This window comes from Streptomyces sp. NRRL WC-3618 (assembly GCF_001280005.1).
GTDB lineage: Bacteria > Actinomycetota > Actinomycetes > Streptomycetales > Streptomycetaceae > Streptomyces.
On record NZ_LGDW01000001.1, the window covers coordinates 1 to 56,500 of the forward strand.

Annotated in this window: 56 protein-coding genes, 1 pseudogene and 1 riboswitch (1 of these 58 cut by a window edge); of the genes and pseudogenes, 10 read left to right on the forward strand and 47 right to left on the reverse strand. The window is 69.9% G+C overall.

Going from position 1 to position 56,500, the window contains the following annotated elements; genetic code table 11:
* The 4 genes and pseudogenes from ADL01_RS00005 to ADL01_RS00020 form a co-directional block, all read left to right on the forward strand.
* Positions 1-624 (forward strand): annotated as a pseudogene (locus ADL01_RS00005) (hypothetical protein); the annotation flags it as partial.
* 130 nt (positions 625-754) lie between these two features.
* On the forward strand, positions 755-1,168 hold the full coding sequence (locus tag ADL01_RS00010) for a VOC family protein (RefSeq protein ID WP_053739741.1): 414 nt from the start codon (positions 755-757) through the stop codon (positions 1,166-1,168).
* A 24-nt stretch (positions 1,169-1,192) separates the two neighbouring features.
* Positions 1,193-2,314 carry an LOG family protein gene (locus tag ADL01_RS00015; RefSeq protein WP_053739742.1) on the forward strand — a complete coding sequence of 374 codons (1,122 nt, stop codon included), beginning with the start codon at positions 1,193-1,195 and terminating at the stop codon, positions 2,312-2,314.
* A 149-nt stretch (positions 2,315-2,463) separates the two neighbouring features.
* The gene (locus ADL01_RS00020) at positions 2,464-3,156 is read left to right on the forward strand and encodes an LAETG motif-containing sortase-dependent surface protein (RefSeq protein WP_053739743.1); all 693 of its coding nucleotides are present in this window, start codon (positions 2,464-2,466) and stop codon (positions 3,154-3,156) included.
* Positions 3,157-3,238: 82 nt separating this feature from the next.
* On the opposite strand, the gene ADL01_RS00025 is transcribed toward ADL01_RS00020, so the two are convergent.
* The 11 genes from ADL01_RS00025 to rpsB all read right to left on the reverse strand — a co-directional run bounded on the left by ADL01_RS00025 (position 3,239) and on the right by rpsB (position 14,717).
* Positions 3,239-4,036 carry a maleylpyruvate isomerase family mycothiol-dependent enzyme gene (locus ADL01_RS00025; RefSeq protein ID WP_053739744.1) on the reverse strand — a complete coding sequence of 266 codons (798 nt, stop codon included), beginning with the start codon at positions 4,034-4,036 and terminating at the stop codon, positions 3,239-3,241.
* Positions 4,037-4,046: 10 nt separating this feature from the next.
* Positions 4,047-5,078 carry an ABC transporter ATP-binding protein gene (locus tag ADL01_RS00030; protein ID WP_053739745.1) on the reverse strand — a complete coding sequence of 344 codons (1,032 nt, stop codon included), beginning with the start codon at positions 5,076-5,078 and terminating at the stop codon, positions 4,047-4,049.
* A 2-nt stretch (positions 5,079-5,080) separates the two neighbouring features.
* Positions 5,081-6,781: an ABC transporter permease gene (locus ADL01_RS00035; RefSeq protein WP_053739746.1), complete on the reverse strand. Its 1,701-nt coding sequence runs from the start codon at positions 6,779-6,781 to the stop codon at positions 5,081-5,083.
* On the reverse strand, positions 6,757-7,839 hold the full coding sequence (locus ADL01_RS00040) for a thiamine ABC transporter substrate-binding protein (protein WP_053739747.1): 1,083 nt from the start codon (positions 7,837-7,839) through the stop codon (positions 6,757-6,759). The genes ADL01_RS00035 and ADL01_RS00040 overlap by 25 nt, the downstream gene beginning before the upstream one ends.
* An 82-nt stretch (positions 7,840-7,921) precedes the next feature.
* A riboswitch (TPP riboswitch) is annotated at positions 7,922-8,042 on the reverse strand.
* A 25-nt stretch (positions 8,043-8,067) separates the two neighbouring features.
* Entirely contained in the window at positions 8,068-9,174 is a 1,107-nt protein-coding gene (gene rlmN, locus ADL01_RS00045; protein ID WP_053739902.1) for a 23S rRNA (adenine(2503)-C(2))-methyltransferase RlmN, read from the reverse strand.
* A 101-nt stretch (positions 9,175-9,275) separates the two neighbouring features.
* Positions 9,276-9,947, reverse strand: coding sequence for a hypothetical protein (locus ADL01_RS00050; RefSeq protein WP_053739748.1), 672 nt, complete (start codon positions 9,945-9,947; stop codon positions 9,276-9,278).
* Between the two features lie 125 nt (positions 9,948-10,072).
* A complete protein-coding gene (locus tag ADL01_RS00055; protein ID WP_078960232.1) occupies positions 10,073-11,194 on the reverse strand; it encodes a phosphatidate cytidylyltransferase in 1,122 nt (373 codons plus the stop codon).
* Complete coding sequence (gene frr, locus ADL01_RS00060) at positions 11,194-11,751, reverse strand: ribosome recycling factor (protein ID WP_053739750.1); 558 nt, start codon at positions 11,749-11,751, stop codon at positions 11,194-11,196. Before frr ends, ADL01_RS00055 begins: the two co-directional genes overlap by 1 nt.
* 149 nt (positions 11,752-11,900) lie before the next feature.
* Positions 11,901-12,659: a UMP kinase gene (pyrH, locus tag ADL01_RS00065; RefSeq protein ID WP_053739751.1), complete on the reverse strand. Its 759-nt coding sequence runs from the start codon at positions 12,657-12,659 to the stop codon at positions 11,901-11,903.
* Positions 12,660-12,862: 203 nt separating this feature from the next.
* Entirely contained in the window at positions 12,863-13,699 is an 837-nt protein-coding gene (gene tsf / locus ADL01_RS00070; protein ID WP_053739752.1) for a translation elongation factor Ts, read from the reverse strand.
* Between the two features lie 100 nt (positions 13,700-13,799).
* A complete protein-coding gene (rpsB, locus tag ADL01_RS00075) occupies positions 13,800-14,717 on the reverse strand; it encodes a 30S ribosomal protein S2 (RefSeq protein ID WP_053739753.1) in 918 nt (305 codons plus the stop codon).
* A gap of 272 nt (positions 14,718-14,989) precedes the next feature.
* Here rpsB and ADL01_RS00080 point away from each other — a divergent pair, with 272 nt between their 5' ends.
* A complete protein-coding gene (locus ADL01_RS00080) occupies positions 14,990-15,676 on the forward strand; it encodes a M23 family metallopeptidase (RefSeq protein WP_053739754.1) in 687 nt (228 codons plus the stop codon).
* On the opposite strand, the gene ADL01_RS00085 is transcribed toward ADL01_RS00080, so the two are convergent.
* The 18 genes from ADL01_RS00085 to proS all read right to left on the reverse strand — a co-directional run bounded on the left by ADL01_RS00085 (position 15,630) and on the right by proS (position 30,348).
* The gene (locus tag ADL01_RS00085; protein WP_053739755.1) at positions 15,630-16,187 is read right to left on the reverse strand and encodes a TetR/AcrR family transcriptional regulator; all 558 of its coding nucleotides are present in this window, start codon (positions 16,185-16,187) and stop codon (positions 15,630-15,632) included. The two genes, ADL01_RS00080 and ADL01_RS00085, sit on opposite strands and share 47 nt — an antisense overlap.
* An 88-nt stretch (positions 16,188-16,275) precedes the next feature.
* Positions 16,276-17,118 carry an RNA polymerase sigma factor WhiG gene (gene whiG, locus ADL01_RS00090; RefSeq protein ID WP_053739756.1) on the reverse strand — a complete coding sequence of 281 codons (843 nt, stop codon included), beginning with the start codon at positions 17,116-17,118 and terminating at the stop codon, positions 16,276-16,278.
* 322 nt (positions 17,119-17,440) lie between these two features.
* Positions 17,441-18,634: a DNA-processing protein DprA gene (gene dprA / locus ADL01_RS41130; RefSeq protein WP_078960233.1), complete on the reverse strand. Its 1,194-nt coding sequence runs from the start codon at positions 18,632-18,634 to the stop codon at positions 17,441-17,443.
* Positions 18,631-20,256 carry a YifB family Mg chelatase-like AAA ATPase gene (locus tag ADL01_RS00095; RefSeq protein WP_053739757.1) on the reverse strand — a complete coding sequence of 542 codons (1,626 nt, stop codon included), beginning with the start codon at positions 20,254-20,256 and terminating at the stop codon, positions 18,631-18,633. Before ADL01_RS00095 ends, dprA begins: the two co-directional genes overlap by 4 nt.
* Positions 20,256-20,642, reverse strand: a complete 387-nt coding sequence (locus tag ADL01_RS00100) for a YraN family protein (RefSeq protein ID WP_053739758.1) — start codon at positions 20,640-20,642, stop codon at positions 20,256-20,258. Before ADL01_RS00100 ends, ADL01_RS00095 begins: the two co-directional genes overlap by 1 nt.
* Before the next feature lie 107 nt (positions 20,643-20,749).
* A complete protein-coding gene (locus ADL01_RS00105; RefSeq protein WP_003965949.1) occupies positions 20,750-21,058 on the reverse strand; it encodes a DUF2469 domain-containing protein in 309 nt (102 codons plus the stop codon).
* A gap of 55 nt (positions 21,059-21,113) precedes the next feature.
* Positions 21,114-21,638, reverse strand: a complete 525-nt coding sequence (locus tag ADL01_RS00110; RefSeq protein WP_053739759.1) for an NUDIX hydrolase — start codon at positions 21,636-21,638, stop codon at positions 21,114-21,116.
* Entirely contained in the window at positions 21,628-22,374 is a 747-nt protein-coding gene (gene lepB / locus ADL01_RS00115) for a signal peptidase I (RefSeq protein ID WP_053739760.1), read from the reverse strand. Before lepB (ADL01_RS00115) ends, ADL01_RS00110 begins: the two co-directional genes overlap by 11 nt.
* A gap of 37 nt (positions 22,375-22,411) precedes the next feature.
* Positions 22,412-23,434 carry a signal peptidase I gene (gene lepB, locus ADL01_RS00120; protein WP_078960234.1) on the reverse strand — a complete coding sequence of 341 codons (1,023 nt, stop codon included), beginning with the start codon at positions 23,432-23,434 and terminating at the stop codon, positions 22,412-22,414.
* Positions 23,325-24,407 (reverse strand): signal peptidase I, encoded by a 1,083-nt coding sequence (gene lepB / locus ADL01_RS00125; protein ID WP_053739761.1) that lies wholly within the window; start codon positions 24,405-24,407, stop codon positions 23,325-23,327. Before lepB (ADL01_RS00125) ends, lepB (ADL01_RS00120) begins: the two co-directional genes overlap by 110 nt.
* A complete protein-coding gene (gene lepB, locus ADL01_RS00130) occupies positions 24,400-25,116 on the reverse strand; it encodes a signal peptidase I (RefSeq protein ID WP_053739762.1) in 717 nt (238 codons plus the stop codon). Before lepB (ADL01_RS00130) ends, lepB (ADL01_RS00125) begins: the two co-directional genes overlap by 8 nt.
* Positions 25,117-25,176: 60 nt before the next feature.
* Entirely contained in the window at positions 25,177-25,527 is a 351-nt protein-coding gene (gene rplS / locus ADL01_RS00135) for a 50S ribosomal protein L19 (RefSeq protein WP_053739763.1), read from the reverse strand.
* 133 nt (positions 25,528-25,660) lie between these two features.
* Positions 25,661-26,482 carry a tRNA (guanosine(37)-N1)-methyltransferase TrmD gene (gene trmD / locus ADL01_RS00140; RefSeq protein WP_053739764.1) on the reverse strand — a complete coding sequence of 274 codons (822 nt, stop codon included), beginning with the start codon at positions 26,480-26,482 and terminating at the stop codon, positions 25,661-25,663.
* Complete coding sequence (gene rimM / locus ADL01_RS00145; RefSeq protein WP_053739765.1) at positions 26,482-27,024, reverse strand: ribosome maturation factor RimM; 543 nt, start codon at positions 27,022-27,024, stop codon at positions 26,482-26,484. The genes trmD and rimM overlap by 1 nt, the downstream gene beginning before the upstream one ends.
* Positions 27,025-27,107: 83 nt before the next feature.
* Positions 27,108-27,347 carry an RNA-binding protein gene (locus ADL01_RS00150; protein ID WP_006373563.1) on the reverse strand — a complete coding sequence of 80 codons (240 nt, stop codon included), beginning with the start codon at positions 27,345-27,347 and terminating at the stop codon, positions 27,108-27,110.
* 2 nt (positions 27,348-27,349) lie between these two features.
* A complete protein-coding gene (rpsP, locus tag ADL01_RS00155) occupies positions 27,350-27,769 on the reverse strand; it encodes a 30S ribosomal protein S16 (protein WP_053739766.1) in 420 nt (139 codons plus the stop codon).
* Positions 27,770-28,079: 310 nt separating this feature from the next.
* Positions 28,080-28,682, reverse strand: a complete 603-nt coding sequence (locus tag ADL01_RS00160) for a hypothetical protein (RefSeq protein WP_053739767.1) — start codon at positions 28,680-28,682, stop codon at positions 28,080-28,082.
* Between the two features lie 250 nt (positions 28,683-28,932).
* A complete protein-coding gene (proS, locus tag ADL01_RS00165; protein WP_053739768.1) occupies positions 28,933-30,348 on the reverse strand; it encodes a proline--tRNA ligase in 1,416 nt (471 codons plus the stop codon).
* Between the two features lie 200 nt (positions 30,349-30,548).
* Here proS and ADL01_RS00170 point away from each other — a divergent pair, with 200 nt between their 5' ends.
* Complete coding sequence (locus tag ADL01_RS00170) at positions 30,549-31,397, forward strand: class I SAM-dependent methyltransferase (protein ID WP_078960235.1); 849 nt, start codon at positions 30,549-30,551, stop codon at positions 31,395-31,397.
* 127 nt (positions 31,398-31,524) lie between these two features.
* On the opposite strand, the gene ffh is transcribed toward ADL01_RS00170, so the two are convergent.
* The 5 genes from ffh to ADL01_RS00195 all read right to left on the reverse strand — a co-directional run bounded on the left by ffh (position 31,525) and on the right by ADL01_RS00195 (position 39,348).
* Positions 31,525-33,084 carry a signal recognition particle protein gene (ffh, locus tag ADL01_RS00175; RefSeq protein WP_053739770.1) on the reverse strand — a complete coding sequence of 520 codons (1,560 nt, stop codon included), beginning with the start codon at positions 33,082-33,084 and terminating at the stop codon, positions 31,525-31,527.
* A 219-nt stretch (positions 33,085-33,303) separates the two neighbouring features.
* Positions 33,304-35,772 carry a [protein-PII] uridylyltransferase gene (locus tag ADL01_RS00180; RefSeq protein WP_053739771.1) on the reverse strand — a complete coding sequence of 823 codons (2,469 nt, stop codon included), beginning with the start codon at positions 35,770-35,772 and terminating at the stop codon, positions 33,304-33,306.
* Between the two features lie 28 nt (positions 35,773-35,800).
* Positions 35,801-36,139 carry a P-II family nitrogen regulator gene (locus ADL01_RS00185; protein ID WP_053739772.1) on the reverse strand — a complete coding sequence of 113 codons (339 nt, stop codon included), beginning with the start codon at positions 36,137-36,139 and terminating at the stop codon, positions 35,801-35,803.
* A complete protein-coding gene (locus ADL01_RS00190) occupies positions 36,136-37,476 on the reverse strand; it encodes an ammonium transporter (protein ID WP_053739773.1) in 1,341 nt (446 codons plus the stop codon). Before ADL01_RS00190 ends, ADL01_RS00185 begins: the two co-directional genes overlap by 4 nt.
* Positions 37,477-37,863: 387 nt before the next feature.
* Positions 37,864-39,348, reverse strand: a complete 1,485-nt coding sequence (locus ADL01_RS00195) for a hypothetical protein (protein ID WP_053739774.1) — start codon at positions 39,346-39,348, stop codon at positions 37,864-37,866.
* Between the two features lie 457 nt (positions 39,349-39,805).
* On the opposite strand from ADL01_RS00195, the gene ADL01_RS00200 reads away from it, so the two are divergent.
* Complete coding sequence (locus ADL01_RS00200; protein ID WP_053739775.1) at positions 39,806-40,468, forward strand: bifunctional DNA primase/polymerase; 663 nt, start codon at positions 39,806-39,808, stop codon at positions 40,466-40,468.
* A gap of 98 nt (positions 40,469-40,566) precedes the next feature.
* Here ADL01_RS00200 and ftsY read toward each other — a convergent pair whose 3' ends face one another.
* Positions 40,567-41,763 carry a signal recognition particle-docking protein FtsY gene (gene ftsY / locus ADL01_RS00205; RefSeq protein ID WP_053739776.1) on the reverse strand — a complete coding sequence of 399 codons (1,197 nt, stop codon included), beginning with the start codon at positions 41,761-41,763 and terminating at the stop codon, positions 40,567-40,569.
* 146 nt (positions 41,764-41,909) lie between these two features.
* On the opposite strand from ftsY, the gene ADL01_RS00210 reads away from it, so the two are divergent.
* The gene (locus tag ADL01_RS00210) at positions 41,910-42,881 is read left to right on the forward strand and encodes an LLM class flavin-dependent oxidoreductase (RefSeq protein ID WP_053739777.1); all 972 of its coding nucleotides are present in this window, start codon (positions 41,910-41,912) and stop codon (positions 42,879-42,881) included.
* 72 nt (positions 42,882-42,953) lie between these two features.
* Here the strand turns inward: ADL01_RS00210 and ADL01_RS00215 are convergent, their stop codons facing one another.
* The 4 genes from ADL01_RS00215 to ADL01_RS00230 all read right to left on the reverse strand — a co-directional run bounded on the left by ADL01_RS00215 (position 42,954) and on the right by ADL01_RS00230 (position 49,404).
* Positions 42,954-44,372, reverse strand: coding sequence for a sugar porter family MFS transporter (locus ADL01_RS00215; RefSeq protein WP_053739778.1), 1,419 nt, complete (start codon positions 44,370-44,372; stop codon positions 42,954-42,956).
* Between the two features lie 210 nt (positions 44,373-44,582).
* A complete protein-coding gene (gene smc / locus ADL01_RS00220) occupies positions 44,583-48,167 on the reverse strand; it encodes a chromosome segregation protein SMC (RefSeq protein WP_053739779.1) in 3,585 nt (1,194 codons plus the stop codon).
* Positions 48,168-48,526: 359 nt separating this feature from the next.
* A complete protein-coding gene (locus ADL01_RS00225; RefSeq protein ID WP_006375438.1) occupies positions 48,527-48,730 on the reverse strand; it encodes a hypothetical protein in 204 nt (67 codons plus the stop codon).
* A gap of 392 nt (positions 48,731-49,122) precedes the next feature.
* The gene (locus ADL01_RS00230) at positions 49,123-49,404 is read right to left on the reverse strand and encodes an acylphosphatase (RefSeq protein ID WP_053739780.1); all 282 of its coding nucleotides are present in this window, start codon (positions 49,402-49,404) and stop codon (positions 49,123-49,125) included.
* A gap of 142 nt (positions 49,405-49,546) precedes the next feature.
* Between ADL01_RS00230 and ADL01_RS00235 the strand changes: the two genes are divergently transcribed.
* Both ADL01_RS00235 and ADL01_RS00240 read left to right on the forward strand, forming a co-directional pair.
* Complete coding sequence (locus ADL01_RS00235; protein WP_053739781.1) at positions 49,547-50,713, forward strand: CAP domain-containing protein; 1,167 nt, start codon at positions 49,547-49,549, stop codon at positions 50,711-50,713.
* 125 nt (positions 50,714-50,838) lie between these two features.
* Positions 50,839-51,231, forward strand: a complete 393-nt coding sequence (locus ADL01_RS00240; protein WP_053739904.1) for a winged helix-turn-helix transcriptional regulator — start codon at positions 50,839-50,841, stop codon at positions 51,229-51,231.
* 26 nt (positions 51,232-51,257) lie between these two features.
* Here the strand turns inward: ADL01_RS00240 and mutM are convergent, their stop codons facing one another.
* From mutM to recG, 8 genes are all read right to left on the reverse strand, one after another.
* Positions 51,258-52,118 (reverse strand): bifunctional DNA-formamidopyrimidine glycosylase/DNA-(apurinic or apyrimidinic site) lyase, encoded by an 861-nt coding sequence (gene mutM / locus ADL01_RS00245; protein ID WP_053739782.1) that lies wholly within the window; start codon positions 52,116-52,118, stop codon positions 51,258-51,260.
* Positions 52,119-52,243: 125 nt separating this feature from the next.
* On the reverse strand, positions 52,244-53,101 hold the full coding sequence (gene rnc / locus ADL01_RS00250) for a ribonuclease III (RefSeq protein WP_053739783.1): 858 nt from the start codon (positions 53,099-53,101) through the stop codon (positions 52,244-52,246).
* Between the two features lie 19 nt (positions 53,102-53,120).
* Positions 53,121-53,294, reverse strand: a complete 174-nt coding sequence (gene rpmF, locus ADL01_RS00255; RefSeq protein WP_030753522.1) for a 50S ribosomal protein L32 — start codon at positions 53,292-53,294, stop codon at positions 53,121-53,123.
* Positions 53,295-53,296: 2 nt separating this feature from the next.
* Positions 53,297-53,947 (reverse strand): YceD family protein, encoded by a 651-nt coding sequence (locus ADL01_RS00260; protein ID WP_053739784.1) that lies wholly within the window; start codon positions 53,945-53,947, stop codon positions 53,297-53,299.
* Positions 53,948-54,076: 129 nt separating this feature from the next.
* Positions 54,077-55,141, reverse strand: coding sequence for an ATP synthase F0 subunit B (locus ADL01_RS00265; protein ID WP_053739785.1), 1,065 nt, complete (start codon positions 55,139-55,141; stop codon positions 54,077-54,079).
* 112 nt (positions 55,142-55,253) lie between these two features.
* On the reverse strand, positions 55,254-55,733 hold the full coding sequence (coaD, locus tag ADL01_RS00270; protein WP_053739786.1) for a pantetheine-phosphate adenylyltransferase: 480 nt from the start codon (positions 55,731-55,733) through the stop codon (positions 55,254-55,256).
* Positions 55,734-55,759: 26 nt separating this feature from the next.
* A complete protein-coding gene (gene rsmD / locus ADL01_RS00275; RefSeq protein ID WP_053739787.1) occupies positions 55,760-56,344 on the reverse strand; it encodes a 16S rRNA (guanine(966)-N(2))-methyltransferase RsmD in 585 nt (194 codons plus the stop codon).
* A 143-nt stretch (positions 56,345-56,487) separates the two neighbouring features.
* Positions 56,488-56,500, reverse strand: the 3' end of a protein-coding gene (gene recG, locus ADL01_RS00280) for an ATP-dependent DNA helicase RecG (protein ID WP_053739788.1). Its footprint extends 2,225 nt past the window's final position; only the last 13 of its 2,238 coding nucleotides appear in the window; the start codon falls outside the window, past its right edge — the gene reads right to left on this strand; the stop codon is at positions 56,488-56,490.

A 56,500-nucleotide genomic window follows, 5' to 3' on the forward strand; every position in this document is an offset into this window, starting at 1 on the left:
CTCCCCACCCCCCAGCCATCCCCCCGAGACCTGCCCTGGGGCATCGCCGTACTCGCGGCCGGCCTAGCCGTGGAGGCCTACGCCACCCGCGCCCCACACACCCACCTCACCCTGCCCGGCGGAGCCACCGGCAGCTCCGCCGCCGTACTCGTCGGCTGGACCCTGACCGCCCTCGGCCTAGCCCTCGCCGGCCCCGGCCTCGCACATCTCTGCGGACGCCTGCTGCAAGCCGTCCGCCCCGGCGCCCTCCGACTCCTCGCCGGCCGCGTCCTCATGGAGGAGGCGACCCGCATCGGCCGCCCCCTGGGCGTCGTCTGTGCGGTGGCGTCGGGCGCCTACGCCATGATCGTGCTGTACGACCACGCCACCGACGACCCGTCCCTCGGCCCCCTCACCATCCTGGGCGCCCTGGTCGTGGCGGGCTGCGCCGTCGCCACGCTCCTCACGGCCGCCGCCGAGGCCAGGCACGCCCGCGCGGACACCACGGCGGCCCTGCTCCGCCTGGGCGCACCGGCCACGACCCTGCGCACCGCCGCCGGTCTGCGCGCGGCCGCCCTGCTCGCCCTGTTCGGCCCGCTGACCCTGCTGATCGCGGAGCTGGCGGCGCTGCCACTGACCGCCTGACCCCCGTACGGAATCCGTACAAAGAAGCCGCTGGAAAACTCGTACGAAAAAAATCGCACTCGCCGATGAGTTTCGCCCGCACCCCGGGTCTACTCCATCGAACAGCAACACATCGACGGGAGAGACCCTCATGAGCGAGTACCAGCAGATGATCTTCGTGAACCTGGCCGTCAGCGACATCGCCGCCTCGAAGAAGTTCTTCACCGAGCTCGGGTACACGATCAACCCGCAGTTCACGAACGACGACTGCGCCTGTGTCGTGATCAGCGACACCATCGTCGCGATGCTGCTGAGCAAGTCGCGCTACGCCGACTTCACGAAGAAGGAGATCGCGGACTCGACGAAGACCAGCGAGGTCCTCATCTGTCTGAGCGCCGAGAGCCGCGCGAAGGTCGACGAGCTGGTCGACGGGGCGCTCGCGGCGGGCGGCACCGAGCCGCGCGAGGCGCAGGACTACGGCCAGATGTACGGCCGCGCCTTCGACGACCTCGACGGCCACACCTGGGAGGTCATGTGGATGGACCCGGCGGCCGTCCAGGGCTGACACGGCCCGTGCTTACATGGGCGGGTGCAGACCAGCCCCGCCCATGCGGCCCACCACGACGACCGTGAGATAGAGACGCTCGACGAGTTCGACGCGGTCGTCTCGGCCCGCGGCACCCTCGCCGGATTCCGCGTCCAAGGCGTCGATCTGACGGATCGTACGAAGGAACTGCTGACCAGCGGTACCGCGGGCGCCCTCTTCCTCGGCTGCCCGATGCGCCCGGACGCGACGGCGAAGGTCCGCGCGGACGGCGCCCTGGTCTTCCCGCCGGTCCCGGACCTGCCCTTCGACCCGTACCGCGGCCATCTCTACTCGCCGGACGAGTTGTTCGCCGGGCTCGACACCGGTTACGAGCGGACCCCCGACGCCCTCGGGTACGCCTGGTTCCAGCGGACGAAGGCCGACGGCGACATCTTCGCCTCGATGCTGCGCTCCGTCCACGACGACGCCGTCTCCGACGCCCTCGACGAACTCCTGTGCGGGACACAGGTGGTGGGGGTGATGGGGGGTCACGCGATGGCACGCGGGACGCGGGAGTACGCCGGTGCCGCGCGCCTGGGGCGCGAGCTGACGCGCGCCGGGTTCACGGTGGCCACGGGCGGAGGCCCGGGGGCGATGGAGGCGGCGAACCTCGGCGCGTACGCGGCTCCCTTCGACGACACCATGCTCGACGAGGCGTGCGAACTACTCGCCGGGGCCCCGTCGTTCACGCCCTCGATCACCGACTGGGCGCGCGCCGCCTTCGAGGTCCGCGCACGCTGGCCCAAAGGGGCCGGCTCGGTGGGCATACCGACCTGGTTCTACGGGCACGAACCGCCGAACGCCTTCGCCTCGCACATCGCCAAGTACTTCGCCAACGCCACCCGCGAGGACGGGTTGTTGGCCCGTTCGACCGCGGGGACAGTTTTCCTGCCGGGTGCCGCCGGGACCGTACAGGAGATCTTCGACAACGCGACCCCGAACTACTACGAGTCGCGCGGCGAGCCCACACCCATGGTGCTGGTCGACCAAGTCCACTGGACCGAACGGCTGCCCGCCTGGCCGCTGCTCCAATCGCTGGCGCGGGGGCGGGAGATGGAGGACCGGATCGCCCTGGTCGACCGGATCGAGGACGCTCCGGAAGCGTTGAAACGCCTTGCCGGTTAACAGGTAGGCAAAACCAATACAGGGAACCGGCATACCGATTGACAGGCCTTATGCCACGCTTATAGACCTGTGAGACTCGTGGGGGTGACGAGGTGATGAGGTCTCATCGCTCCCTCCCTCCTCAGCTGTGCATCCCGTGAAGGGCAACCGTGTCCATTTCTTCCCGTACCGCACGTTCCGTGCGCATTCTCGGTGTTGCCTCCGCGTCGGCCGCGCTCGCGCTGGGTGTCGCCGGCACCGCGTTCGCCTGCAACATCACTGAGTTCTCCGCCGACGCCAAGTGCGACGGCGAAAAGGGTGTCATCAGCGTCACCGACAAGGACCCGTCGGGCACTTTGGCCACGGTCACCGTGTACCTCGGTGACAAGGTCATCGGTACCCAGGACGTGGTGGGCAGCCGCGAGGGCGTCACCGTCGACTTCTCGGAGGACTGGGCGCCGAACGCGACGTACCGCGTTCACGTCAAGGCCGGCAACCAGGTCGACAAGGACATCAACCCGGATGTGACCACCCCGGGCAAGGCCTGCAAGGCGGAGCCGACCCCCACCCCGACTCCGCCGGCTTCTCAGACCCCGACGCCCTCGGAGCCCGCTTCCACGCCGACCCCGTCGGCGTCGGAGCCCGAGGACTCCGCCACCCCGACTCCGTCGGCCTCGGAGAGTACCCCGGGTGTCCCCGCGGACAGCGTTCCGACGCCCGCGGGCGGCACCTCCAACCTCGCCGAGACCGGCGCCAGCTCGAACACCGGTGTGATCGCCGGTATCGCCGCTGCTCTGGTCGCCGTCGGCGGCGGCGCCGTCTTCTTCGGCATGCGCCGTCGTGGGACGTCCAGCAAGAGCTGACGTTTCGTTCGCCGTATCCGCAGTACCTGGCTGTACGTGGTGGCCCGTCCCGCTCATCAGGGGGCGGGCCATCGCGCTGCCGTCAGCCGAACGTCGCCCTCCGCAGCCAGAACTCCAGCAGCTCGCGCTCCCCGAGGATCTCCAACCGCGGGCTGTCCAGCGGCAGTCGGCGGTAGAAGGCGAGCATGACGTCGGTGAGCGGGCCGCGCAGGGCGACCGTCGCCTTCTCATGGCCGCGCCGCCAGACGACGCCTTTCTCGGTGAGCTCCACGACCCACTCGGCGTTCGCCTCCGGCGCGGTGTCCGTGGCGTGCAGATGGATGCTGCTGCCCGTCCCGCGCAGCTCCTTCGCCGCCTCGTGCGGCTGCGTCCGCTGCATGAACTCGACGATCTGCAGCCACTCGTCGATGGCGTCGGCGGCGATGTCGGCCGCGACCTCGTACGACAGCCCGGCGGCGAGGGCCGCGTCCGCGCGGTGGACGGTGATCTCGTGGGCCATCCGGCGCGCCCAGAACCCCGAGGTGTGGATCCCGGACCACGACCACACCGTGGTGTCCGGCCCGGCCTCGCGCAGCGCGGCGACGACCAGCTCACCGGTCTCGGCGAGCCAGGCGTCCAGCGCGCCGGCATCGCCCCGGGCCTCCGGTCCGCCGCTGAGGGGTACCTGATCCTTGCCGATATTCTCCTCGGCCCGCGTACGCACCAGCGTGTCCGCCCAGCGCAAGGCACCGCCCGTGTGTCGCACCAGCTGCTCCAGCGACCAGTCGGGACAGGTCGGCACGGTCGCCGACAGATCGGCGCCGGAGGTCACCACCGCTCTCAACTGCCCGGCCTGATGGGCGATTTCATCGCAATAGCGGTCATGCGCGAGTGTCGTCATACCGAGCACCCTATGAGGGGCCCCGCCGGCCCAGCACGACAATTTCGGCCGCGTCGAAGGCCACCCCGACCTCGTCCCCGGGCTCCGGCGCCTCACGCAACGCGCACGCGGCCTCCAGTCGGGGCGCGTCCTCGGGCTGGAGCCGGACGGCGACATGCGTACCCCGGAAAGTGCGCGCGGCCACGATGCAGCGCAGGCCCTCGTCGGCGGGCACCAGGCGTACCCCGGCGGGCCGTACAAGCAGCGTGCGTACCCCCTCTTCGGTGCCCTCGGGGACCGGAACCTTGCCCCAGGGGGTGTCCGCGAGCTGCCCGCTCACCGTCGCCTCGACGACGTTGTCGAAGCCGAGGAAGCGCGCCACGAACTCGTCGGCGGGCCGCTGCCAGACCTCAAGTGGCGTACCGGACTGGGCGATCCGTCCGTCGCGCATCACGATCACCCGGTCCGCGAGCGCGAAGGCCTCGCCCTGGTCGTGGGTGACGGCGAGCACGGTGGTGCCCAACCGACTGAAGAGTTCCCTCAGTTCGACGACGAGCCGCTCGCGCAGCGAGCGGTCCAGCTGGCCGAGCGGTTCGTCGAGCATCAGCAGCCGGGGGCGCGGCGCGAGGGCGCGGGCGAGGGCGACGCGCTGCTGTTCCCCTCCGGAGAGCGCGGAGACGGCACGTCCGGCGGCGCCCGGCAGCCCGACCAGGTCCAGCAACTCCCGTACGCGTACGTCCTGTTGAGCCTTGGATACGTGGTGCATGCGCAGCCCGAAGGCGACGTTGCCGCCGACGTCCCGCTGCGGGAACAGCTGGTGGTCCTGGAACATCAGGCCCACCTCCCGCTTGTGCGCCGGCACCCCGGTGAGATCCCGGCCGTCGAGCGACACGCGCCCCGCGTCCAGGGGTTGGAGTCCCGCGACCGCGCGCAGCAGCGTCGATTTCCCGCTGCCGCTGGGGCCGAGCACGCACACGATCTCGTGCTCGGCGACATCGAGGCCGACGCCGTCGAGCACGGGCCGCGCCCCGAACCGTACGGTCGCCTGGTCGAGACTGAGCATGGTCAGAACTCCCCCGTCCGGTCGGTCCGCAGCCGCTCCAGCACGAGCAGGGCCACCGCGCACACCACCATCAAGATCGTCGAAAGGGCCATCGCCTGGCCGTAGTTGAGGTCACCGGGGCGGCCCAGCAGACGGGCCACCGCGACCGGCAGGGTCGGGTTGTCGGGCCGGGCGATGAACACGGTCGCCCCGAACTCGCCCAGCGACACGGCGAACGCGAAGCCGGCCGCGATCAGCAGCGCCCGCCGCACGATCGGCAGATCGACCTCGCGCCAGACCCGCCAGGGCGAGGCCCCGAGCACGGCCGCCGCTTCCCTGAGCCGCCCGTCCACGGCCCGCAGCACCGGCAACATGGTCCGCACCACGAACGGCACCCCGACCAGCGCCTGCGCCAGCGGTACGAGGATCCAGCTGCCGCGCAGATCGAGCGGCGGCTCGTCGAGCGCGATGAGGAATCCGAACCCGACGGTCACCGCCGACACCCCGAGGGGCAGCATCAACAGCGCGTCGAACCCCCGTACGAGCCGCCCGGCATCGCGCCGGGTGAGCGCCGCGGCGGCCAGTGAGCCGACGACGACGGCGATGCCGGTGGCGGCGACGGCGTACTGGAGCGAGTTCCCGATGGCGGCGATCGGCGCCACCAGGAAGATGCCGGAGTCGTCGCGGGTGAGCGCCGTGTAGTAGCCGAGGCCCGCGCCGCCGGGTGTGGCGAACGACCGCTGCACGAGCACGGCGAGCGGCAGCACCAGCAGCACGGCGATGCTGGTCAGCACCCCGCCGAGCAGCGCCCACTGGCCCCGGCCGCGCGGCCGGCGGGCGGTCGTCTCCGGTGCCACGAGCCGCAGCACGCTCTCCCGCCGCCGTACCGTCCCGGCGTGCACGGCGAGAATGGCGCCCACCGCGACGAACTGGACGAGGGTCAGCACGGCCGCCGTACCGAGGTCGAAGATCTCCGAGGTCTGCCGGTAGATCTCCACTTCGAGGGTGGCGAAGGTCGGGCCGCCCAGGATCTGCACCACCCCGAAGGAGGTGAAGGTGAAGAGGAAGACCATCAGCGAAGCGGCGCCGACGGCGGGTGCGAGGGCGGGCAGCGTGACCTGCCGCCAGGCCGCGAACCGCGATGCGCCGAGCACCCGCGCGGCCTCCTCCTGCCGTGGGTCGAGCTGCGCCCAGAGCCCGCCGACCGTCCGTACGACGACGGCGTAGTTGAAGAAGACGTGCGCGAGCAGGATCGCCCACACGGTCGTGTCCAGCCGTACGCCCCACAGCTCGTCGAGCAGCCCACCACGCCCGACCAGCGCCAGGAACGCCGTCCCGACCACGACGGTCGGCAGCACGAACGGCACGGTCACCACGGCCCGCAGAATCTGCTTGCCCCTGAAATCGAAGCGTGCGAAGACATACGTGCCGGGGAGCGCGATCAGCAGCGTGAGCGCGGTGGACGCGAGCGCCTGCCAGACGGTGAACCAGAGGACATGCCGGATTCCGGAGTCCCCCAGCACCTCCCCCACCTGCCCGAGCCGCCAGACCCCGTCGACGTGCAGGCCGCGCGCGACGATCGCGGCGACGGGGTAGGCGAAGAAGAGCGCGAAGAAGACGACGGGCAGCGCGAGCAGGGCACCGCTCACAGCGGCACCCTTCCGGCGCGCGGGCACCACCGCCGCTTCGGATGCCTCTGCTACTTCAGTACGAGCGAGGTCCACGACTTGACCCACTGGTCACGGTGCTCGGCGATCTTCGCGGGGTCCATGGTCTCGGGGTCCTTGGCCTGCGGCCCGTACGCGGTGAACTCGGCGGGCACCTTCGCGCCCTCGCGTACGGGGTACACGAACATGTTCAGCGGCATGTCCTCCTGGAAGGTCCTGCCGACCAGGAAGTCGAGCAGGGCCTTGCCGCCCGCGCTGTTCCTGGCGTTGCTGAGCAGCCCCGCGTACTCGACCTGCCGGAAGCAGGTGCCGGTCGCGACCCCGGTCGGAGCGGCGGTCGGCTTCGGGTCGGCGAAGATCACCTCGGCGGGCGGCGAGGAGGCGTACGAGACGACGAGCGGCCGGTCGGCCTTGGCCTTCTTGCCGCCGGCCGACCCGGAGAACTCCTCGTTGTACGCCTGCTCCCAGCCGTCGACGACCTTCACACCGTTGGCCTTGAGCTTCGTCCAGTAGCCGGCCCAGCCCTCGTCGCCGTACTTGGCGGCGCTGCCGAGCAGGAACCCGAGTCCGGGCGAGGAGGTGGAGGCGTTCTCCGTGACGAGGAGATTCTTGTAGGCGGGCTTGACCAGATCGTCGAAGGACACGGGCGGGGTCAGCTTGTGCTCGCTGAACCAGGCCTTGTCGTAGTTGACGCAGATGTCGCCGGTGTCGATCGGAGTGACCCGGTGCTTGTCCGCGTCGGTCCGGTACGCGGGCAGGATCGCGTCGGCGTCCTTCACCTCGTACGACTGGAACAGGCCGTTGTCGAGCGCGCGGGAGAGCAGGGTGTTGTCGACGCCGAAGAGGACATCGCCCTGCGGGTTGTCCTTGGTCAGGATCGCCTTGTTGACGGCCTGCCCGGCGTCGCCGTCCTTGAGGACCCTGACCTTGTACCCGGACTGCTTCTCGAACGCGGCGAGGACGCCCTTCGAGACGGCCCACGAGTCATGGCTGACGAGGGTGACGGTCTTGGAGGCCGTCGGCGAAGCACTGCCACCGTCCTGGGACCCGCACGCGGACAGGGTGACGAGCCCGAGCCCGACGGCAAGGGCGGTGACCTGCTTGGTGATGCTCACTGGATTTCTTCCTCCTGGGATGACCAGGAAGAGACGCGGCCCTGCCCGGGACCCGTGACGGGTTCCGGGCAGGGCGCAACAGCAAGAGTGATGACCGAACTTCCTACCCAGAATGACCTGGGCGAGGTTCAGAGGGTCTGCGGCCCACCAATGTGATCTGGCTGCCGCACTCTCAGCGCTGTGGCGCTCCCCTGTCGGAATATGAAGATATGTAGGTACGACGTAAGACTACCGCTCGGTGGCAGCGAGCTGACCGCACGCCCCGTCGATCTCCTGCCCACGGGTGTCCCGAACGGTGACGGGCACCCCGTGCGCGGCGATGGCCTCGACGAACGCCTTCTCGTCCTCGGGCCGCGAGGCGGTCCACTTGGACCCCGGAGTCGGGTTCAGCGGAATCAGGTTGACGTGCACGGGCTTGCCCCTGAGCAGCCGCCCGAGCCGGTCACCGCGCCAGGCCTGGTCGTTGATGTCCCTGATCAGCGCGTACTCGATGGACAGCCGGCGCCCCGACTTGGCCGCGTACTCCCACCCGGCGTCGAGGACCTCGCGCACCCTCCACCGCGTGTTGACGGGGACGAGGGTGTCGCGCAGCTCGTCGTCGGGCGCGTGCAGGGAGATGGCGAGCCGGCACTTGAAGCCTTCGTCGGCGAACCGGTGGATGGCCGGCACCAGCCCGACGGTCGAGAGGGTGATCCCGCGCTGCGACAGCCCCATGCCGTCCGGCTCGGGGTCGGTCAGCGCGCGGATGGCGCCGACGACGCGCTTGTAGTTGGCGAGGGGCTCACCCATGCCCATGAAGACGATGTTGGAGAGCCGCGCGGGGCCACCGGGGATCTCCCCGTCCCGCAGCGCACGCATCCCGTCCACGATCTGGTGCACGATCTCGGCGGTGGACAGATTCCGGTCCAGCCCCGCCTGCCCGGTCGCGCAGAACGGGCAGTTCATCCCGCACCCCGCCTGCGAACTGATGCACATGGTCACCCGGTCCGGGTACCGCATGAGCACCGACTCGACGAGCGTCCCGTCGAACATCCGCCACAGGGTCTTACGGGTGGTGTCCTGGTCGGTCGACAGATGTCGGACGACCGTCATCAGCTCCGGAAGCAGTGCCTCCTGGAGCTTTCCGCGCGAGGCGGCCGGGATGTCCGTCCACTCGGCCGGGTCGTGCGCGAGCCGCGCGAAGTAGTGCTGCGAGAGCTGCTTGGCACGAAACGGCTTCTCACCGATCGCGGCAACGGCCTCTTTACGCTCGGCGGGCGTGAGATCGGCAAGATGCCGCGGCGGCTTCTGAGCTCCGCGCGGGGCGACGAATGTGAGTTCTCCTGGCTTAGGCATGGCCATACCAGTGTCGCAGACATCCGCACACCCCCTCACCCCCCTGTGGACAACCCCACACCCAGGGCACAAAAGGCCAGGTCGGCAGCGCACCTACGTACTCACCGAGGCGCCGCGGCCATCACCCCCCGGAGCTGCGCCACCTCCCGCTCCAGCTCGCGGTAGTGGTCGCTGACCTTCTGTCGGGCCGTCGGTGTGACGCGGCCCCCGTCCAGTTCGGTCAGTCGGGCGCCCAGGGCGGTGAGGCCTGCCTGCCAGTCGTGCCAGCCGTCCGCGCCCTGGGCCTCCGTCAGCTCGTGCTGGGCGGCGCGCAGAGCCGCGTGGGCCCCCTCGCGCAGCGGGAGGAGGTCGGCGCGCAGCCGTTCGGTGCGCTCGCGGAGATAGACGAAGGACTCGCCGTATCCGGCGAACGTCTCCCGCAGGTCGGTCATCGACCTGACCTGCCCCCTGAGCGCCTCCAGCCAGGGCACGGCCACCTCGACGCCGTGTTCGGCCGCCTGGACGGTCGCGGTACGGACCTCCTGGTACTGCTGGGAGACGACGTCCAGGTCGGCGAAGACACCCATCGCGCCGAGCGTCTGCTCGCGGATGGTGTCCGAGGGAAGTCCGTCTCCCTGGTCGAGCAGCGCTTCGATCCGCGCCAGCTCGCCCCGCACCGCCCGGCGCAGGTCCAGCAGCGCCTGGTGAGCGGCGTCGGCCGCCTCGACCGGGCCGGCGACAGCCGCCAGCCCCTCGGCCTGCCGCTGACGTCTGGTCCGGCTACGCCCCCACATGCATGCCACCCCTTCCGGACGGATCGACCGCACTGAAGTCGATCTTAGGTTCGAAAGGGGTGGATTCGGTCCGTCGTAGGTGTTTCACACGAAACCCGGACCGTACTGGAACATTCCGAGTGCCCTCAGCCCACGAAGGCGACGAACAGCAGCCACACGACAGGAGCCGTGGGCAGCAGTGAGTCCAGCCGGTCCATGATGCCGCCGTGCCCGGGCAGCAGCGTGCCCATGTCCTTGATGCCCAGGTCCCGCTTGATCATGGACTCGCCGAGGTCGCCGAGCGTCGCGCTGACCGCGACCGCGAGGCCCAGCACCAGTCCCTGCCACCAGGTGCCGTCGTCGATCACGTACTCCATCAGCAGCGCGCCCGCCACCATCGCGAACGTGACAGCGCCGAGCAGTCCCTCGCGGGTCTTGCCGGGGCTGATGCGCGGGGCGAGCTTGTGTTTGCCGAAGCGCCAGCCGATCGCGTACGCGCCGGTGTCGCTGACGACCGTCAGCAGGAGGAACGTCATGACGCGCTGCGCACCGTCGTCGGCGGTGAGCATCATCGCGACGAAGGTGGCCAGGAAGGGGACGTAGAAGGCAGCGAAAACGCCTGCCGTGACGTCCTTGAGATAGCCTTCCGGAGGTTCCGTCATACGCCAGACCAGGACCGCGAGCGCGGTGAGGGCCATCGCGACCCACGCGCCCTCGGGACCTCGGACGTATCCGGAGACGACCATCGCGGCCCCGCCGAGCGCGAGCGGCACCAGCGGCGCCTTGATGCCCTTGCGCTCCTGGAGCCGGGACGTCAGTTCCCACAGACCCACCACGACGGCGACCGCGATCACTCCGACGAAGGCGGCCTTGACGACGAACAACGACGCGATGATCACCGCGCCGAGCCCGACGCCGACCCCTATGGCCGCACCGAGGTCCCGGCCCGCGCTCTTCTTCTGCGGGGCGGGCTGTGGGGTGTCGTCGGACATGTGCATGGAATCCGGCTTCTGCGGCATCGCCCCGTAGGGCTGCGCCTGCGGCATCTCGTCGTGGAACGAGGGGCCGCCCGGCCGAGCGGCCCCCCGGTCGTCATCCTGGTCTCCGCCGTGTGCGGGTACGTCGGGCACGATGGGCATGGGGCGAGTCTGCTGCGCGTGGTGCGCATCATACGCGGGACCCGCCGGGGCAGCCCCCTGGACAGGCCCTCCGTCGGACGGCCCCCAGTACCCGGCGTGGGGCGGCGCCCCCCAGGAAGAGTCGTTCATCAGACTTCGAGAAGCTCCGCTTCCTTGTGCTTGAGGAGCTCGTCCACCTGCGCGACGTACTTCGCGGTGGTGTCGTCGAGCTCCTTCTCCGCGCGGCGGCCCTCGTCCTCGCCGACCTCGCCGTCCTTGACGAACTTGTCGATGGCGTCCTTGGCCTTGCGGCGGATGGACCGGATCGAGATCTTGGAGTCCTCGGCCTTGGTCCGGGCCACCTTGATGTAGTCCTTGCGGCGCTCCTGGGTGAGCTCGGGGAACACCACGCGGATGATGTTTCCGTCGTTGCTCGGGTTGACGCCGAGGTCGGAGTCGCGGATCGCCTGTTCGATGTTGCGCAGTGCGCTCTTGTCGAACGGGGTCACCACGGCCATGCGCGGTTCGGGCACGGAGAACGAGGCCAGCTGGTTGATCGGCGTCAGCGCGCCGTAGTAGTCGGCCACGATCTTGTTGAACATCGCCGGGTGCGCACGACCGGTGCGGATCGCGGCGAAGTCCTCCTTGGCGACCACGACGGCCTTCTCCATCTTCTCCTCGGCCTCGAGGAGGGTCTCTTCGATCACCACTTGCTCCTGCGTGTCTTGAGTAGGCCCGGCTGCTGTTCTCGGTCCGCGGCCGGCTGCGTCGCGTCTTCTTCCTGCACGGTTCCCGACCGCCAGGACATTGTCCATCCCCCGCTCAGGGACCATCCCCGGTCGGAGCTGATCCCTTGTCAGTCCCGGCTGCTCGGTTCACCGACAAGCGTGCCGATCTTCTCACCCTTGACGGCCCGCGCGATATTGCCCTCGGTCAGAAGCTCGAAGACCAGGATCGGGAGCTTGTTGTCACGGCACAGCGTGATCGCGGTCATGTCGGCGACCTTGAGGTCCCGGGTGATGACCTCGCCGTACCCGAGCGAGTCGAACTTGAGGGCCCCGGGGTTGGTCTTCGGGTCGGAGTCGTAGACCCCGTCCACGCCGTTCTTGCCCATCAGCAGCGCCTCGGCGTCGATCTCCAGGGCGCGCTGCGCGGCGGTCGTGTCGGTGGAGAAGTACGGCATGCCCATACCGGCACCGAAGATGACCACACGGCCCTTCTCCAGGTGCCGTACGGCACGCAGCGGGATGTACGGCTCGGCGACCTGGCCCATGGTGATGGCGGTCTGGACCCGGCTGTCGATGCCCTCCTTCTCCAGGAAGTCCTGGAGCGCGAGGCAGTTCATGACGGTGCCGAGCATGCCCATGTAGTCGGAGCGGGCCCGGTCCATGCCGCGCTGCTGAAGTTCCGCGCCGCGAAAGAAGTTGCCGCCGCCGATGACGACGGCGATCTCGGCACCGTCGCGCACGACGGCCGCGATCTCGCGGGCAATCTTGTGCACCACGTCGGGGTCGACGCCCAGGCCCCCGCCGCCGGAGAAGGCCTCCCCGGACAGCTTCAGCATGAACCGACCGCGCACTTTGCCGTCGTCGCTCTTCTGGGCCTTGGTGGTCATGGAGAATCTCGCCTCTTCACGTGTCACACATACGAAGGAGACCATTGCCGGTGGGGTGTCGATCGCATCCCATGGTCGGCAATGGCCTCCTCGTCAGATCTGCTGTCGTCCGCCACGCGCGCGTGCGTGACGGCGTACGCGCGCGACTGTCGTCGACCCTATAGGTATGCCTACGCGGGCCGCGCGTCGATCGCGGTACGGACTCAGATGCCGACCTTGATGCGCGTGAAGCGCTTCAGGGTGACACCGGCCTCGTCCAGGACCTTCTGGACGGACTTCTTGTTGTCCAGCGCGTACGGCTGGCCGAGCAGCGTGGCGTCCTTGAAGAAGCCGTTGAGGCGACCCTCGACGATCTTCGGCAGGGCGGCCTCGGGCTTGCCCTCGGCGCGGGTGGTCTCCTCGGCGACGCGGCGCTCGGTCTCGACGACCTCGGCCGGCACGTCCTCCTTGGAGAGGTACTTCGGCGCGAAGGCGGCGATGTGCTGGGCGATACCCTTGGCCACCTCGGCGTTGGGCTTGTCCAGCTCGACGAGGACACCGATCTGCGGGGGCAGGTCGGGCATCGTGCGGTGCATGTACGCCAGCACGAAACCGTCCGCGTACTGCGCGAAGCGGTCCAGGACGATCTTCTCGCCCAGGTTGGCGTTGGCCTCGTCGACGTACGCCTGAACCGTCTTGCCGGACTCGATCTCGGAGGCGAGCAGCGCCTCGATGTCGGCCGGGGAGGTCTTGGCGACGTGCTCGGCGAGCGCGTTGGCCGCAGCCTGGAACTTCTCGCCCTTGGCGACGAAGTCCGTCTCGCACTTCAGCTCGACGAGGACACCGGAGGTGTTGTCGTCGGCGATGATCGAGACGACCGCGCCGTTCTCGGCGGAACGGCCCTCGCGCTTGGCGACGCCCTTCTGGCCCTTGATGCGCAGGGCCTCTACGGCCTTGTCGACATCGCCCTCGGCCTCGTCGAGCGCCTTCTTGCAGTCCATCATGCCGGCGCCGGTGAGCTCACGGAGCTTCTTGACGTCGGCGGCGGTGTAGTTCGCCATGATTCTCGGAGTCTCTCTCGAAGTCTGAAAGATCTACGGATCGAACGGCGGGGGCCCGATGGAGGTGCCCCCGCCGTTCGACAACCCGAAGGGGTGAGGGTCAGGCCTGCTCGGCGTCCGCGGCCGGAGCCTCGGCGACGGGGGCCTCAGCGGCGACCTCGGCCTCGGCCTCAGCAGGGGCCTCGGTCTCGGCGGGAGCCTCGGCAGCGGCCTCGGCGGCGGGCGCCTCGGCGTCGTCGGCCTTCTTCTCGCCCTCGAGGAGGTCGCGCTCCCACTCGGCGAGGGGCTCGGCAACGGCCTTCTCGCCCTTGTCACCGGTGTTGACGCCGGAACGGGACATGAGGCCCTCGGCGACAGCGTCGGCGATCACGCGGGTGAGCAGGGTGACGGAGCGGATCGCGTCGTCGTTGCCCGGGATCTTGTAGTCGACCTCGTCGGGGTCGCAGTTGGTGTCGAGGATGGCGACGACCGGAATGTTGAGCTTCCGGGCCTCACCGACCGCGATGTGCTCCTTCTTGGTGTCCACGATCCAGACGGCGCTGGGCACCTTGGACATCTCGCGGATACCACCGAGGGTCTTCTCCAGCTTGGCCTTCTCGCGCGAGAGCACGAGAAGCTCCTTCTTGGTGAGACCCGACGCGGCGACGTCCTCGAAGTCGATCTGCTCGAGCTCCTTGAGGCGCTGCAGACGCTTGTAGACGGTCGAGAAGTTGGTGAGCATGCCGCCCAGCCAGCGCTGGTTGACGTAGGGCATGCCGACGCGGGTCGCCTGCTCGGCGATCGCCTCCTGCGCCTGCTTCTTCGTGCCGACGAACATGACCGTGCCGCCGTGGGCGACGGTCTCCTTGACGAACTCGTAGGCGCGGTCGATGTACGACAGCGACTGGAGCAGGTCGATGATGTAGATGCCGTTGCGCTCCGTGAAGATGAAGCGCTTCATCTTCGGGTTCCAACGACGGGTCTGGTGACCGAAGTGGACGCCGCTTTCCAGCAGCTCCCGCATCGTGACGACGGCCATGGCCGTTCTCCTTGTGTTTCTCGGTTGTGCCGCGGGTACCGGCCGGCACCCGCGCCTGACGCCCGATTTGCGCCTTGCCGCGAGGGACCGAGAGGCGCTGACACCGGCCCTGTGAGGGGCCTGATGTCGGGGCGTGCGAAGTCGACCCGGTGACCCGGATCGCCAAAGGAAGTGTACGGGACCGACGGGGCCCCGGGTGACGCCGATATCCACAACCGGTCAGTTCTCCACAGCCCCACCCGAACCGTCCCGAATCACGCCAGGCTCCGTCCATGCGAGCGAAACGAGGAGTGCGCCGGGGCTTTGGAGTGCTGCTGGCCCTGACTCTGACACTGACGGCGTCGACAGCACGGGGAGCCGGGGCCGGGGCGGCCCCGCCGGCGGACCCCGCCGCACCGGACGCCCCTCCCCCACCCGCGATCGCCCGCGCCTGGCCGGTGGGGACCCGCCCCCTGGTCCTGCGCGCCTGGGAACCGCCCCCGTCGCCCTACGCCAGGGGCCACCGAGGCGTGGACCTGGCGGCTGCCTCTGGCGCCCCGGTCCACGCGGTGGCCGCCGGCCGGGTGCACTTCGCGGGCCGGGTGGCGGGACGTGGGGTCGTCTCCGTGGAACTTTCGGGCACCGGCACCCCGCCCCTGCGCACGACGTACGAACCGGTGACGGCGGCGGTGGAGAAGGGGACGGAGGTGGCGGCGGGCGAGGTGGTGGGCACCCTGGAGCCCGGGAGCGGCCACTGCGCGACGCCGTGCCTGCACTGGGGCCTGCTCAGAGGCGACACCTACCTGGACCCGCTCACCCTGCTGCCCCCGTGGCTCCTGCACCGGGGCCCGTCCCGCCTGCTGCCGGTCCTGGGCGTGCCCCTGCCCGAGCCCCTCCACGCCCGCGCCGGCCGCGTCGGCTCACGGCGCCGGCTCAGCCCCGTACACCGCGCAACGCCATCACCACAGCCGCGTCCGTGATCACCGCGGGGTCTTCCGCCACCCCGAACTCGATCCGCCGCACGGCCGCGTCCACGATCCCCTGCAACAGCATCGCGGCCATCCGGGGCTGCGCGTGCCCGATGTCCCGCAAGGCCTCGACCACCATCGCGACGAGCCCTCCGTGCGCCGCCCGGATCTTCTCCCGGGCCCCCGCGTCCAGCTCGCTCGCCGAGATCGCCACCACGGCCCGGTGCCGCTGGTCACCCACCAGGGCGAGCTGCCGGCGCACATACGCCTCGACCTTGCCCTCGGGCCCGTCCGCCGCGGCCATCGCCGCCTCGACCTCGGCCGCCCAGACCGGGAAGTCGACCTCGCACAGCTCCTCGACGACGGACGCCCGTGACCGGAAGTACTCGTAGACCGACGACCGCGCGAGCCCTGTCCGTTCGGCGAGGGCCGGGAAGGTCAGCGCCTCCGTCCCGCCCTCGGACAACAGGGACCTCGCCGCGTCCAGCAGGGCGGCTCGCTGCATCGACCGGTGCTCGGCCACGGAGGCCGCTCGAATCCTTGGCACGTCAACCACTGTACGGACGGACCACGCCGGAGGGGAGGGCGTCCGGTCGGCCGGTCCGGCCGGCTCAGCGGCCGAAGCTCGCCAGTTTCGCGCGCAGTTGCAGGACGGACTTGGTGTGGATCTGACTGACCCGGCTCTCGGTCACGCCCAGCACGTTGCCGATCTCCGCGAGGGTGAGGCCCTCGTAGTAGTACAGCGTCACCACGGTCTTCTCCCGGTCGGGCAGCGTGCTGATCGCTCGCGCCAGAAACCGCCGCAGCTCCCGCCCCTCGGCCACCTCGACCGGGTTGTCGGCGGCGGTGTCCTCCAGCGTGTCCATGAGGCTCAGCCGGTCCCCGCCCTCACCACCGGCGTGCAGCAGCTCCTCCAGCGCCACCACGTTCGCCAGCGACAACTGGCTGAACACCGCGTGCAGGTCGTCGACCGCGATACCCATCTCGGCGGCCACCTCGCCCTCCGACGGAGTCCGGCGCAGCCGCGCCTCCAGCGTCGCGTACGCCCGCTCCACGTTCCGCGCCTTCTGCCGCACCGACCGCGGAATCCAGTCCAGCGCCCGCAACTCGTCGATCATCGCGCCCCGGATACGGGTGATCGCGTACGTCTCGAACTTGATCTCCCGCTCGATGTCGAACTTCTCGATCGCGTCGATCAGCCCGAACACCCCGGAGGAGACGAAGTCCGCCTGCTCGACGTTGGGCGGCAGCCCCACGCTCACCCGTCCGGCGACGTACTTCACGAGCGGCGAGTAGTGCAGGATCAGCTGCTCGCGCAGCCGCTCGTCACCCGTCGTCTTGTACGAGCGCCACAGCTCGTCGAGCGTCGAGGGAGCGGGCGGGCGCACGTTACCGCCGTCGCGGGCGGCGGGTGGGGCCGCCGCCCGGTCGGACCCGGAGGTGTGCTGGGGCATACGTCGCCTTGTGCCGTTCTGCCGTGAACCGGTGGTGTCTGGATGGGTGCCCGGATGAGCCGTCGGTCTGTTGCGGTCTGATGTCGAATAACCCGTCTGGTCGAATTGCCTTTCCGACTGCCGGTCTGCACCGGAATCCACGTGAGCGTAGCGTGACTGAGGTGTCGCAGTGTGCGAGGACGGCGGGATGGGGTGTACGCAGATACGTTCCGCTGGACGCCCCCCGGGGTCACAGCCATCGCCCTGTGTGACCATCGGAGCGGACCAACTGCGGGAAATACCAAGGGCGTCGGGCATCCCCCGGACGGCCGAACACGCTCGGTCAGCACCGGTCCCGCCCGGACCGGACGGAGATCATCGCTTGGCGTGTCAACTTCCAGCCGTCGTCGTGTCGTTCGACGTAACCAAGTGATCGGAGCTCGTACAGTCTGGCGACCGCGTCGTCCTTCGCCGTCGACGCGCCCCGCGCGATCTCGTCCACCGTCGCCGTCCCGCGCGCGGGCAGCGCGGCCAGGACGCCCTGCGCCGCCGGTTCCAGCAGGTCACGCGGGAGCACCGGCCCGCTCCGGTCCGGCGCCAGCTCCCCCATCTCCCCGACCAGCTCGGCGACTTCCGCAGCGTCGGTGACCAGCATCGCGTCGCCGCGCAGGAGTTCGTGCACACCCGCGGAGAGCCCGCTGGTGGCGGGTCCGGGCACCCCTATCGTGAACCGCCCCAGCCGCTGCGCCGCCCGCGCCGTGACGAGCGAGCCACTGCGGTACGCGGCCTCGACGACCACGGTCCCCCGGGTCAGGGCCGCGATCACCCGGTTCCGCATCACGAACCGGCTCTGCGTCGGATGGTCACCAGGCGGCAACTCGCCTACCACCAACCCCTGTTCGGCGATCCTGGTGATCAACTGGGTGTGCCCGCGAGGGTAGGGCCGGTCGACCCCGCAGGCGAGTACGGCGACAGTGGCCCCGCCCGCACCGAGCGCACCCCGGTGCGCGGCCCCGTCGACCCCGTACGCGCCGCCCGACACCACCACCCACCCGCGCTCCGCGAGCCCGGCGGCGAGCGTGGCCGCCATGTGGGCGCCGTACTCGGTGCAGGCCCGGGCCCCCACCACGGCGACGGACCGCAGCGCCCACATCCGCAGGCTGGGCCGCCCGCGCACCCACAGCCCCGTGGGTCGCGCGTCCCCGAGGTCGTCGAGCTGGGCCGGCCACTCCGGCTCGCCGGGCCACACGAACCGCACCCCCGCCGCCCGCGCGACGGCGAGATCCCGCTCGGGCTCGGCCTGTGCCGCCCTCGCGCACAGGCCCGCCCACCGGGTCCCGGTGACCCCGGTCAGCATCGGGCCCCCGTCCCGCAGCCGCCGTGTCACCTCCACGGCCCCGCGCTCGCGGACCCACCGCCCGGCGACCTCGTCCCCCGGCTCCACAACCCGGGTGAGGAAGACCCGGGCAAGCCCTTCCGCACCCGACGGGCCACCCGACCCCCCGCCCGCCTCGGGGCGGCTCGCGTCCCCCGTCACGTCAACGCCCCCATGGCCATCGGCACCCCGCGCGGCACCCCCGTACGCAGCTGCAGCGCCAGGGCGACGTCCGTCGCGTCGGGCCGGTCGTGGCCGACAAGGTCCGCGACGGTCCAGGCGACCCGCATGACTCGGTCGATCCCGCGCGCGGTGAGCACCCCCCGCTCCAGGTTCCGCTCGGCCTCCTCCATCGCGCCCGGCGCCGCGTGCCAGCGGCTGCGCAGCTCCCGCCCCGGCACCTCGCTGTTGGTCCCCCAGGGCGTCCCCACGAGCCGCGCCGTCGCCCGCTCCCGGGCTGCCCGCACCCGGTCGGCGACCGTCGCCGTGGACTCACCCCGCGCGCCGCGCTCGACGAGCTGGGAGCGCGTGACCCGGTCCACCCCGACGCGCAGGTCGACCCGGTCGAGCAGTGGACCGGAGAGCCGTGCCTGGTAGCGCCGGATCACCGAGGGCGGACACTCGCAGAGGGTGTCCCGCTGGGAGAAACGGCCGCACGGGCAGGGATTGGCGGCCAGAATCATCAGGAACCTGGCCGGAAACCGCACGACCCCCGCACTGCGCGCGATCACCACGTGACCGGCCTCCAGGGGCTGGCGCAGGGCGTCCAGCACCCGGCTGCCGAACTCCGGCGTCTCGTCCAGAAAGAGGATTCCGCGGTGCGCCAGCGAGACGGCTCCGGGCCGTGCGACGCCCTGTCCGCCGCCGACGAGTGCCTGCATGGTGGCCGAGTGGTGCGGTGCGCAGTAGGGCGCCGTGTCGATCAGGGGTTTGCCGGGTGGCAGCAGCCCCGCGACGGAGTGCACGGCGGTGACCTCCAGCGACTCCTGCCGGGTGAGCCGGGGCAGGACCGCGGGCAGCCGCTCGGCGAGCATGGTCTTGCCGGCCCCGGGCGGGCCCTCCAGGAACACGTGGTGGCCCCCGGCCGCGGCCACCTCCATCGCCGTGCGCGCCGAGTGCTGGCCCACGACGTCGGAGAGATCGTGACCGTTGTCGTACGGGGCGGCGCCCGTGCTGTGCATGCCCGTGGCCGCTCCGGTGCCCGGCATCCGCAGGCCCGCCATCAGCGGGTCGGGGCGGCCGTGCTCGTCCGCTTCCTCGTCCGGCACCGGTTCGTCCGTGAGAACGGCGATCAGCTGCCGCAGACTGCGCACACCGAGCACCGACACCCCGGGGACCAGCGCGGCCTCGGCGGCGGCGCACTCCGGTACGACCACCTGTTCGTAGCCGGAGTCGGCCGCTGCGAGCACCGCCGGCAGGATGCCCCGGACGGGCCGCACCCGGCCGTCGAGGCCCAGCTCGCCGATCATCACGATGTCGGCGAGGACCCGGGGATCGATCCGTTCAGCGGCCCCGAGAACGGCGGCGGCGACGGCGAGGTCGAACCCGCTGCCGCTCTTGGGCACGGACGCCGGGCTGAGCCCCACCGTGAGCTTCTTCTGCGGCCACGCGGCCCCGGAGTTGACGACCGCCGCCCGAACCCTGTCCTTGCTCTCCGTCAGGCTCTTGTCGGGCAGTCCCACCAGGGTGAACGCGGCGACCCCGGGTTCGAGATCGGCCTGGACCTCGACGACCACGCCCTCGACACCCACCAGCGCCACCGAACACGTACGGGCGAACGCCATCACGCCACCCCCCGCGCGTGTTCCACCACGGGCGCGCCGCGCTCGGGCAGCAGAACGCCGACGAGGTCGATACGGACGCCGCCGGGTGGTGCTCCTCCGTGTTCCTGGACCCAGCGCTCGGCGAGGCCCCGCAGTCGCTGCGCCTTGGCCGGCGTGACGGCCGCCATCGGGTGCTGGAAGGCCCCCGCCGGCCCGGCCGCCCGGCGGGTCTTGACCTCGCAGACGACGAGCGCGTCACCGTCCCGGGCCACGATGTCGATCTCGCCGGTGCGGCCGGCGCGCCAGTTGCGGTCCACGACCGTCATTCCGGCCTCGGCCAGCCGCCGCGCGGCCAGCTCCTCGCCGTACCTGCCCAGTGCGCCGCGTTGTGCGTTGCGTGTGTTCATGTCGGCACCACCTCCGGCGCCAACAATGCGGGCAGTTCAGCGAGCTATTGGATCTTGGTGGACAACCTCGGCATTGTGGATAACCTCGCCACCCGCACGAGTGACGATCAGCCGCCCGGGAGCTCCAGATCGCTCTTGTTCAGCTCTTCGATGTTCACGTCCTTGAACGTGAGTACCCGCACCTGCTTCACGAACCGGGCCGGCCGATACATGTCCCACACCCAGGCGTCCGCCATGGACACCTCGAAAAACACCTCGCCCTGGACCGAGTGCACCTGCATCTCGTAGTCGTTGGTGAGGTAGAAGCGCCGTTCGGTCTCGATCACATATTTGAACAGACCGACGACATCGCGGTACTCCCGGTAGAGCTTCAGCTCCATCTCGGTCTCGTACTTCTCGAGGTCCTCGGCGCTCATGGCATGTTCCCCTTCAGCCGTGCGTCCCCCCATTGTGCGCCAGTACCGCGATCCGCTAGACGATTTCCGTGTCGAGGACCTCGGGGCTGGGCGGGGGACCTTCGTCGAGCACCTTGCGCAGGAGCTCGGCGAGTCTGGTCGGATACACCGTCTCATGTGCCTGGGTCAGTTCCTGGCACGTCCACCAACGCGCTCCGGCGACACTGCGCCGTTCCAGCTCCGTGAGACCCGTGGCCCGGGTCTCCGTCGTGTCCGTACGGGCCAGGTAGTACCACTCGTCCTGGTCCCAGCGGCGCCCCGCGAACGGGAAGGAGCAGCTGCGCCGCCACAGCACCGGACCGAGTTCGACCTCGATGATGCCGGTCTCCTCCGCGAGTTCCCGCAGCGCGGCCTCCTCGCGCGTCTCGTCGCCCTCCAGGCCGCCACCGGGTGTGAACCACCAGGCGTCGGCCGGATCGTCGGGCTCGTGCCCGTGCAGCAGCAGAATCCGGTCCTCCGGGTCGAGGAGCACCACCCGGGACACCCTGCGCACACCGCCGGTGTACGAGTCGTCCGCACCGCCCACCGCCTCAGCGGGCACCGGCAGGCTCCGTCACCGCGGCACCACGCCGCTTCGCGACCCGGGCGGCCACGGGACCGTAGGCGCCGCCGCCCAGCACGAGCACCCCGCCCACCACGATCGCGACGGTGACCAGCCGCAGCGGACCCGGCGTGGACAGGGCGCCCAGCGTCTCGAAGCCCGTGGGGCGCGCCAGCATGCCCTTCATGGGCCACACCACCGCGTCGACGCGCGCCTCCACCCCGCTGCGCGGCACCGTGCCGCTGAAGGCCTCCGTGAGGTGGGCCGTGGAGTCCAGGGAACCGGTGCGCTCGTCACCGAGCAGGAACAGGCGCCCTTCGGGGACCGTGATCGACGGGATGTCGGTCAGCTCGGCGAGCTGGCCCTTGCCAAGGTAGGGCTCCTGGATCTGCTTGCCGTTGACGACCAGCTTGCCGTCCGTGCAGCAGGAGACGGTGTCCCCGCCCACGGCCACGACCCGCTTGACCAGGGGCATGTCGCCCCAGCTCGCCTGCCTGAAGACGACGACGTCACCACGCACGATGTCGCCGCCGTCGATCCGCTGGCCCAGCACCCGGTCACCGGCCACGATGGTGGGCGACATGGAGTCGGTCGGCACCGTGTATGGCCGGTAGAGGATCGCCCCCCAGACGAAACCACCGAGGAAGAGCACACAGCCGAGGGCCACGGCCAGTCCCGACAGCTTGCTGCCGAGCCCGCCGCGGCCCTCGGCCGGACGTGTCGTCGTAACGCTCATCCCAGTGGTCTCCCAGATCGCTGCCTGGGACGGCACCCTACCGGTCGGTACCCAGCCCGGGAACACCGGAGTTTTCGCCGGTGCCGGAAGCGGTCGTACGACCGATCACGCGGCGCCTGCGCCACAGCACCAGCGGGACGGCGCCCGCGAGGCCCAGCACGCCCGGGGCGGCGGCGCTCAGGTTCTGGTCGAACGTGTCGGGAATCGGCAGCGTGGCCCAGTGGGTGGGAGGCCAGGCCACCACGATGGCGCGGCCGACGACGTTGCCCACGGGGACGAAGCCGTGGTTCTTGTCCTCCTGGTGGTACCGGGAGTCCAGCGAGTTCTGCCGGTGGTCACCCATGACCCAGATTTTGCCCTTGGGTACCGTGACCTTGAACTGCCCGCCCTGGTCGTCGACGGTGCACGGGGTGTTCCCCGCGTACACGAACGACTTGTCGTCGAGCGGCTTGCCGTTGACCTTCAGCGGGCCCGTGCCCTTGCACTCGACGGTGTCGCCGCCGACGCCGATGACGCGCTTGATGAGGTCCTTCTCGTTGGCGGACGGCATCAGGCCGATCCAGCCCAGGACCCGCTGCACGGGGTTCGGTTCGACGACCGGCTCGTTGGCGAGCCACTCGGCGGGGTCGTGGAAGACGACGACCTCACCGCGCTCGGGCTCGGAGCCGAACCACGGGGTCAGCTTGTCGACCAGGACCCGGTCGCCCTGCTCCAGCGTGTGCTGCATGGAGTCCGAGGGGATGGAGAACGCCTGCACCAGGAAGGTCTTGATCAGCAGCGCGAGCACCAGCGCGATACCGATGAGCAGGGGCAACTCCTTCCAGAAGGAGCGCTGATTCCTGGGCCTGCGGGCGGGCTCCCCGACATCCTGCGCCCTGTCGTCACCGGTGTCCCCATCGCCCGGCCCTGAGGACCCCGAGCCACCTTCCGAGGGCCCTGGGGCCCCGGAGTCACTCTCGGCGGGGACGGCGTCCCTCGCGGCCGGCGCAACCGGCTCCGCGGGGCGCTGTTCGTCGGGACCGTCCTGTCCGGACCGTGCGCCGACCGCCAAATCCCCCACATCCACTCCTCACTCCGAACCACCGCCCACGCCGGAAGCGACGCAGGCCCACCACTCCCATAACGAGCGGGAGTTCCGCAGGGGTCGGGAGCGGGATCGATCCATACCGATCCGCGGTAGCCACCCTATGCGACGAGCCGAGGGCGGCGGCCGACCCACCCGGCACCGCGGAGAACGTGTTCGGCTCCTCCAGACGGGTCCAGTGACCGAACGGCCAGGCGATGACCATGGCCCGGCCCACGACCGAGCTCTCGGACACGGTGCCGCTGTACGCCTCGGTGCGGTGGTAGCGGGAGTCGGCGGAGTTGGCTCGATGGTCACCCATCACGAACAGTCGTCCCTCGGGAACCTTCACCTCGAAGGTGAACGAGGACGGCTTGTTGCCGGGATGGATGTAGTTCGTCTCGTTGAGCGGCATGCCGTTGACGGTCACGCGGCCCTGGGCGTCGCAGCACTTGACGGTGTCGCCGCCGACCGCGACGACGCGCTTGATGAGGTCCTTCTCGTCGTCCGAGGGCAGCAGGCCGATGAAGGTGAGCCCCTGCTTGACCTGCTTGACGACGACAGGGTCCGCGCCCTTGGCGGCCGCCGGCTCGTCGTCCAGCCAGCCCCCGGGGTCCTTGAAGACGACGACGTCACCGCGCGTGGGCTTCGAACCGAACCACGGGGTGAACTTGTCCACGAGGACACGGTCGCCGATCTGGATGGTGTTCTCCATCGAGCCCGACGGGATCACGAACGCCTGTACAAGGAAAGTCTTCAGGACCAGGGCTATCAGGACCGCGACGCCGACCAGGAGCGGTATCTCCTTGACGGCCGAACGCCGCCTGCGCGCCTTGACCTTGCGCTGCAGCTTGCGCCGCTCCGCCCGGCCCGGCCTGGCGGCGCCGCCGGACGCCCGGCGGGAGCCGGTGGGCAGCAACTGCTCGGCGGGGGTGACGGGCGCACCGCGCGGCTTGCCCCGGTTACCCATGGACACCGTCCGCGGCCGGCACACGCGCGTACGCGCCGGGCCGGTCCAGCCGGGTCCAGTGCTCGCGGGGCCAGGCGATCCACTCCGCCCGGCCGATCACCCTGCCGACGGGAACCATGCCTCCCCCCGGCGAACCCAGGTGGTCCCGGGAGTCGCTGGAGTCGTCGCGGTGGTCCCCCAGAAGGAAGAGTCCGCCCGCGGGCACGACCACGTCGAAGGACACCGTGGACGGGCTGTCACCGGGGTAAATGAACGTCGACTCGTCGACCGACCGGCCGTTCACCTCGATCCTCCCCTCCTTGTCGCAGCAGACCACGTGGTCTCTCCCCACACCCACAACGCGCTTGATGTAGTCGGCGTGCCCGAAGTAGCCGGTTCCGTCGAACACAATGACGTCGCCGCGCTGCGGCTCGGCACCGAAACGGTACGCCAACCTATTTACGAGAACGCGGTCCCCGATCCTCAATCCGCGCTCCATCGAGCGGCTGGGAATTTCGAACGGCTGGAGGACGAACCTGCTGAAGAGCAGCAGAAACACCAGGCAGACCAGCACGATCAGGGTGATCCGGCCGCCCGGGAGCCACTCCGCCGCCCGGGACACCAACGCAAAACGCGACCGGCCCTCCGGCCCCTCGGTGTCCGAGTTCTCCTCGGATCGAACAGGGCGGGAGGAGCGGTCGCGCTCCGTCGGCTGTGCTTCGGTGTTCATCGGGGCAGGATGTTATCCGGCCCCGATGTGAGCCTTCTTCACATCAGGCTCACCGGAAGCTCACCTGTCGCGCTTCTCCTTGATCTTCGCGGCCTTGCCGCGCAGCTCACGGAGATAGTACAGCTTGGCGCGACGCACGTCACCACGCGTGACCAGCTCGATCTTCTCGACGATCGGGGTGTGCACCGGGAAGGTGCGCTCGACGCCGACGGAGAACGAGACCTTGCGGACCGTGAAGGTCTCGCGGACACCGGAGCCCTGACGGCGGATGACTACGCCCTTGAACTGCTGCACACGGGAGCGGTTGCCCTCGATGACGCGGACGTGGACGTTGACGGTGTCACCCGGGCGGAAGGCCGGGATGTCGCTACGCAGCGACGCGGAGTCGACTGTGTCGAGCAGGTGAGACATTTCGTCTGCTTTCTTCGTTGATGCCACAGGTCATCAACGGGAGCTTGATTTACGGAAGGTTGCTGTCCGTGCCGGGGCGGGCGTCGTGTCCCCCCGTGGCAGGGGCGCACGCCGGACGACGCACAACAGCGAGCTATTCTTCCACGCCGTCTGGCCTGCGCCAAAATCGGCCGTCGGCGGAAGGCGCCCACCCCATGATGGAGAGCATCTCGCGGTCCTTCTTGTCGAAGCCCGACGCGTCGCACCGCTCGATCAGATCGGGCCGGTTGGCCGCCGTACGACGCAGCGCCTCGTCCCGGCGCCAGCGCGCGATCTTCCCGTGGTGGCCACTGAGCAGCACGTCCGGGATCTCCCGGCCGCGCCACATGGGCGGCTTGGTGTAGACGGGCCCCTCCAGGAGGTTCGCCATGGCACCTGGCGCGAAGGAGTCGTCCCGGTGCGACTCGGCGTTGCCGAGGACCCCGGGCAGCAGCCGCGCGACGGCCTCCGTGATCACCAGTACGGCCGCCTCACCGCCGGCGAGCACATAGTCGCCGATGGACACCTCGTACACGGGCATCCGGGTGGCGTACTCGTCGATGACACGCCGGTCGATGCCCTCGTAACGGGCGGGCGTGAAGACCAGCCACGGCCGCTCGGACAGCTCGACGGCGAGCGCCTGGGTGAAGGGGCGGCCACTGGGCGTGGGCACCACCAGCGCGGGCGCTCCGGAGCCCGTCTCGTATCCGTCGGCCAGCACGTCGTCCAGCGCGTCGCCCCAGGGGTCGGTCTTCATGACCATCCCCGGGCCGCCGCCGTAGGGCGTGTCGTCGACCGTGTTGTGGCGGTCGTACGTCCAGTCCCGGAGATGACGCACATGGACATTCAGCTGTCCACGCGCGCGTGCCTTGCCGACGAGCGAGACGTTCAGGGGTTCGAGGTACTCGGGGAAGATCGTGAGGACGTCGAGGCGCATTACGACTCGTCCCGCGACGAAGCGATCTCGGCCCGGTCGTCGATCAGACCCGGCGGCGGGTCGATGACCGCCCGCTGCTCCTCCAGGTCGATCTCCACCACGATCTCCTCGACGAACGGGATGTACACCTCACTGCCGTCGGGGCGCTCCACGACGAACAGGTCCTGGGAGGGCAGGTGCGAGATCTCGGTGATGCGCCCGACCTCGGTGCCGTCGACCAGGACCACGTCCAGGTCCATCAGCTGGTGGTCGTAGTACTCGTCCTCACCCTCGGGGAGTTCCTCGGGGTCGACGTCGGCGATCAGCAGGACATTGCGCAGGGCCTCCGCGCCCGTACGGTCGCGTACGCCCTCGAAGCGCAACAGGAGGCGGCCGCTGTGGACACGGCCGGTCTCGATGGTCAGCGGGCCCGCCGACGCGGGGTCGGTGGCCAGGACGGCGCCGGGCGGGAGCCGCAGTTCCGGCTCGTCGGTACGTACCTCGACGGTGACCTCGCCCTTGATGCCGTGGGCGCGGCCCACGCGCGCGACTACGAGCTGCACTTTCTGGAATCTCCTGTCCTACGACTACGGGCCGGGGACGGCCCAAGGGGCCCTCCCCGGCCCGAGCCGGTGCTACGTGATGATCAGCGAACCTGGTCCACGTCGACGAGGTCGACACGGACACCACGGCCGCCGATGGCACCCACGACAGTACGCAATGCACGTGCGGTGCGGCCGTTGCGGCCGATCACCTTCCCGAGGTCGTCGGGGTGAACCCTGACCTCCAGAACGCGCCCACGACGCAGATCACGCGAGGCGACCTGCACTTCGTCGGGGTTGTCGACGATGCCCTTCACGAGGTGCTCGAGAGCCTCCTCGAGCATGCTCAGGCCTCGGTCGACGTGGACTCGGCCGCAGCGTCGTCCTTCTTCTCAGCCTTCTTCTTCTGGGTGATGGCCTCACCCTTGCCCGTGTCCTCGCCACCGAGGGCCTCGAACAGCGGACGCGCGGCCTTCGGAGCGGCCACGAGCAGCGGAGCCGGGGCGGGCAGACCCTTGAACTTCTGCCAGTCGCCGGTCAGCTTGAGGATGGCGAGAACCGGCTCGGTCGGCTGCGCGCCGACACCCAGCCAGTACTGCGCACGCTCGGTGTCGACCTCGATGCGCGAGGGGTTCTGCACCGGGTGGTACAGGCCGATCTCCTCGATGGCCCGGCCGTCACGGCGGGTACGGGAGTCGGCGACGACGATGCGGTAGTGAGGCGAACGGATCTTGCCCAGACGCTTCAGCTTGATCTTGACTGCCACGGGAGTGGGTTCTCCTGGATTTGACGTGGTTGGGCACGGCAAGGTTGCCGCGTGGGGTTGCGGTACCCGAGTGCCCGATGGACGCGTCAGCCGGAGGCGAGAGGGTTCCTGTGCGGCTGTCGAGTACAGCTGTCCATTCTGCCACACCCGCCAGGTCCGCCCGCACCGGGGCGTCACCCGGACAGGCCTGTATGGGCACCCGGCACTCCGGGTGCCCATACAGCCGCTGCCCGCGGCCCGCGCCCATTCCGTCACGTGTACAACCGGCACCCACGAGATGCCGGGCTCGATCACGCGTCGGAGCAGAGCCTCAGGCGGCGCCCGCGCCCACGATCTCGGGGATCCTGAACGGCTTGCCGCAGCCGCCGCACACGATCGGTGCCTGTGCCAGGACCGACGGGACGACCCGAACGTTGCGACCGCAGTCGCAGACGGCCTTGACGCGCACCCCGCCCCCGGAGGAGCCGTGACGCGCGGCCGGACCGCGGAAGGTACGGGTCGTGTCGGAGGTGGTGGCGACCGTGTGCGCCTTCAGCGCCCGCTGCAGCCGCTCCATGGTGGGGCGGTAGCGCCGCTTGGCCTCGGGGTTGAGCGTGACCAGGGAGAAGCCGCTGCTGGGATGCGGCTCCTCCGGGTGGTCCAGACCCAGCTCCTCGGCGATCGCGAGGAATCTGCGGTTGTGGTAGCGGCCGGCCCGGGAAGTGTCGCGGACTCCGCGGGCTGCGGCGATGCCATGGACTGCCTCATGAAGCAGTCGCTCGAAGGAGAGCGCGTGCCCGCAGGCGGACGACGACTCTCCGATCAGGGACTCGGGCGCGGCAAGATCGGGCAGCTCGGGGTGGTACCGCTGGATATCGGCCCACGCCTGCGCCAGTTCTGCGGCGAGTACAGGTGGTGTCTGTGTCGTGCTCACGTAATGACAACGAGCCTGAGTGCCGCTGTGTTCCGATTCCGGGCCATCCCAAATAATTTGCACGTACCCGTCAGTTGCCGCTGATGCGTCCTGACGAGGGCGGGTGCGCTGATCTGCGGATAAGCCGCACAGCTCATACCAAGCCGGTGCGTAGCCGCACGTACGACCCGGCGCGTAGACGTTTTCCGCACGCCGGGGCGGCTGTGATCGGCAGACGCGCAAGAGGCGTTTCGGCCGTCTCGGCCCCGCCTCAGTAGGCGCGGGCCACGACAGCGACGTTACCGGGTGCGTCGTCCGCGTCGGGAACCGACCCGTCCGCCGCGACCAGACACCGTACGGTCACCCCGTGCTCGCCGAGCCTGGCCTCGCCTCTCTCACCGAGCACCGCCCAGGGGATCCGCGCCCAGCCACCGGCGGTCGCCGCCTCCACGGCCTCCTCGAACGTCGACACATCCGCGGTACGGGCCTCCCGCCGCTCGCGCGACTGGGCCAGCAACAGCGCCTGGTCCTCTTCGAGGACGGTGGGCAGCAGCCGTACGAGCGCGTCGACGGCCACCGGCTCCTTGCCACCCGGGATGCGGCGCACGAGCATCGCCGTGCCGTTCTCCAGATCCCGGGGGCCGACCTCGACGCGTACGGGGACGCCCTTGAGCTCCCAGTCGACAGCGCGCCGGCCGAAGGGCACGTCCGTACGGTCGTCCACGCGCACGCGTACGCCCGCCGCCTTCAGCCGGTCGCCGATCTCACGGACCTTGGCCAGAACCGCCTCGTCGCCCTTGATCGCGAGGACAACCACCTGGATCGCGGCGAGACGCGGCGGCACCCGCAGGCCGTTGTCGTCGCCGTGCGCCATCACCAGGGCGCCGATCATGCGGGTCGTCGAGCCCCACGACGTCTGCCAGACGAGTTCCTGCCTGCCTTCCTTCGACAGATAACGCGTGTTGAACGCCTTCGCGAAGTTCTGGCCCAGCTCATGACTGGTGGCCATCTGAAGGGCCTTGCCGTCGCCCATCATGCCTTCGAGCGTGAGGGTGTTGATCGCGCCCGCGAATCGCTCCTTGACCGTCTTGCGGCCGGGAACGGTGTCCATCGCCAGGACGTTCACCATGAACTCCTCATAGACGTTCCGGTGAATGTGCGCGGCGAACTCGCGGGCGTCCTCCTGGGTGGCGTGCGCGGTGTGGCCCTCCTGCCACAGGAACTCCGCCGTACGCAGGAAGAGCCGGGGCCGCAGCTCCCAACGCACCACATTCGCCCACTGGTTGATCAACAGGGGCAGATCACGGTAGCTCTGCACCCACTTCGAGAAGTAGTCGTTGATGATCATCTCGGAGGTGGGACGCACCACCGCGGGCTCTTCGAGTTCCTTGCCACCGCCATGCGTGACCACGGCCAGCTCCGGCGCGAACCCCTCGACGTGCTCGGCCTCCCTGGCGAAGTACGACTGCGGGATCAGCAGGGGGAAATAGGCGTTCTGCGCGCCCGTCTCCTTGATCCGCGCGTCCATCTCGGCCTGCATCCGCTCCCACAACCCGTACCCGTACGGTCGGATGACCATGGTCCCGCGCACCGGACCGTTGTCGGCCAGCTCCGCTTTGCCGACCAGATCCTGGTACCAGCGAGGGAAATCAATTGCCTGAGGCGTGAGTACGGGTGCCTTTGCCATGACGCGATGCTACGGGCCCACGTTGCCGGCATGTGAATTCTTTTCGTGAGCACAGCGAGCACACAACCCGGGCCCTACAGCCCCTGGACGGGGGCTCGCGTGCGGAGTTTCCTGGCATACGGGGGAAGTGCGATCGCGCACTGCATGGGGGCCACCACATCGGAAACAGCGGTAACTCTCGGCGGATTGGGGCGCTTTCGATGACACCTACGCTCGTGCGACAGCACCAGCCCCACGCGGGCCCGGCGCCCCGTGTGGACCTGTGCACACGCGCGCGTGACTGGTCGGAGATCCAGGAGCGGATGCTCGTACCGCTCTACGAGACCGTCTACGAACGGCTGGAAGTAAGCACCGGCACCCGGCTCCTCGGCCTCGGCTGCGGCTCGGGCCTGGCCCTCCTCATGGCGGCCTCCAGAGGCGCCGCCGTCACCGGTGTCGAGACCTCGTCACCGCAGCGGCTGAGCCTCGCGCGGCAACGTCTGCTGCCCGAACCGCCAGGCACGCGCGCGCGTGCCGAGATCCGGCTCGCAGCGAGCCTCCCTGACCAGGACGACGCTCCCCCCTACACCCTGGTGACCGCGTTCGAACCGATCGGCTGCCTCGCGGGCGACTCCCAAAGGCTCCGCGAGACACTCGCGGCGGCGGCGCCCTCGACCGGGCGAGGAACACCGGTGGTACTGACGGGCTGGGGTCCCCCGGAGCGCTGCGCCACCGCGGCCGTGCTGCGGGTCGCGGCCCGGCTCGCGGATCCGCTGCGCGTCATGGGCAGTTGGCGCCCCTCGCTCCGCGACGACCTGGAGGAGGTCGCCCAGCGGGCGGGCCTGCGCCCTGACGGCTCCGGGCGGGTGGCGTGCCCGTTCGGGTACGCGGACATGGGCAGCGCGTTACGAGGGCTCCTGTCGACGGGGCTGTTCGACGCGGCGATCACGGCGGCCGGCCAGGAACAGGTGGACAAGGAGCTGGCGGAGGCACTGCATCCGCACCAGCGGCGGGACGGGACGATCTGGATGCCGAACGTCTTCCGGTACCTCATCGCCCGGACGGCGTGAGGCGACCCGTCACCCCAGCCCTTGTACCGACAGTCCGCTCTCCCGCTCGGACGTCAGGCGCCCCTCCTGCGAGGGGCGCCGAGCAGATCAGCCTCTCAGCCGACCGGCTTCTCAGCCCATCAGCACATCAGCCCATGAACTTCTTGAACTCGTCCGGCAGTTCGAAGTCCTGAGCGGCCTGCTGGCCCGGCAGCCCGAACGCGCCGCCCGGAGCGCCCTGAGCACCGGCGGCCTTGCGCGCGGCCTCCTCCTGCTCCTGCTGCTTGCGCTTCATCGGGTTGCCGGAACGCTGCTTGCCCTTGGCCTGCTTGGGCTGCTTCTTCGACCGGCCTGGGCCGCCACCCATACCCGGCATCCCGGGCATACCCGGCATGCCGCCGCCCTGAGCCATGCGGGACATCATCTTGCGGGCCTCGAAGAACCGCTCGACCAGACCCTTGACCGCGCTGACGTCGACCCCGGAGCCCTTGGCGATACGGGCACGGCGCGAGCCGTTGATGATCGTCGGCTCGTGGCGCTCGGCCGGGGTCATCGACTTGATGATGGCCGCCGTACGGTCCACATCGCGCTCGTCGAGGTTGTTGATCTGGTCCTTGATCTGACCCATGCCGGGCAGCATCCCGAGCAGCTTGCTGATGCTGCCCATTTTCCTGACCTGCTCCATCTGGGCCAGGAAGTCGTCCAGGGTGAAGTCCTGGCCCTTCTTGGACGCCAGCTTGGAGGCCATTTTCTCGGCCTCTTCCTGGCTGAACGTCTTCTCCGCCTGCTCGATCAGGGTGAGCAGGTCACCCATGTCGAGAATGCGGGAGGCCATCCGGTCAGGGTGGAACGCGTCGAAGTCGTCGAGCTTCTCGCCGTTCGACGCGAACATGATCGGCTTGCCGGTCACCGACGCGATCGAGAGCGCGGCACCACCACGGGCGTCACCGTCGAGCTTCGACAGGACGACACCGTCGAAGCCGACGCCGTCCCGGAAGGCCTCGGCCGTGTTGACGGCGTCCTGACCGATCATCGCGTCGACGACGAAGAGGATCTCGTCGGGCGAGACCGCGTCCCGGATGTCCGCGGCCTGCCGCATCAGCTCGGCGTCGATACCGAGGCGGCCGGCGGTGTCCACGATCACGATGTCGTGGACCTTGGTCTTCGCGAACTCCATCGAGTCCTTGGCGACCTTGACCGGGTCACCGACCCCGTTGCCCGGCTCGGGCGCGTAGACCGCGACGCCGGCGCGCTCGGCGACGACGCTGAGCTGGTTGACGGCGTTGGGGCGCTGGAGGTCGGCGGCGACGAGGAGGGGCGAGTGTCCCTGGTCCTTGAGCCACTTGCCGAGCTTGCCCGCGAGGGTGGTCTTACCGGCACCCTGGAGACCAGCGAGCATGATGACGGTCGGGGGCTGCTTGGAGAAGCGGAGGCGGCGGGTTTCGCCGCCGAGGATCTGGATCAGTTCATCGTTGACGATCTTGATGATCTGCTGAGCGGGGTTGAGGGCCTTGGAGACCTCGACCCCGAGAGCACGCTCCTTGACGTTCTTGATGAACGTCCGCACGACCGGCAGGGCCACGTCGGCTTCAAGGAGCGCGATACGGATCTCGCGGGCCGTGGCATCGATGTCCGCCTCACTCAGGCGCCCCTTGCCGCGCAGGTTCTTGAAAGTCGCTGAGAGGCGATCGGAGAGAGTATCGAACACGGCGGCGTCGGTCCTCGGAGTAGGGGGCAGAGTGGGCTGCTCTCCAGGGTATCCGGCCCCGCAAGCAAATCGTCCCCGCCTGCTGAATCAGCAGGCGGGGACGGAATCCCCGCGAGGGCGGGGAGCAACCAAAGATCGTGACCAACTCCTCGTTCACGATCGGGCCATCCCCGCATGAGCGAGGAGCACGCACGACTAACGAATCACCCGACTAAAAAGTCACGCGCGCAAGATCTCCTCCAGCTTCCGAGCCGTAGAAGCCGCCGCCTCCCCCGGCAAGGGCACGCCCTCGGGAGTCGTCACGTAAAACGCGTCCACCGCGTTGGACCCCAGCGTGCTGACGTGCATGCTCCGCACCCGCACCCCCGCGTCCTCCAGTGCCCGCCCCAGCCGGTGCAGCAGCCCCGGGGCGTCCTGCGCGCGTACCTCGATCACCGTGGCCAGCCGGGACGCGGTCGGATGGACGGTCACCCGGGCCGCCGGCGCCAGGACGCCCCGGCGCCGTGGGTACGCCGCGTCGCGCTCGGCCAGGCGGCCCGTGATGTCCAGGGAGCCGTCCAGGGCCCGTACCAGGTCGGCGCGCAGGCGGGCGGCCTGGGGCAGGGAGCCGTATTCGGCGGCGACGCGCCAGTCGAGGAGCAGGACCGTGCCGTCGACGCCGTCGGGGAGGTCCAGTGCGCGCAGTTCCGCCGTGCGGACGGTCAGCCGGTGCATCGCGAGGACGCCGGCCACGGCGGGCAGGACGCCCGGCTGGTCCGGAACGGCGATCAGGAGTTCCACGCCGAGGGGTTCGGGTTCACCCTCGGGTGAGGCCGGGGACTCCTCGGTGGCCGCGTCCGCCGGTGCCTCCGTCTGGGCGCGCAGCGACAACACAGGGCCGCCCGTGCGGAACGCCTCGATGGCGAGCCGTTCCTGTTCGGCGGTGGGCGCGCCGGCCTCAGGTTCCTCGGGAGCGTCCCCGGAGAGCACGGCGGCGACGCGTTTCACCAGGTCGGCGACGAGTGAGCCGCGCCAGGACGACCAGGCGGCCGGGCCTGTCGCCAGGGCGTCGGACTCGGTGAGCGCGTGCAGGAGTTCCAGGGTGCTCTGCGTGCCGACGGCCTCGGCAACCGCGCGGACGGTGGCCGGGTCCTCCAGGTCACGCCGGGTGGCGGTGTCGACGAGCAGCAGATGATGACGTACGAGCGTGGCCAGCACCGCCACGTCGGCGCGGTCGAAGCCGATGCGGGCGGCGACGTCCTTCGCGATGATCTCGCCCGCGACGGAGTGGTCGCCGGGCCAGCCCTTGCCGATGTCGTGGAGGAGCGCGGAGACGAGGAGGAGGTCGGGGCGGCTGACACGGCGGGTGAACTCGGAGGCCCGGACGGCCGTCTCGATCAGGTGGCGGTCGACCGTCCAGATGTGGACGGCGTTGCGCTGCGGTCGGCAGCGGACTCGCTCCCAGTCGGGGAGGAGGTGGGTGATCAGGCCTTCGGCCTCCAGTGCCTCCCAGACCTCGATGGTGGGACGGCCGGAGCCCAGCAACGTGACGAGTTGTTCTCTCGCCTCGGCCGGCCAAGGGGTCGGCAGCGGGCGGGCCGCCGCGGCCATGCGGCGGACGGCGTGCAGGGAGAGCGGGAGGCCTGCCTGGGCGGCGGCCGCGGCGGCGCGCAGGGGCAGTACGGGGTCACGGTCGGGGCGCGCGGCGCGGGCGAGCACCACTTCGCCGTCCTGTTCCACGACGCCCTCCGCCAAGGGGGAACGTTCCGGCGCCGGTTTGCCGCCGCCCAGCATGGCGCGCAGCCGTGGGCGTACGGCGCGAGAGCGCAGTACGCGCCCCACCTCGCGCCAGGTCACGTCGCTGGCGTACGAGACGACGCGTGCCGCCTCGTACACCTGGCGAAGGAGGGTGTCGGCGTCGAGGAGGCCGAGTTCGGCGGCGACCTGGTCCTGTTCCTGGAGGGCGAGGCGGTCGGTGGCGCGGCCGGTGGCGAGGTGGAGGGCGTCGCGGACGTCCAGCAGGCGGCGGCGCGCGTCGTCGAGGCCCTCGCGGGGGGCGTCGGCGAGCCAGGAGGCCGCGACGGCGCGCAGGGCGGTGGCGTCGCGCAGGCCGCCGCGGGCCTCCTTGAGGTCGGGTTCGAGGAGGTACTGCAGCTCGCCCTGGCGTTCGGCCCGTTCGGCGCAGAGTTCCTGGAGTTCGGGGAGGCGTTTGGGGGCCTGGTTGCGCCAGTCGGCGAGGACGGCGGTGCGCAGGCCGGCCGTGAGGCCGAGGTCGCCGGCGAGGTGGCGGGCGTCCAGCAGGCCGAGCTGCACCTTGAGGTCCTCGCCCGACACCTTGCGGGCCTCGGACGGGGTCCTGACCGAGTGGTCCAGGGCGAGGCCCAGGTCCCAGACGGGGTACCAGAGGCGGTCCGCGAGGGCAGCGACGCCGGCGGAGTCGCTGCCGTCGTGCAGGAGGAGCAGGTCCAGGTCGCTGCGTGGGGAGAGCTCGCCTCTGCCGTAGCCGCCGACGGCGACCAGGGAGACTCCGCGCAGTCCTTCGCCGGCCGCGGCGAACAGGCCGCTCAGCCATTCGTCCGTCAGTTCGGACAGGGCCGCACGGCGCGGCGGCCCGGACCGCGCCTCCTCAGTGAGGAGGCGCAGCCGGGCCGCCGCATAGCCGCTGGGTCCCGAGTCCTCTGCATCCTTACGCACGTCCGTACTCGTCACCCAGCGACTCCTGTTCTGTTTTGCTGCCTCAGAGCGCGTCCGGGCCGCGCTCGCCCGTCCGGACCCGGACAGCCGTCTCGACCGGCACGGACCAGACCTTGCCGTCACCGATCTTGCCGGTCCGGGCCGCCTTGACGATGACGTCGATCAGACCCTCGGCGTCGTCGTCCTCGGCGAGGACCTCGATACGGATCTTGGGAACCAGGTCGACCGTGTACTCGGCGCCCCGGTAGACCTCGGTGTGGCCCCGCTGACGACCGTAGCCGCTCGCTTCGGTGACCGTCAGACCGTGGACCCCGAATGCCTGGAGGGCTTCCTTGATCTCGTCGAGCCGGTGGGGCTTCACAACGGCGGTGATGAGCTTCATGCGTCCACCTTCTTGCTCGCGCCTCCGACACCGGCCGGGACGGACGTACGGGCCGCGCCGCCGCCGGCGCCGCTGAAGTCGTATGCGGTCTCGGCGTGTTCGGCCTGGTCGATGCCGGCGATCTCGTCGTCCTCGGGGACGCGCATGCCGATCGTCTTGTCGAGGAGGAAGGCGAGGATCGCGGAGACGACCAGGGAGTAGCCGAGGACGGCGAAGACGCCCGCGCACTGCTTCCAGAACTGGTCGAGGCCGCCGCCGTAGAAGAGGCCCTCGACCTCCGACTGGCCCTTGCCGCTGGCGAAGAAGCCGATCAGCAGGGAGCCGATGACACCGCCGACCATGTGGACACCGACGACGTCGAGCGAGTCGTCGTAGCCGAACTTGTACTTGAGGCCGACAGCCATGGCGCACAGCACACCGGCGATGGCGCCGACCGCGATCGCGCCGATCGGGGTGACCGCACCGCCCGAGGGGGTGATGGCGACCAGACCCGCGACAGCGCCGGAGGCGGCGCCCAGCGTGGTGAACGCGCCGTGGCGGATCTTCTCGTAGATGAGCCAGGCGAGCATGGCGGCGGCGGTGGCGACCTGCGTGTTGACGAACATCAGCGTGCCGACGCCGTCGTCGTTGCCCAGCCACGAGCCGGCGTTGAAGCCGAACCAGCCGAACCACAGCAGGCCGGAGCCGAGCATGACCAGCGGGAGGCTGTGCGGGCGCATCGGGTCCTTCTTGAAGCCGACGCGCTTGCCGATGACCAGGATCACGCCGAGTGCCGCGGCACCCGCGTTGATGTGGACCGCCGTACCACCGGCGAAGTCGATGACGCCCAGGTCGAACGCCCAGCCGCCCGCGCCCCATACCCAGTGGGCGACGGGGAAGTACACGACGGTGGCCCACAGGGCGACGAACAGCGCCCATGCCGAGAACTTGACGCGGTCCGCGAGGGCGCCGCTGATCAGGGCGGGCGTGATGATCGCGAACATCATCTGGAAGACCATGAAGGCCAGGACCGGGATGTTGTAGCCGTCCCAGATATCGGTCGTGCCGATGTCACTGAGACCGACCCAACCCGAGGTCCAGCCGATGAGGCTGCCCTTGTCGGTGCCGAACGCGAGGGAGAAGCCGTACAGCACCCACAGAAGGGTGACGATGCCGATGCTGATAAAGCTCATCATCAACATGTTCAGGGTGCTCTTGACGCGGACCATGCCTCCGTAGAAGAAGGCGAGACCGGGGGTCATGAGCAACACCAGGGCCGAACAGATCAGCATGAACCCGGTGTTTGCGGCAGACAGCTTGGGAGCGGCTGCGGCTAGCGTGATGGCGGCTGGTGCCATCGGCGTCTCCTCGTCATTGGTACGGCCCCGTGCGGGCGAAGCCTGAGCGGAATTGAGGGGGTGGGCCGGTTATGGGCCAGACATTGACGCAGCGCCGTTTCGGTCGACGCCCCTCGATGTTTCGGCGGTGTGACGAAGGCACCGCACGTGTTACGCCTGAATGAACTGCCGGATTTCGGTCACGTCGATCGTTATCGTGACGCAATCTTCAGCGAAGGCAACCGCAGCCACCGCTCGAGCAACGCCCACGACGACCAGCCACTTCCGCGAGAGCGGCGCCGGTTCGGGCGCAAAAGACAGTCCGACCGCGGCCGGCCTTCCGATGACCTGGCGGGGGAGCCGAGTCGGGCTGTCGGGAGGGCCTGCCGCGGCCGGGGTTCTGGGGGCTCAGACCGCCTCGGCGGTCTCGGGGAGATCGAGCGCGAGCTGGGCGGTCAGGTCCACGACGTCGGGGAGATCCCCGAAATCGCGTACGGCCGTGTCGACCGTTTTTCGGATACGAGTGTTGACGCGCTCGGAGCGCACCTTCTTGGCGATGACCATGGCTTCTGCGGCCAGCACCGTGGCCCGCTCGGGCTCCCGCTGGAGGAGGTGGACCGTGGCCATGCCGATCAGATTCAGTGCGTAGGACCGCTGGTGATCGGTGTCCTTCGCGAACAGGTCGACCGCGTTGCGCATGAGGGGCTCGGCCAGCGAGGCGTAGGTGGGGCTGCGGCCGGCGACATAGGCCAGGTCACGAAACGAATGGGAGTTCTCGCCGTACAGCTCGGCCTGGGAGAAGAAGCGGATCCAGTCGGGATCGGGCTCGTCCCAATCGTGTACGTCCGCGAACGTGTCCTCGGCCATCCGCACGGCCCGCTTGCACTTTCCGGGCTGCCCCATGTTGGCGTACGCGCGTGCCTCCATCGCATACAGCATGGCCTGGGTGCGGGGGCTGGCGCAGTCACGGCTGCCGTACTGCGCGAGGTGGATCAGTTCGAGGGCGTCGTCCGGCCGGCCGAGGTGGATCATCTGGCGGCTCATGGACGACAGGACGTACGAGCCGAGCGGCTTGTCGCCGGCTTCCTTGGCCGCGTGCAGGGCCAGGACGAAGTACTTCTGGGCGGTCGGCTGGAGTCCCACGTCGTACGACATCCAGCCGGCGAGTTCGGCCAGCTCGGCGGCGACCTTGAACAGCTTGCGGGTGGTGGACTCGGGCTGGGGCTCCTGGAGGAGGTCCGTCACCTCGTGCAGCTGTCCGACGACCGCCTTGCGGCGCAGGCCGCCGCCGCACTGCGCGTCCCACTGCCGGAACATCGCGGTGGTGGACTCCAGCAGCTCCAGCTCGGGCTTGGACAGGCGGCCGGCCCGGCGCGCGGCGGACGGGTGCTCGGGCTCCTCGGGCGGGGCGGGGGGCACCGGGACGAGCCAGCGCTGCATGGGCTCGATGAGGGTTGGGCCGGCGGAGAGGGACAGCGCGGTCCCGAGGAAGCCGCGGCGCGCCAGCATCAGGTCGCTGCGGGAGAACTCGCTGAGCAGGGCGACGGTCTGGGGGGCCGTCCAGGGCAGGTCGACGCCGGAGGCGGACGGGGACTGGCGGGCGGTGCGCAGTCCGAGGTCCTCGACGGCGACGACACAGCCGAACCGCTCGGAGAACAGCTCGGACAGGATGCGCGGGATGGGCTCTCGCGGATTCTCCCCGTCGAGCCAGCGCCGGACCCGGGAGGTGTCGGTCGAGATGTGGTTGGCACCCAACTGGCGTGCCCGCCGGTTCACTTGGCGCGCCAGCTCGCCCTTGGACCAGCCGCTGCGCACGAACCACGAGCCGAGCAAGTCGTTCGGGCGCTTGTCGGTGCTGACCGCGGTCGTCGCGCTTCCGCCGTTGCCGCCCACTGGAACGCCCCCATCCCTGAGACCTCTTGCCGCCGAGTGCGCCAAGCCCTATCAGAATGCCGGTAAATAGGCTTCGCGTCCGCCAGTTGTCACCCTTCGAACGGGAAGACGCCTTGCCTCCGGCATACCCGCGAGCGCATGTGCCCCAAGGCCTCGCACACTCAAAGTAATCCTTCGATCACGCCCCCGGCCACGGCGATCCAGGAAACGCCACCATTCGCCACCCCTTCGAATGAACTCACGGACACCTACAGAGGATTCACTTGACAGTGGACGGTCGCGAGTGGGCGGAGCGATGCATGCGAGGGCGCGCGCCGTCGAGCGCACCACCCGAGGCACGTCCGGGCGCCGACTGGAACGGACGACGGGGGGCAGGGGTCTCGGTCAGTCGGAGACACAGGGTCACGTTCTGCTCGCAGTTCGTAACCACCGGTGCGTCGAACCCGTTGGAGGGGGCATGGGCTTCACGATCGGCAGCAGCCGCGGTATCCGCGAGATCCGACCCGGTGCGCGCCGCCGCGGCCGGTCGTCGGAGTGCACCGCCGTGGCCGAGTACACCGGCCTCTGGGGCTGGGACGTGGTGGCCGGGGCCCGCGCGGCCGGCGGCGCCTGCTCCTGCGGCCTGACCGCCTGCCCCACGCCGGGCGCCCACCCCCTGGGTTTCGCCCCCCGGGTCGCGGCCGGCGCCACTCTCGACGAAGTCACCGACATCTGGGGCCAGTTCCCCGGCGCCTCCGTCATGCTCCCCGTGGGCCGCGCCTTCGACGTGATCGAGGTCGCCGAACCGGCCGGCCGCCACGCCCTGGTCCGCCTGGAACGCATGGGCCTCCCCCTGGGCCCCGTCACGGCCACCCCGGAGGGCCGCGCCCAGTTCTTCGTCGCCCCCGGCGCCGCCGCCGAACTCCCCGCGCTCCTCTACCGCATGGGCTGGGACGACCCGACCCTCGACCTGCACGGCCTGGGCACCGGTACATATCTCACGGCGCCCCCCTCCGACCGTGGCGGCCTCGGCCCGGTCAGTTGGCTGCGCCCGCCCGCGCTGGACACGGCGACGAAGCCTCCGGCGGCCAGGCTGCTGCTGGGGACGCTGGCGTACGTGGCGCACCGCTCGCGCGCGTAGGGCCCGCACAGCAAGGCGCCCGTCCCCCACTGCACCTTGGGGGCGGGCGCCTCTTGACCGGCCTACGAATTGACCGGCCTACGAGATTTCGGAGGTGGTCAGTCCCCGATAAGTGCGTCAACGAACGCCTCCGGCTCGAACGGAGCCAGATCGTCGGCACCCTCGCCGAGGCCGATCAGCTTCACCGGCACGCCCAGCTCGCGCTGTACGGCGATGACGATGCCGCCCTTGGCGGTGCCGTCGAGCTTGGTGAGCACGATGCCGGTGATGTCGACGACCTCGGCGAAGACACGGGCCTGCACGAGCCCGTTCTGCCCGGTCGTGGCGTCCAGCACGAGCAGCACCTCGTCCAGCGGGGCGTGCTTCTCGACGACGCGCTTGACCTTGCCGAGCTCGTCCATGAGCCCGGTCTTGGTGTGCAGCCGTCCGGCGGTGTCGATCAGGACGACGTCGACACCGGCCGCGATGCCCTCCTTGACGGCGTCGAAGGCGATCGAGGCGGGGTCGCCGCCCTCGGGACCGCGCACGGTGCGGGCCCCGACCCGGTCGCCCCAGGTCTGGAGCTGATCGGCGGCGGCGGCGCGGAAGGTGTCGGCGGCGCCGAGAACGACGTTCTTCCCGTCGGCGACGAGCACGCGTGCGAGCTTGCCGGTGGTGGTGGTCTTGCCGGTGCCGTTGACGCCGACGACCATCACGATGCCCGGGGTGTCGAGGTTCGAGTCGGTCTTCACGGCCCGATCGAACCCGGGTTCGAGGATCTGGAGCAGCTCTTCGCGCAGCAGCCCGCGCAGCTCGGCGGGCGTGCGGGTGCCGAGCACCTTCACGCGCTCGCGCAGCCGCTCGACGAGCTCCTGGGTGGGCTGGACGCCGACGTCGGCGGTGAGGAGCGTGTCCTCGACCTCCTCCCAGGTCTCGTCGTCGAGATGCTCGCGCGCGAGGAGCGCGAGCAGCCCCTTGCCGAGCGCGTTCTGCGACCGGGAGAGCCGGGTGCGCAGCCGGACCAGCCGGCCGGCGGTGGGCTCCGGCACCTCGATGGCGGGGACGGGAGGTTCCTCGACGGCGACGGACGAGGCGTCGCCGCCCGGGAGATCCACCTCCTCTATGGTGCGGCGCGGTTCGTCGCGCGGCGTCTCGGCCTCGTCGCCGATGTGCGGCTCGGCCGGAGGGGTGGTGAGGTCGGGTGTCGTGGGGGGCGCCGGGGGCAGCGGCTTCTTCCTGCGGCTGCCGACGACAAGCCCGCCGAGCACACCGAGCACGAGCACGGCGATGACTACAGCAAGGATGACGGTTTCCATAACGGGACCAGTATGCGCGACCGCCCTCCGGCGCGTCCGGCCCCGGTAGGCCGCCCGGCCCCCTCTCCGTACCCCTTCCGCACCCCTGGATATCTGACACATCGTCAGCTAATCTCCCCCGGCACACCCGCCGGAAGGGACTCCCCATGCCCGTCACCGTCGTACGTTTCAACCTGGTCGCCCCCGATGCCACCCCCGCCGAGCTCCGCGCCCGCTACCAGGCCGCGATCGAGATGGCCGCGTACGCCGACGCCCTCGGCATCACCACCGTCCAGACCGAGGAGCACCACGGCGTCGCCAACAACTGGCTGCCGTCGCCGTTCGCCTTCGCGGGGGCCGTCTTCGGGGCGACGCGGAAGATCGCGGTGATGGTGTCCGCGATGATCGGCCCGTTGCACGACCCCTTGAGGCTCGCCGAGGACATCGCCGTACTGGATCTGCTGAGCGGCGGGCGGCTGGTCACGGTCGCCGGCATCGGATACCGGCCCGAGGAGTACGCCCACTTCGGCGCCGACTGGAAGCGGCGCGGCAAGCTCCAGGACGAGTTGCTGGAGACCCTGCTGAAGGCGTGGACCGGGGAGGAGTTCTCCTACCAGGGCCGTACGGTACGGGTCACTCCGCGCCCGTGCACCGACCCGCATCCGCTCCTGCTGGTGGGCGGCTCGTCGAAGGCGGCGGCCAGGCGCGCCGCCCGTCTCGGGCTGCCCCTCTTCCCCAGCGCGCACCTGCCCGAGCTGGAGGCCTACTACAAGGAACGGCTCGTCGAGTACGGCACCGAGGGCTGGACGATGATGCCGGCCGCCGAGACCCCGCTGCTGCACCTCACCGAGGATCCGGACCGCGCGTGGGCCGAGCACGGCCGGCACTTCCTGCACGAGGCCCGGACGTACGCCTCCTGGCAGTCGGGCGACATCCGGTCCGCCGTGAAGTCGGCGGCCACGACGGTGGAGGAACTGCGTGCCGAGGGCGTCTACCGGATGCTGACACCCGAGGAGTGCGTGGCGCAGGGGCTGGACAACTACGTGCTGCATCCGCTGTCGGGCGGGATGCCGGTGGAGGAGGGGTGGCGGAGCCTGCGGCTGTTCGGGGAGCGGGTACTGCCGGCACTGGCGGGCTGACGTCCCCGCTGTCCGGTGGACAGCGGGGACGTGGCCCTCCTCCCCGTCCCCGAGTCATGGAGAGGTCCGCGACTAGCCCATCTCCTCCAGCGTCTTGCCCTTGGTCTCCTTGACGAACCTGAGGACGAACGGGATCGAGAGCGCGGCGAAGATCGTGTAGATCACGTAGGTGAGGGAGAGGTTCCAGTCGGCCAGGGACGGGAAGCTCGCGGTGATGGCCCAGTTGGCGATCCACTGCGCGGCGGCGGCCACGCCCAGGGCGGCGGCGCGGATCCTGTTCGGGAACATCTCGCCGAGGAAGACCCAGACCACGACGCCCCAGGAGAGGGCGAAGAAGAGCACGAACACATGTGCGGCGACCAGGGCCACCCAGCCCTGTGTGGCGGGCAGCTTGCCGTCGACGAGGTCGAAGGAGAAGGCCCAGGCCTCCAGGGCGAGCCCGATGACCATGCCGACGGAACCGATCAGCGCGAGCGGCCGGCGGCCGATCCGGTCGACGAAGATCATGGCGATCACGGTGCCGACGATGTTGATGATCGACGTGGTGAAGGAGTAGAAGAACGACTCCGTCGGGTCGACGCCGACCGACTGCCAGAGCGTCGAGGAGTAGTAGAACGCCACGTTGATGCCGACGAACTGCTGGAAGACCGAGAGGCCGATACCGATCCAGACGATCGGCTTGAAGAAGAAGGAACCGCCGAGCAGGTCCCGGAAGGTCGACTTGTGCTCGCTCTTCATGGCGTGCTCGATCTCGGCGACCCGGGCGTCCAGGTCGGCGCTGTCGCCCTCGACCTCGCGCAGCACCTCGCGGGCGCGCTCGTCCCGGCCCACGGAGATCAGGAAGCGGGGGGACTCGGGGATCGCGAAGGACAGCAGCCCGTACAACACGGCCGGTACGACCATCACACCGAGCATGACCTGCCAGGCCTCGACGCCCAGCAGCTCGCCGCGCTGGTCACCGCCCGCCGCGTTCAGGATGCCCCAGTTGACCAGCTGCGAGATGGCGATGCCGACGACGATCGCGGCCTGCTGGAAGGACCCGAGCCGGCCCCGGTACGCGGCCGGGGCGACCTCGGCGATGTAGGCGGGGCCGATGACGGAGGCCATGCCGATGGCGAAGCCGCCGACGATCCGCCAGAAGGCGAGGTCGTACAGCGCGAAGGGCAGCGCGGAGCCGACGGCGCTGATCGTGAAGAGCGCGGCGGAGATCTGCATGCAGCGGATACGGCCGATGCGGTCGGCCATGCGCCCCGCGGTGGCCGCCCCGATGGCACAGCCGATCAGCGCGATGGCGATGACCTGCGCCAGGGCCGCGGAGCCGACGTCGTAGCGGCCTCGGATGGCCTCGACGGCGCCGTTGATCACGGCACTGTCGTAGCCGAACAGGAAACCGCCCATCGCGGCCGCCGCCGCGATGAAGATGACATGCCCGAGATGCTCGGGGTGAGCCGTCGCGGCTTCTGACTTGTATGCCTGCTCTGTGCTGGTCACGTACAACTCCTCGGGCCACCGGCAACGCCGCCGGGTGGGGGACCCTCTCAGATACGTGGTATCTGAAGGTAAAAACGACGCTGTCGAGACTATGCCTTCAAGTTTCGAAGTCAATAGCACGATCGATGTGAGATATGAGGCACTGCCTGAACGGTTTACGTTCAAGTCTCGAAGAAAGAGAGAAGGGCTGACGGAGAGCTGGGCAGCGGGCTAGCGGAGTCGCTGTGAAATCACCTTCGACACGCCGTCGCCCTGCATGGAGACGCCGTACAGCGCGTCGGCGACCTCCATCGTCCGCTTCTGGTGCGTGATCACGATGAGCTGCGAGGCTTCCTGGAGCTCCTGCATGATGCGGATGAGCCGCTGCAGGTTGGTGTCGTCGAGGGCCGCCTCGACTTCGTCCATCACGTAGAAGGGACTCGGCCTGGCCTTGAAGATCGCCACCAGCAACGCCACGGCGGTGAGCGAACGCTCGCCACCGGAAAGCAGCGACAGCCGCTTGACCTTCTTGCCCGGCGGCCGGGCCTCCACGTCCACACCGGTGGTGAGCATGTTGTCGGGGTCGGTCAGGATCAACCGCCCCTCACCTCCGGGGAACAGCCGACTGAAGACGCCCTCGAACTGCACGGCCGTGTCCCGGTACGCCTCGGTGAAGACCTGCTCGACGCGCTCGTCGACCTCCTTCACCACCTGAAGCAGATCAGCGCGCGTCTTCTTCAGGTCCTCGAGCTGCTCACTGAGGAACTTGTGGCGTTCCTCCAGCGCCGCGAACTCCTCCAGGGCCAGCGGATTGACCTTGCCGAGCTGCTGGTAGGCCCGCTCGGTCGCCTTGAGCCGCTTCTCCTGTTCGGCGCGGTGGAACTGCTTCGGCTGGTTGCGCGGGTGCTCCGGGTCCTCGGGCAGCTCCTCGCCCTCGGCGGGGGGCGAGGGCGGCACCAACTGGTGCGGGCCGTACTCGGCCACCAACCCCTCCGGTTCCACACCGAGTTCCTCCAGCGCCTTGGTCTCCAGCTGCTCGATCCGCAGCCGCTTCTCGGCGCCGAGTACCTCACCGCGGTGCATCGAATCCGTCAACTTGTCGAGTTCGCCCTTGAGATCACGACCGGCGGCGCGGGCGGCGGTCAACTCCTGCTCCCGCCGGGCCTTGGCGGCGTCGGCCGCGGTGCGTTCCTCGTCGGCGCGGGAGAGGGAGACCTCGACATGCGCGAGCAGTTGCCGTGCCCCGGAGGCGACGGCTTCGGCGACGGACGCCTCGTGCTTGAGCCGCGCCCGCCGCTGCTCGGCACGCGCGCGTGCCTCCCGTTCGCCGCGCGCGGCCCGGTCGAGCGAGTCCGCCCTTCCGGCCAGCCCCTTGACCCGCTCCTCGTGGGTACGGACCTGGAGCCGGGCCTCCATCTCGGTCTGCCGCGCGTTGGCGCCGTCGGCGGCGAGCCGGTCCCGCACACCCGTGTCGGGTTCCTCCTCGACGGGCATCTCCTCGGCGACAGCCAGCCGCTCCGCGAGCTCCTCGGCGTCCTGTACGGCCCGGTCGAGCGCATCCTGCGCCCGCGCCGCGGCCGCCGTGGACCTCTCGGCCTCTCCGGCGGCGCCCCTGGCCTGCCCGGCGAGCCGCCCGAGCTGCTGGGCGACAGTCGACTTCTCCCGGTCGGCGGCCCGCCGCCGCTCCCCCAGCTCCTCGAGGAACGCGGCGCACTCCTTGCGCCGCTCCCCGGCGAGCTGCTGGACCCCGACCAACTCCTCGCACCGTACGGCCAGTTCATCGAGCTCGGCGGCGGCTTGGTCGACGGAGGCCTGCACCTCCAGCAGGCTCGGCGCCCCGGCGGACCCACCGTGCGCGAAGTGGGCGCCCAGCAGATCGCCTTCGGCGGTCACGGCGGTCAACTCGGGCCGCGCGTACACCAGTTCCTCGGCGTCCTCGAGTGTCCCGACGACCACGATCCCGCGCAGCAACCGGCGTACGGCGGGCATGAGTTCGGCGGGGCCACGGACCAGGTCGGCGGCGCGGGGCGGCCCGCCGGGCGCGGAGCCCTGCCCGTCGGCGGCATCGGTGCCGGTACCGGATCCGGCCTCCTCGGGTGCCCCCGCCAGCAGCAGCGAGGCGCGTCCGCCGTCCTGCTTGTGCAGCAGGCGGATCGCTGACGCCGCCGAGGCCGGGGTCGTCACGGCGATCGCGTTCGCCGCCGCGCCGAAGGCGGCGGCCACGGCGACCTCGTGGCCCGGGGTGACCGTCAGGAGTTCCGCCGCCGGGCCGAGCAGTCCGGTGAGGCTGTCCCGCGCGGCCAGCAGCACGCCCGTACCGTCCTTGCGGCGCAGGCCGAGCGCCAGGGCCTCGTGGCGGGCCTGGGTGGCGGCGCGCCGCCGTTCCGCCGCGGTGGCCGCCTCGCGGGCCGCCGTGAGTGCCGCTTCCGCGTCGGCCAGGGCGGCCTTCGCCGTGTCGTGCCGCTGCGCGAGGTCCGCGTCGCCCGCGTCCAGGCCGTCGACCTCGGCCTGCAGAGTCTCGTACTCCTCCTGGGCCGCGACCGCCCGTTCCTGGGCCTCGTCGCGGGCGGCGGCGAGCCGGTCGATCTCGGCCTGGGCACTGGCCGCACGGGAGCGGGCGGCGTTGACCTGGCCGTTCAGTCGGGCCAGACCCTCCCGGCGGTCGGCGATCGCCCGGGCCAGATCCTTCAGCCGCCGTTCCTCGATCACGAGTTCGCGCTCCAGATCGGCCCGGTGCGCGACCGTGTCCTCCAGCGCGTGCTCGGCCGCCTCCAGGGCCGCTTCCAGCTCGGCCTCCTGCTCACGGATGCGCGCGGCCTCGCGCTCCATGTCCTCGGGCTCACGTCCGCGCCGCTCCTCGGCGGGGGCGGAGGTCGCGCTCTTCACGCGCGCGTCGGCCAGCGAAACGGTGCCGCGCACCCGTTCGGCGAGCTGGGAGAGCTCGTACCAGGTCTGCTGCGCGCGCTGGAGGCGCGGGGTGAGTTGCCGTACCTCGTCCTCCAGGAGCGCCTCACGCTGGAGGGCCTTCTTCAGCTCGGCCTCCGTCGTCTCCTTGCGTTCCTTGAGCGCGGCCTCGTCGGCGACCTCCGTCCGGAGCGCTCCCCGCAGCCGTACGAGATCGTCGGCGAGGAGCCGGAGCCGGGCGTCGCGCAGGTCCGCCTGGATGACCGCGGCCCGGCGTGCGACGGCCGCCTGCCGCCCCAGCGGCTTCAGCTGGCGCCGCAGTTCGTCGGTGAGGTCCTGGATGCGGGCGAGGTTCGCCTTCATCGCGTCCAGCTTGCGCAGCGCCTTCTCTTTGCGCTTGCGGTGCTTCAGTACGCCGGCCGCCTCCTCGATGAAGGCGCGGCGGCCCATCGGATCGGCGTGCAGTACGGAGTCCAGCTGGCCCTGGCCGACGATGACGTGCATCTCGCGGCCGATGCCGGAGTCGGACAGCAGTTCCTGGATGTCGAGAAGCCGGCAGGTGTCGCCGTTGATCTGGTACTCGCTGCCGCCGTTGCGGAACATGATCCGCGTGATGGTGACCTCGGCGTACTCGATGGGCAGCGCGCCGTCGGAGTTGTCGATGGTGAGGGACACCTCGGCGCGGCCGAGCGGTGGTCGCCCGGTGGTGCCGGCGAAGATGACGTCCTCCATCTTGCCGCCGCGCAGCGACTTGGCGCCCTGTTCACCCATGACCCAGCTGAGCGCGTCCACGACATTGGACTTGCCCGAGCCGTTCGGCCCCACGACGCACGTGATTCCCGGCTCGAACCGGAGCGTGGTCGCCGAGGCGAACGATTTGAACCCTCGGAGGGTCAGGGCCTTGAGGTGCACGGCGCTGGACTCTACCTTCCGCCGGTATGTCACACGATGACCCCGGATACCCCCCGGCGGTTTCACCGATGAACGTGCAGGGCACATCAGACGTTAAAGAGAGTGGAGAACTTGGGGAGGTCCACTCGAACAGCACGGGGGATCGCACACGGGACCGGACACGGGGACCGGACAGGGGATCACGCACAAAGCGCACGGGAAGCGCGGCGCGAATACGGCGAAAATAAAGAAGGGACGCCGAAGCGTCCCTTGCATTACTCTGGCAAAACTCTGACACGCAGTGGTTGACACGAACAGCTCAACCACCGAGGGTCGTGTGCCATGCGCAGTGCTGATGCAGTGCGTTGACGATGCAGGGATCAGGTGAGCGCGGGCTCCGCCTGGCGTGCGTCGATGCTCTCGAGAAGCGAGTCGTGAGAAGCGGCAGCCGTCAGCTCGTCGTTCTCCGCCTGGATGCGTCCGAGTTCGGATTCCAGGTCCTGTACGCGCTGCTGGAGCCGTCGCATCTCGGCGAGGAGTCGCGGGTCAGAGCCGCCGACGTAACCGAGAAGCGCCTTTGCCATGATTGATGGTCCTCCACACTGAGTGACCGACCGAAGCGGTGTGGGTCGTGAGGGAATCGCACCCGCGATGCTTGACACTCTGGAGTTCTCGCTGGCGTTCATGCTGCCGTTCTTACATGCCAAACAGCTAAGGTGCGCGGGGCTTTCAGCGTCTCACCAAAAAGTTTGACGGTCAACACGATCACGCCCTGTATTGGCGGGTGACCCGGGGGCGCGCGGCCCCTGACGGGCGGCGCTGCGACTCCGGCGGGTCCCGAGGACGTGGCGACGAGCGTTTTCTGCGGAGCCTGCCACGACCTGCGCTTCTTGGCAACCACCTGCCCGTTTCCGCCGGGGACAGGTGCGTGCGGCATGTCCACGGGCCGCCACCGGGGCCGCTTCACAGAACCGCGTCAGCGGATGGCGAAGCCCTCGTAGATCCGGCGAGGTGTGTCCCAGATCTCGGTGACGCCGTCCACGCGGCCGGGCGTGTCGGCGCCGCACAGCCAGTCGAGGAGCCCCTGGCAGCTCTCACGAGTGCCCTCCGCGACCACTTGCACGCGTCCGTCGTCCAGATTGAGAGCAAAACCACTCAGGCCGCCGATCTCCAGGGCCCTCGCCCGCGTGAACCAGCGGAAACCCACACCTTGGACGCGTCCACGCACCCAGGCGACCAGTCGTACATCCTCGTTCATGGATGCACGCTAACGGTCCAATGTCTCTCTGAGCACTTCCTCCTCTTGCGCCATGGGGTACCGTCCCCAACCAACGAATCTCACATGAAACTCACCCGTTCGAGTGAGTAACCCTGACCGCAAGGACGAGGAAGGCCAAAGCATGGGACGCCACCGACGCTCCGCCGCCGGAAGCGCCGCCACGGGTCGCGCCACGGGGGTCACGGAACCATTCGATTCGGACACGGGAAGTGACGGATCCGGCCACGGCCCGTACGACTCCCCGGTCCCGCACACGCCTCACACCGCGTACACCACGCTGTGGGAGGACTCGGCCACCACGGTGGGCATCGCCCCGTATCTGAACCCCGAGGCCCCCTCCGACGCCTATGCGATGAGTGACGCCTACCTCTTCGCGCAGGACGGTCCCGGTTCGTACGCCGCGATGGACGACCGTCTCGACGGGCGGGCCGCCGGTGGAGCGCGCCGCCGCCGCAAGAAGCGCTCGTCCCTGCCGGTCCGCACGGGCCTGCTGGGAGTCACCGCCGCGGTCGCCCTGGGTACGGTCGCGGTCGCCACGGGTGTGCTGCCCGGCGGCGACAAGTACGCGATCAGCGGTGGCAGCAGCGGCGACAAGGTGCAGGCCGCGGTCACTCCGACGAACGACGAGATCCAGCAGGGCGGTACGTCCGGAGACGCCGCCGACGGCCGCAAGAGCGGTACGTCGACGAGCCGCGGCGCGGACCGTCGCACCTCGGCTCCGTCCTCCCCCGCGTCGCCGCCCCCGTCTCCGTCGCCCTCGCAGTCCACGGCGTCGGCGGCCCCGACGACCCAGGCTCCGCCGAAGAAGCCGGCGGCCACGCCCACCGAGGCACCGAAGGCGACACCGACGCCCACTCCGACGAAGTCGAAGGAGAAGCAGCGGTCCTCCGCCCCCATCACGGTGTCCGCGCAGGCCGCCGCCGAAGCGGAGGTGCTCCGGCTCGTCAACGAGGAGCGGGCGAAGGTGGGCTGCAGCGCGGTGTCCGCGAACAGCGCGCTGCGGGATCTGGCGGAGGCGTTCAGCGACGACATGGCCGCCCGGGGCTTCTTCGACCACACCAACCCCGACGGCGCCTCCCCCTGGGACCGCGCGGACAAGGCCGGCATCACCGACCTCGGCGGCGAGAACATCGCCCGGGGCCAGGCGGACGCGGCCGCGGTGATGGAGGCCTGGATGAACAGCCCCGGCCACAAGGCGAACATCCTGAACTGCGACTTCAAGACCCTGGGAGTGGGCGTCCACCTCGGCGCGGGCGGCCCCTGGTGGACCCAGGACTTCGGCTACTGACCCGGCAGCCGACCAGCCGACCAGGCAAATCGCCTGAGGCAACCCGAAGCTCACCCAAAGTGACGCTAACCAGTGGTTAGCGCAACCTTCAGGTAAGCGCTGTGCTGGCGTACGCTGGGGTCATGATGGACACCACGGAGGAGCAGCCCCTCCCCTACGACGTGTTCGCCAAGGCCTGCCCGTCACGCGGCACGCTGGAGCACGTCACCGGCCGCTGGGGAGCACTCACACTCGGCGCCCTTCAGGAGGGCTCGCTCCGCTTCAACGAGCTGCGCCGCCGCGTCGACGGCGTGAGCGAGAAGATGCTCTCCCAGACCCTCCAGGGCCTGGAGCGCGACGGCCTGGTCCACCGCGAGGCCCAGCCGACGAACCCGCCGCGCGTGGACTACGAGCTGACCCCCCTGGGCCACGAGGTCGCCGAACGCCTCCTGGAACTCATCCACTTCGTGGAGGGCCGCATGGACTCCGTACTGGCAGCCCGCGCGCGGTACGACGAGACGCGCACCGCCCGCCGGTAGCGCCCACGCCCCACGTTCGCGCTCGACTAAGGCGAAAGGCGCGGCGCCCGTTGGCACTTGGGGCAGAAGTAGCTCGACCGGTTCATCCAGGGGCGCCGCGCCATCGGCGTCCCACAACGCTTGCAGGGCAGCCCTTCGCGTCCGTACGCGTCGAGCGAGCGGTCGAAGTACCCCGATTCGCCGTTGACGTTGACATACAGACTGTCGAAGCTCGTGCCGCCGACGGCCAGCGCGGCGTTCATCACGTCCCGTACGTGGCCCAGGAGTTCGGCCGTACGCGGACGGGTGAAGCCGGCGGTCGGACGTTCGTAGTGGACGCGGGCGCGCCAAAGGGCCTCGTCCGCGTAGATGTTGCCGACGCCGCTGATCAACGACTGGTCGAGCAGGGCCCGTTTGATGGTCGTACGCTTCCGGCGCAGCGCCTGATGGAAGGCCTCGTCGTCGAACAGCGGGTCGAGGGGATCGCGCGCGATGTGGGCGATGACGTCGGGCAGCCCGTCGGGGGTGTTGTCGTGCAACGACAGTCCACCGAAGGTGCGTTGGTCGACGAAGCGCAGCTCGGTGGCGAGGTCGTCGGCGAACCGGACGCGAATGCGCAGATGTTTCTCGTCGGCGGCCTCGTGCGGCTGCACCAGGAGCTGCCCGCTCATCCCGAGATGCGCGAGCACCGACTGCCCGGTGTCCGCCAACGGCAGCCACAGATACTTCCCGCGCCGGCTGGGCGTACCGATGCGATGCCCTTTGAGGCGGTACGTGAAGTCGTCGGCGCCCGCGATGTGCCGCCGCACGGCACGGGGGTGCAACACCTCGGCCTCGGCGACGACGCGACGGGCCACCCAGCGCTCGAGCCCCCGCCGTACAACCTCGACTTCCGGCAACTCAGGCATTCCGACTCCCCCAGCGAAACGCGCCCCGCGAGGGGCGCGACAAGCCACGACGAACCCGCGGCCGAGAACCAACCGAAAAACACCAGTGCCCGTCCCGCCAGGGACGAACACTGGTGCACGCAACCTCAGGCAGACGTGGAGGAAGACGCCTCGGCGTCCTCCTCGACAGGCACCGCATCCGCATCCGCGGCCTCGGCCGCGACCACGGCCACCGCCTCAGCGGCAGCGACCTTCGCACGTTCGTCCGCATCCGCGCGGATGGAACGCCAGGCCGACTCCGCGGCCTGCTGCTCCGCCTCCTTCTTGCTGCGGCCGGTGCCGGTGCCGTACGAGACGCCTCCGACGCGGGCGGCAGCTGTGAAGGTCTTCTCGTGGTCCGGTCCCGTCTCCGTGACCAGGTACTCGGGCACACCGAGTCCCTCGGTCGCGGTGAGCTCCTGGAGACTGGTCTTCCAGTCCAGGCCGGCACCGAGGTTCGAGGATTTCTCGATCAGCGGGTCGAAGAGACGGTGGACGAGTTCGCCCGCCGCGTCGAGACCCTGGTCGAGATAGACAGCGCCGATCACCGCTTCGAGGGTGTCGGCGAGGATGGACGCCTTGTCCCGCCCGCCCGTGCCCTCTTCACCCCGGCCGAGCCGGATGAAGGAGCCGAGTTCGAGCCCGCGGCCCACTTCCGCGAGCGCACGAGAGTTGACCACCGCAGCCCGCAGCTTGGCCAACTGGCCTTCTGGGAGGTCGGGGTGGGTGCGGTACAGCGTGTCCGTGACCACCAGGCCGAGCACCGAGTCCCCGAGGAACTCCAGCCGCTCGTTGGTGGGCAGACCGCCGTTCTCGTACGCGTACGAACGGTGGGTCAGTGCACGCACCAGAAGGGCGGACTCGAGCTGGTAGCCGAGCCGCCCTTCCAGAAGCGTGTGGGACGAGGCCGTGTCCGCCGGGCCGCCTCCGCTTGCGCGGAGAGGGTGCTTCTTGGCGTCAGACATGGAGCCTCTCACCGGCCGCTCAGACCTCGAGGACCTGGCGCTTGTTGTAAGTGCCGCAAGACGGGCACGCGATGTGCTGCAGCTTGGGCTCCTGGCAGCGCTCGCACGCAACCAGGGTGGGGACCGCAGCCTTCCACTGCGACCGGCGGTGGCGCGTGTTGCTGCGCGACATCTTCCGCTTCGGAACAGCCACGGCTACTTCTCCTGCTTCTCGTCGACGCCCGCTTGCGCTTCGGCGCCGCTGATCTCGTCCTTCTCGCCGGGTTCGAGTGAACCTGCGAGTCCCTGCAGTGCCGCCCAACGGATGTCGACGGCGTCATGGTGGTGGCCCGGGTCGTCCGCCAGCCGCGCTCCGCACTCGGAACACAGACCGGGACAGTCGTCCTGGCACACCGGCTGCATCGGCAGTGCGAGCACCACCGCATCGCGCAGCACGGGTTCGAGGTCGAACAAGCCGTCCTCGATGAAGAGCATGTCCTCGTCTTCCTCGGCGTCGTCGGCCGGCTCCGCTGTCACACGGCCCCGGTCGTCGGCGTCAGGGTACGAGAACATCTCCTGGAACTCCGCTTCGAGCTCCTGCTCCAGCGGCTCCAGACACCTTACGCACTCCCCCTTGACCCGTGCACGGGCGGTGCCTGTGACAAGCACACCTTCCATGACCGACTCCAGACGGAGTTCGAGCTCCACCGGCGCGCCTTCCGGCACTCCGATGACTCCCAGGATCCCGAAATCCTTGGGAGCGTCGATCTCACGGGTCAGGCGCTGCAGCGCGCCAGGACGCCGCCCCAGCTCGTGTGTGTCGAACACAAGAGGGTTGCGGTGGTCGAGGCGGGCGTTCAGAGCCATTCCTGCTTTCGATCTTCGATGCTCAGCTGCTCGTCTTCCGGGCAGCGGTGATCGCAGAGGTACATGCGACCGAAGAGCCAGGATACTGGACCTTCCGCCCACGGCCCAATCCGGCCCCGGTGCGGGCGCTCACTGCCCGCCGCGCCCCTGTTCGTAGGCCCGCAGCTGCTCGGCGCTGATCATGCCGGTGTCAAAGAGACTGGTCTCGTCGAGGGCGTGCGGCTGCTGCTGCTCGGGCTGGGCGTAGCCCTGCTGGACCTGGGCGGGGTCGTAGGCGGTCTGCGAGCCGTCGTAGCCCTGGTAGGCGTACGGGTCGGCCGACTGGTAGCCGTACGCGTCCTGTTGCTGGGCGTACGTCTGCTGGTAGCCGCCGTAGGCGTCGGCGGGCTGCTGGTAGCCGTACTGGTCCTGCCGGCCGTACTGCTGCTGGGCCGGGATCTCCGCCACGCGGGGCTGGTCGGCGGGGGTGTCCGGGATGGCGGCGAGGTCGGCCAGGTAGTCGGCGTCGCTGGTGTGCTGCCTGGGGTTGCCGTCGTCGTCCTGGCCGAGGGCGCCGAGGTCGTCGGTGGCGATGCGGCCGTGCAGGGTCTGCCGGCCGCGGCCGACCGCTTCCAGGGTCTTGGCGAGGACGGCCTCGAAGGCGCCGAGCTTCACGTCGACGTATTTGTCGGCGTTGAGGCGCAGGGTCTCGGGGTCGAGGCTGCGCTCGGGGGCGTCCTCGTCCTCGTAGCCCTGGTCGTCGAGGCCGGGGCCGGTGCCGAGGAGCTTCTCGCGGCCGCGGCCGACCGAGCCGAGCGTCTTGGTGAGGACTACCTCGAAGTTGGCGAGCTTGGAGTCGACGTAGTCGTCGGCCTCGGCGCGGACGTCCTCGGCCTCCTTGCGGGCCTCGGCGAGGATGCGGTCGGCCTCGTTCTGGGAACGGCGGGCGACCTCCGTGTCGGAGATCAGGGAGCCGCGCTCGTCGTGCGCGGTCCGGATGATCCGGTCGGCCTCCTGGCGGGCCTGCTCGACCAGTTGCTCCCGGTCGCCGATCAGCTCCTGCGCCTGTGCGAGGGAGCCGGGCAGAGCCGCGCGCACCTCTTCCAGCATCGCGAGCAGGTCGGCGCGGTTGACCACGCACGAGGCCGACATGGGCATCGACCGGGCACTGGAGACCGCGGAGACGATCTCGTCGAGCTTCTTCTGCACGTCCACCGTGTGCTCGCCACTCTCTACAGCTGTGATGAAGACGGACGGGTCGACTGTACGACTCCTGCCGACCCGCCCGACACCGAGTGACGGTTTGTCAGTCTTTCACCAGTCGTCGTCAGTCTTTCCTGAGGCGGCTGTCGAGGGCTTCCAGGACGAGCGGCGGCACGAGGTGGGAGACGTCCCCGCCCCAGGCGGCGACCTCCTTGACGAGCGAGGAGGAGAGGAAGCTGTAGGTGGGGTTGGTCGGCACGAAGAGCGTCTCGACGCCGGACAGCCCGTTGTTCATCTGGGCCATCTGGAGTTCGTAGTCGAAGTCGCTGACAGCGCGCAGGCCCTTGACGATGGCCGGGATCTCGCGCTGCTTGCAGAAATCGACGAGGAGGCCGTGGAAGGACTCCACGCGCACGTTGCCGAACTCGGCGGTGACCTGGCGGATCAGGTCGATCCGCTCGTCGACCTCGAAGAGGCCCTTCTTGGACTTGTTGATCATTACCGCGACATAAACCTCGTCGTACAGACGGGAGGCGCGGGAAATGATGTCGAGATGTCCGTTGGTGATCGGGTCGAACGACCCGGGACATACGGCGCGGCGCACTAGTGATCCCTCGCTCTCCGGTCCGGTCATCGTGCGTCTTCGCACGTAGAGGCGGCGCGACCGTACCAAAACGTTCCCTCGCCGTAGCGACGGGACCGGAGCGCTTCGAAGCCGTCCGGCCACCGGAATTCACCGCCTCTGGTGCTGCGCTCCACGGTGACGAGAGCGTCGGCCGCGAGCCAGCCCTCCGCCCGGAGTGTGATCAGGATCTCGCGAAGATCGTCGTCCAGCACGGCGTACGGCGGGTCGAGGAAGACGATGTCGTACGGCTGGGTGGACGGCGTCTGAACGACCTGTTCCGCTTTGCCCGCCCTGACCTCGGCTCCGGGCAGGCCCAGTGCCTTCACGTTCTCGCGGACGGTGCGGGCGGCTCGGGCGTCGGCCTCCACGAGCAGGGTGTGGCCGGCGCCGCGGCTGAGTGCCTCCAGGCCGACGGCGCCCGAGCCCGCGTACAGGTCGAGGACGCGCTCGCCGTCGAGGGGGCCGCCGAGGAGGGCCTGCCAGGTGGAGAAGAGGCCCTCGCGGGCGCGGTCGGAGGTGGGGCGCGTGCCGGTTCCCGACGGGACGGCTAGGCGTCGTCCGCCGGCTGTGCCGGCGATCACGCGGGTCATCTGGGGGTCCTTGATTCGAGGGATGAGAGATAGGGCCGGGTTCAGTTTCGCAGGAGGGGGTGGGGGTGCGCTGTGGTGTGGGCGACTGCGGGTTCGTCGTGGTTGCTCGCGCAGTCCCCGCGCCCCTTTGGGGCGTGTCTCGCTCACCCCTTGTCC

Excerpts from the sequence above, each read along its gene's own strand:
- ADL01_RS00010 (WP_053739741.1), top strand. The coding sequence starts at position 755 with ATGAGCGAGTACCAGCAGATGATCTTCGTGAACCTGGCCGTCAGCGAC.
- ADL01_RS00025 (WP_053739744.1), bottom strand. The coding sequence starts at position 4,036 with ATGACGACACTCGCGCATGACCGCTATTGCGATGAAATCGCCCATCAG.
- ADL01_RS00030 (WP_053739745.1), bottom strand. The coding sequence starts at position 5,078 with ATGCTCAGTCTCGACCAGGCGACCGTACGGTTCGGGGCGCGGCCCGTG.
- rlmN (WP_053739902.1), bottom strand. The coding sequence starts at position 9,174 with ATGCCTAAGCCAGGAGAACTCACATTCGTCGCCCCGCGCGGAGCTCAG.
- ADL01_RS00050 (WP_053739748.1), bottom strand. The coding sequence starts at position 9,947 with ATGTGGGGGCGTAGCCGGACCAGACGTCAGCGGCAGGCCGAGGGGCTG.
- ADL01_RS00055 (WP_078960232.1), bottom strand. The coding sequence starts at position 11,194 with ATGAACGACTCTTCCTGGGGGGCGCCGCCCCACGCCGGGTACTGGGGG.
- pyrH (WP_053739751.1), bottom strand. The coding sequence starts at position 12,659 with ATGACCACCAAGGCCCAGAAGAGCGACGACGGCAAAGTGCGCGGTCGG.
- tsf (WP_053739752.1), bottom strand. The coding sequence starts at position 13,699 with ATGGCGAACTACACCGCCGCCGACGTCAAGAAGCTCCGTGAGCTCACC.
- rpsB (WP_053739753.1), bottom strand. The coding sequence starts at position 14,717 with ATGGCCGTCGTCACGATGCGGGAGCTGCTGGAAAGCGGCGTCCACTTC.
- ADL01_RS00080 (WP_053739754.1), top strand. The coding sequence starts at position 14,990 with ATGCGAGCGAAACGAGGAGTGCGCCGGGGCTTTGGAGTGCTGCTGGCC.
- whiG (WP_053739756.1), bottom strand. The coding sequence starts at position 17,118 with ATGCCCCAGCACACCTCCGGGTCCGACCGGGCGGCGGCCCCACCCGCC.
- ADL01_RS00095 (WP_053739757.1), bottom strand. The coding sequence starts at position 20,256 with ATGGCGTTCGCCCGTACGTGTTCGGTGGCGCTGGTGGGTGTCGAGGGC.
- ADL01_RS00100 (WP_053739758.1), bottom strand. The coding sequence starts at position 20,642 with ATGAACACACGCAACGCACAACGCGGCGCACTGGGCAGGTACGGCGAG.
- ADL01_RS00105 (WP_003965949.1), bottom strand. The coding sequence starts at position 21,058 with ATGAGCGCCGAGGACCTCGAGAAGTACGAGACCGAGATGGAGCTGAAG.
- lepB (WP_053739760.1), bottom strand. The coding sequence starts at position 22,374 with ATGAGCGTTACGACGACACGTCCGGCCGAGGGCCGCGGCGGGCTCGGC.
- lepB (WP_053739761.1), bottom strand. The coding sequence starts at position 24,407 with ATGGGTAACCGGGGCAAGCCGCGCGGTGCGCCCGTCACCCCCGCCGAG.
- lepB (WP_053739762.1), bottom strand. The coding sequence starts at position 25,116 with ATGAACACCGAAGCACAGCCGACGGAGCGCGACCGCTCCTCCCGCCCT.
- rplS (WP_053739763.1), bottom strand. The coding sequence starts at position 25,527 with ATGTCTCACCTGCTCGACACAGTCGACTCCGCGTCGCTGCGTAGCGAC.
- trmD (WP_053739764.1), bottom strand. The coding sequence starts at position 26,482 with ATGCGCCTCGACGTCCTCACGATCTTCCCCGAGTACCTCGAACCCCTG.
- ADL01_RS00150 (WP_006373563.1), bottom strand. The coding sequence starts at position 27,347 with ATGCTCGAGGAGGCTCTCGAGCACCTCGTGAAGGGCATCGTCGACAAC.
- proS (WP_053739768.1), bottom strand. The coding sequence starts at position 30,348 with ATGGCAAAGGCACCCGTACTCACGCCTCAGGCAATTGATTTCCCTCGC.
- ADL01_RS00170 (WP_078960235.1), top strand. The coding sequence starts at position 30,549 with ATGACACCTACGCTCGTGCGACAGCACCAGCCCCACGCGGGCCCGGCG.
- ADL01_RS00185 (WP_053739772.1), bottom strand. The coding sequence starts at position 36,139 with ATGAAGCTCATCACCGCCGTTGTGAAGCCCCACCGGCTCGACGAGATC.
- ADL01_RS00190 (WP_053739773.1), bottom strand. The coding sequence starts at position 37,476 with ATGGCACCAGCCGCCATCACGCTAGCCGCAGCCGCTCCCAAGCTGTCT.
- ADL01_RS00200 (WP_053739775.1), top strand. The coding sequence starts at position 39,806 with ATGGGCTTCACGATCGGCAGCAGCCGCGGTATCCGCGAGATCCGACCC.
- ftsY (WP_053739776.1), bottom strand. The coding sequence starts at position 41,763 with ATGGAAACCGTCATCCTTGCTGTAGTCATCGCCGTGCTCGTGCTCGGT.
- ADL01_RS00210 (WP_053739777.1), top strand. The coding sequence starts at position 41,910 with ATGCCCGTCACCGTCGTACGTTTCAACCTGGTCGCCCCCGATGCCACC.
- ADL01_RS00225 (WP_006375438.1), bottom strand. The coding sequence starts at position 48,730 with ATGGCAAAGGCGCTTCTCGGTTACGTCGGCGGCTCTGACCCGCGACTC.
- ADL01_RS00230 (WP_053739780.1), bottom strand. The coding sequence starts at position 49,404 with ATGAACGAGGATGTACGACTGGTCGCCTGGGTGCGTGGACGCGTCCAA.
- ADL01_RS00235 (WP_053739781.1), top strand. The coding sequence starts at position 49,547 with ATGGGACGCCACCGACGCTCCGCCGCCGGAAGCGCCGCCACGGGTCGC.
- ADL01_RS00240 (WP_053739904.1), top strand. The coding sequence starts at position 50,839 with ATGGACACCACGGAGGAGCAGCCCCTCCCCTACGACGTGTTCGCCAAG.
- mutM (WP_053739782.1), bottom strand. The coding sequence starts at position 52,118 with ATGCCTGAGTTGCCGGAAGTCGAGGTTGTACGGCGGGGGCTCGAGCGC.
- rnc (WP_053739783.1), bottom strand. The coding sequence starts at position 53,101 with ATGTCTGACGCCAAGAAGCACCCTCTCCGCGCAAGCGGAGGCGGCCCG.
- ADL01_RS00260 (WP_053739784.1), bottom strand. The coding sequence starts at position 53,947 with ATGGCTCTGAACGCCCGCCTCGACCACCGCAACCCTCTTGTGTTCGAC.
- rsmD (WP_053739787.1), bottom strand. The coding sequence starts at position 56,344 with ATGACCCGCGTGATCGCCGGCACAGCCGGCGGACGACGCCTAGCCGTC.